Below are 57,671 nucleotides of genomic sequence, written 5' to 3'. Positions count from 1 at the left end.
CATTGTTCCCCATTTCAGTCAGTTTCGCCCCTATCATACCGATTTCCGATGCTACCGGAGGTCTCTTCGCCCAATACCGCGGGGCGTGAGCAAGCGGTCTGGCTGATCCACAAGCCGACCCGAGGACGAGTTGCTCGCCGCCCCGGGCCCGCGCCAGCTGGGCCGTCCCCTCGAGCGGGTCGTGGGTGACAGTCGGGAAGGGTCAGGCCTGGCCGGGCGTGCGAGTCAGTCGGCTTCCGTGCTGAGACGGACCTCACGCTGTGCAAGCTCTGATCTGAGCGCACGTACCTCCGCAGTCAGCGCGTCGATATCCGCGCGTGTGGTGCCCTGGCTTTCCTCCTCGACCTCACGGACCCTGTCCAAGAGCCATGAGGCGAGAGAGGCTGTGACGATGCCCAGCAGTGCGATCCCCGCGAGCATGAGCCCACCAGCGATGAACCGCCCCTCGGTCGTCACCGGGAACCGGTCGCCGTAACCGACCGTCGTGACCGTGGTCATCGACCACCACAGCGCGTCCCCGAACGTCGTGATGTTCGCGCCCTCGGCCTGCCGCTCAGCGTCGAGCACCGCAAGCGACGCCACGAACAGGATCAGAGACGTCGACCCCGCGACGTAGACCGCGACCCGGCCGCGCAGCGAACCCCCCGCGTAGCGGTTCATCACCGACAGCAACGCCACCAACCGTAGGAGCCGCAAGGGGCGCAGCAGCGGCAGGGCGACGGCACCCAGGTCCAGCACGTTGCTGCGAACGAACGCCACACGGCGGCTCGACAGCACGAAGCGGGCGACGTAGTCAACAACGAAGAGCGCCCACGTCGCCCAGGTCACCACCTGGCAGCCGGCCGCCAGCGGACCGGACAGATCCGGCTCGAGCACCGGCCAGGCATAGGCGATCAGGAACAGGACGGCCGCGAGAGTCAGGGGCCGGTTCGCCCTGGCCTCCCAACGCTGACGCCGCGACTCATCACCGGAAGGGTGCTGTCCCTGCACGTCGCTCATCCCCACGGCGGGAGCCTATGGCATCAGGTGCCTGGGTAACGCTCGGCCCGGCGCCCATGGCCCTATCCCCCGAGCGGGTCATGGGCGCCACTCCGGGTCCAGCGCTGGGCCGCATACTCGCAGCCAGACTGACGAGCGCCCCGGGCGACACACCCCCACGGTGTGCCGCGCCGGTGGCGCCCGACCCCCCTATCCCCTCGATCACGCCTACGGCTGCTCATGCCCCCCACGGGCAGATATAGCCGAATCGTCTCGAAGGTCCTAGTTATACCCATACCCTACGGTTACGAGACGAAACCCCACGCTCGACTCGCCGACGCACGACACCCCTGACCCCCTCCCGCGCAAGCAGACACAGAGCGCGCGCCGTGGGCGCCGGGGGTGTCGTTTCCGGGTGACCCCACCTCCAGTCCAGCCCTGAATGTAGGGCTGCACCCCCTGCCGGGTGAGCTTCCGGACAAGCCGCTACCCCCGACCTCGGCGCCCACGACCTCATCCCCCCAGCAGGTCGTGGGCGCCGCTACCGCACATGTACGGTCAGCGGATGGGTTGGTCGGGGGACAGGGAAGATTCGGCAGACGAGCACCGTCGCGGCATCGAACAGCTAGAACAGGCGTTCGTCCTCGTCAACCAGTGGCAGACCGCGCCCGCCTCGATGGACGTGCAGCCCCGCTCCACACTGGCGGGCGATGACACGGCTACCGCACCGTTCCAGACCTCCCACATGGCCCGGCACTCCCTTGGGGTCGCGGTAGACCACCTGCACTGCCTGCGAGCCGCGATCCTCGGTGCCGACTCGCTGCATGCATGGGCGCCGTTCACGCTGCTGAGGTCCGCTATCGAGAGCGCCGCCGTCGCCGCCTATTTGCTCGGTCCGGCGCAACGCAACGAGCGAGTCTTGCGCCGCCTCATGCTGGTCCGTGAGGATGACCTCGACCGGGAGGCCGTAGACAAGCTTCTGGGCACCCCCACCGAGCCGTGGATGCTAGCGAGGCTCGCTCGGCTGCGCGAGATCGCCGGACGCCGACCCGGGCTGGACCCGATGAGAATCGGGCCACGATCCAAGGGGTACGCAGCCAAGGTGTCCGCTGGCGGCGACGCGACGGTGTTCGGCGGCGAAGAAGCCGTGTTCATGTGGCGGATATGTAGTGGGCTCGCTCACGGGAAACAGTGGGCGACGCACTCAATGCTGGGGATGCATCGGCTAGAGCAGGTGGCCGAGGGTGTACACAACGTCAGAATCACCTCGGACGCGAGCACGGTTGCGACGATCACAGATGGCGCGCTCGCCCTCGTGCTCGAGGCTCAGCGCATCTACTCACTCCGCGCCACCTCGCCGGATACATGATGAGGCGACACACACGACAACACCCCCGCTCGCACCTCGAGCGGGGGTGTTGTTCCGTCTGCCGAACGCTCACACGGTCCCCTCGAGTACCTCCGCGGCTCGCAGCAGTCCCAGCCATCGCCCGCGCCTGCGCCGGCGTGAGGAACACGTCGCCCCCGGCGTAGACCTCAACGACGGGCCCCAGGGAGCCGTTGACCCTCAAGGGTGACCGCCGGCTAGCCGTCCCTGTTCCGCTCGCCGCTCCAGAAGGTCCGGTGACACCAGCCGAGCTCATTGAGGCCATCCCCAGGGAAGGCCGGGAGGGCGACGTGGTCGGTGCACCACGGCTCGTGCTGGACGGCCTGCGCGGTCGCGGTGTTATCGCTGCGCCTCCGGCCTGGTCGTGATCCGGACGACGTCGGTGAGGGCCTTGTCGCGCCCCATCTTGTAACCCCACTCGTAGTTGCGGAACATGGCCTCGAGGTCGGTCTGCGGGCGGACGCCGGAGACGCGCCCGCCGAGCATCCTCAGCCGCTCCGCGAGGCCGACGATGCGGTCTCCGAGGTCGGATCTCGCGAACTCGAGCCGAGTGGGTCGCTGGTCGTCGTGCAGGTTGGTCGTGCTGGACATGGCTGCTCCTCCAGAGGAGAGCGTCCCTCATCGGACACGTATCGGACACGTGGCGGTTACGACGAAGGCCCCTGCTCTGCGTTTCCGCAGGTCAGGGGCCGTTTCGTGCTGGTGGGCGATACTGGGTTTGAAACAGGTTTCAGCCCCTATCCGGAACCTGGCCGACGACCTCCTGCGCAGGCCGCTGACCTGCTGGTATAAGAACCAGTAGCCCAGGACACTAGTGGTCACACGTGGACCCGTTTACACTCTCATCCGACACGTATCCGACACGAAAACGCGGATGTGGGAAGGACGATAGTGGCGCAGAAGCGGGCCTTCGGACAGATGACCAAGCTGCCGAGCAAGCGCTACCGGGCGCGCTACACCGGACCGGACACCTCGCTTCACAACGCGCCGCACACGTTCGAGACTCGGATGGACGCCGAGGCGTGGCTGACCGACGAACGACGTCTCATCGTTGCCGGCTCATGGACTCCCCCACGTGACCGCGAAGCGCGGATCCGGGGACCGCTGACCTTCGGCGCCTACGCCAAGACCTGGCTCGCCGACCGCGACCTCAAGCCTCGTACCCGGCAGCACTACGGGTCCCTCCTGCGCTACCAACTCGCGCCCCTGGACGACACACCGCTCCGGGACATCACTCCCGCGATGGTCCGCCGCTGGCACGCCAGCCTCGACGAGACCAAACCCACCCTGCGCGCCCACTCGTACTCGCTGCTCCGGGCCATCCTGGCCACCGCAGTGCAGGACGAGGAGATGGTGGCGAACCCCTGCCACATTACCGGGGCGGGCGCCGCCAAGCGGGTCAAGACCATCAAACCAGCCACCCTCGCCGAGCTCGAAGACATCGTCCGCGAGATGCCCCCGCGCTACCGGCTCATGACGTTGCTCGCCTCCTGGTGTGCCCTGCGCTTCGGCGAACTGGTGGAGCTGAGGCGACGAGACCTCGACCTGACCTCTGGCCTCATCCACGTCCGCCGGGGGGCGGTCCGAGCCGAGGGCAAAGTCATCGTGGGAACTCCCAAGAGCGCCGCAGGGATCCGCGACGTCGCCATCCCACCTCACCTCATGCCACTCGTGCGAGAGCACCTCTCGAGCAGCACGATCGGGCGCGATGGACTGCTGTTCCCAGCGGCCGACGGGACGAGCACACTGGCCCCCTCCACGCTCTACCGCGTGTTCTACCGAGCCCGCGAAGCTGCCGGACGGCCCGACCTGCGCTGGCACGACCTCCGTCACACGGGAGCCGTGCTCGCCGCCCAGACGGGGGCAACCCTCGCCGAGCTAATGAACCGTCTCGGGCACTCCACCCCACAAGCCGCCTTGCGCTACCAGCACGCGGCCCAGGGCAGGGACGCCCAGATCGCTGCCGCCCTCTCCCGTATTGCCGAGGGCGCCAATTAGCTGAACTGCAATGAGCTGAGGCAGCCGGAGGAGACCTCTCACCTCCTGCGGCAAACAAAGTTGCGCACCCGCAAGCTCTCGCTGCGTCTAAGGTCGCTACTACTAGCCCAAGGGCGCCCCGCCCAATATTCGTCTGCCCAAGCTGAAATGGATAAGGCAAAATAATGTGGCGGTCAGCAGAAGGATATAGCCAGGGAACAGGACACTGATCCAATCCCATCGTTGGAGCGATAATATGGTAATCGAGCCGTTGATAAATCCACAGAAGTAAGCTTCTGGACTTTCTGTCTCCGGAAACCTAAACGCCTTTAAAAGAGTCGGTATACCAGCTGCGAGGTCCGCGGCGATGGCGAGGCAAACAACAACAACAGGGTCGTGCGATTGAGTCCACAAAGCAAGCGCACCGATAGCTGCAGCCCCGCACGCGAAATCAAATCGGCCAACATGCCAGTAAGCACTATCGTTTACAAGTGAGACCGTAAAGATCAACAGGGGGCCAGCTGCGACCGATAGTGTCATCACGACTGAGAAGCCGACACCGTTAGCTAGCTGCACGCCCGCGATAATGATTGGCACAAGAAACCATAGGAGCCACGTTACACGGTTAGGCTTCGTTAGTCCACGAAGTGTGCGACGCGCATATATGGAGCTCCCGAACAGACTAATCGCTGCTCCAAGAAATACAAACCGCGCATCGATCATCGTTTTGCGGAAAGTCGTTCTGCCATTAATAGCATGACTTGAACAACCGATCCGGATCGTACCGCTCAATTACTCTGTCAAGGGACGCTCGAACACCTGAAGGTATCACCCGCTCGGTCTTCGCGGCATAATTTGAGTAGGTCGCTGAAAACGCCGATTCAGCCAACTTCGAAAGAATTGCTTCTTTAGCATCATCAAGCCACTCGACTGATGCTCGATCCGCACCAGGATCGCTCCAACTAGCCGCCATTAGGATGTCGAAGTTTGCATCTCTAAGCGCAAAATCACTAGGGAAGCGCGGACCTTTTACCACTCCAGTCATACGCTCGACAAAGATCTGCAGGGTCTCAACCTTTGATTGCTCGAACACCCGCACCAACTCAGCGATCGCCTCATCCGGAAGGTTCCGAACAAACAGTGACCGCCAAGCCGACCGCTGCCCCCAGCGAGCGGGGTTGTCCAGCATTCGCTGAAGATCGCAGTAGGACCCCGTTCTGAACGATGTAGAGGATGGCGTCACAGGACACACTGACCGAATCCAGTCCCCGAACGAAATCGAACCAAACGACATACCGTCGACAGATACGAAGCTTCGATCGGAACGCCGTATCAGGGCTGGACTCCAATTGATACTGTCGGGACAAGCGCCAGACGCTGTCGACAGCGCATGCAGGACATCGTAAGCGTCCTCCTCGCGATATTCAATGGAACCAAATTCAATTCGTGTCGGAAGGGGGTGATGCACGAACTCGAACTCATGGATGGCCAGCCAGCCATGCCCAAACCCACGCGCAAGCTTCATCGCTACAGCGTCGTAGGCATCGTCGATTCGAGCGTCCTCAGCCAGGCCTGTCACTCCTTTCAGGCCTACTAAGCTGTCGCACGTAAGGCCGTAGGTGGGCAGCAACCATCCGACGCCCCCACCCAATGCCAGGCCTGCCACGCCGGTCGTTGATACGGTTCCCCCTGGAACCACCCATCCCCGAGACGCACCAAAATGGTCAAGCTCCGCCCAGGTACAGCCAGCGCCTACCTTCACCGTCTCGCCGGAATCCGTCATATTCCGAAACTTACGCATATCAATTATCAAATCCCCCGAAAGCGCCCGCCCCGCTATTCCGTGACCGCCACCACGGATGGACACGGACATCCCCGATTTCCGGGCTCTGTCAACGCAACCCTGCAACTCCTGCGGCGTCGAGGGCCACGCCGCATAGCGTCCGAGGACCTCCGACCGACCGTTGAACACACTCACCGTGGATCGGAACTCGTCAGAGTTGGCCGCGTAAAAAAGCGGTCCACCATGATCCACCGACGTCACTGAGGTACTCCAGCCACCGTCCACAAGTCGACCAGACGATCTCGTGCCGCCCGGAAGAGATCCGGCTCCCGGCACAACGCGAGTCGAATCTGCGAGGGTGCAGCTGCTTCAGACGACCAATAGAATTTCCTTGTATCTAGGGCAGCAATACCCGAGCGGTCGAGCATCGCCAAATGTTCATGCGATGTCCCCACATTAAGATCGAGCACTTCAACACCAATCGTCGATTCAGGATAAGCGACCGCCACTTGGACAACGTCCTTAAGGCACGCACGGAGAATTTGGCGATTCTCTCGAATCAGGCCACGTATAGATGCGAAATTATCTGCAATGCTATACCGCGAGTATTCGAGCACGAGCTGCAACAAGAAAGGCGATACGTTCAGAAGAACATCGTCTACTATAAGCTCAACCTCTTGAAGGAGGTCGCCGCTGCAGACCAAGAATGCCACCTTGAGATCTAGCGTGGGCCACAGCTTGCCGGTGTCCTCTATAACCACGTAGCTCACGCCAGACGAGTCTAAAAGCCCATAATGGTCAAAACAGGCCTCCTCAACCTGTCCCTTGAAGCTTTGGTCGAGGATCAAAACCTGTCCTGCGTCTGCGCACCTTCGGGCCAGTTTGGAAAGCTCAGTAGGATCCAAAAACTGGCCGGTGGGGTTGTTTGGCGTGACTTCGAATATTGCGTCCGCGTCTGAGGTGACCTCAAGTTCAGCGAGTCCAATTCGCGGTTTGACATCTAATCCCTCGCCCACTAATAAAGCATAGACATTATCAAACGTGGGGCAGGTGAGCCGAACACTCGCGCCTCGATTCCTCAACATGCGAGCCACAATCATAGAGGCGACTGAGGACGAGTACACGGCTATGCGGCGAGATTTTCCGGGGTTCTGGCCCATGGACAGTAAGAACGCTGCCGAACTCTCCTGCTCCAGCAAGGCATAGTCAGCCTGACTCGCTAGAACAAACATCTCCCCCATTCGCTCTCGGATACTACGAATCTCCGATGGGGACATTTCTTGGCGGGCATGGGCATCAGCCAAGTTCCAGCCAGCGCTTAACGCTGAACGCTCGTCCGAGGTCAGTGACAGGTCTGAATTCGCACCGTTGATCATTCGCTCATCTCCAAACGGATGACGACACGCAGGCTGAGATCGACGTATGCATTGCAGGGAGGGTCATACGACCGGAATGCAATATCACGCGTGAGCGGCTCCTTTGCCAACCACGAGGAACCACGCGTCACACGATCTAGAACATTGGTGCTCACCTCCGCGAACGGACCAACTGCATACTCTCGAGCACTTGAACTACACCACTCCCAAACATTACCCACCATGCAGTGGAGGCCGAATGGTGAACAAGACCATGGGAACGTTCCAATTGACGTCGAGCGCGTAAGCCATCCATCCGTACGTCGAACGTGAGCGCTGTCCTCTGTCCAGTCGTCGCCCCAAGGATATGAGCTCCTGCCAATACCCCGAGCGCAGTACTCCCACTCTTCCTCCGAAAGCAAAGTACACACTTCGCTTTCACTTATGACATTAGAGCCACGCAATTCCTCAGTTAGCCATGAGCAATATGCTGATGCCTCCCACCAGTTGATCCCGACGACAGGCTGGTTGGGATGGTTAAATCTCGCGTCGAGCCAGTAAAGAGGCCGGTTCCGCAGCAAAAGCGTCTGACAAAATTCGTGGACTAGATTTGTGTGGTCAAGCAGCGTCATAAAACGACCTTCAACGTCTTTCGAGTAATGCACTCCGAAGGAGGCCTCGACAATGCTTGAAAGCTCATCGATAAACGGGCCATCTTGAGTACGCCATCTGTCACCCTGTTGCGTCCAGTACCTCGTGGTCTCGTAGCCCGCCGCCACAATGAACCGGCCGAACTCGAAATTCGTCACCGGGTACTTTGACACACGAAGCGGGCCGATATTTGTCTCAAAGGCCGGCGCCCAATGAATCCTCTGATATTTGCGGTCGGTAGTCACCGGCGGTAACTGCTTGCCAATGTGAGCGCGTCCTGCCGGCACATCGACGTAGCGAGCCCTCAGCGACTCCTCCGAAAGCAACGGATCGCCGAGCTCCGCCAAGACGTCGCCGGCGCGCATTCTCAGATCCAACGCACAATTCCGTGTCTCGCGTAACGAAACCATGGCATTCAGCGCTCGTCCACTCCAACGTCGCATCCAACCCGCCCTCGTCTCCTCTGCTACCCGGCGTACGACAGCCACCAACTCTGCCGCCAGGAGATTGCTTCTCTCAGCATTCAATTCGAAGAGATCTTCCACCCAGAGGAGGACGCTGTCAATCGACTGGGTGTGTGCTTGCCCCTCCGCCCAGACCCGTAGGCATTCCGCCGGACCATCCTCACTTAGAGTAGGGACGCCGATCGTGGTCGCCGACGCTAAGTGGTGTCCAGAGAAGTACAGGCGGAAGGCATTTTGCCGAAAACCATAACCGTCCGGTACTACCTCGCCGAAAAAGTCTAAACCCTCGCGAAATAAGGTCAAGTACGAGACCACGGCAGTTGAAGACCGTAGGGTTCCGGTGCGCCCGCCCTTATCAATCACGTTCAAAATCCGGTCCCGGACTTCTGACGTAGCGAGGATGCCAAGTTGCCTATCATTGTTGTTAGCTAGCTCAGTTGTCTTCCAAGCTAGAGCTCTCAAAATTTGTTCGAGCTCTGCTCGAAAATCGCTCGGCGACAAACCGAACTGGCTACTGGACTGGGCTTCAGTAGCGTCAAGACAGCGCCTTGCGATCTCGTCGCAAAGTCCGCCCACGCCCACAGGCAATTGGCGCTTACGTTCGACGACACCTAGCACCAAACTAAGCATTAGTGGAAGCCTGCAGAGTCTGCTCAGATGTCGATCCGCAGTTATCTGAGCGATTAGCGCCGGAGGAGTCAGGACGTGGCTGCCTCTAATCTCCCACCATCGGTGAATCGCTAAAGCAATGTCTCGGGGAGTGAATAGACGCAGAAAGAAGGACTCTCCCAGATGACGTAGACCGAAATCTGGATCAAACCACACGTCTTCACGACAGGTGGCTACGATTCTGACATTAGCGTTTGACGCTTGCAACGTGCGGATTAGGCTCGTGATCGCGCGCTCCCGGGTGTGCTCGCCATCTGACTCCATCAGCACGAGATCGAGGCCATCTATGAACACAACGAGCGGATACTGAACCGACTCCAGCAGACGACTCATCACCTCCTGAGTGACGGTGACCCCCACCACGGACTCGGCGGCTGCCCGCGCAAGAACGTTTACCGCGTCACCCCCAGGTTCCGCAAGCAGTTCGCTGGCATTGACAAATATCGGAAATGCAGTACCCATCCCCCCAAACAGTTGCCGCGCTAGGACGGCACCCAGGTATTTCGTGATTGCGGTCTTGCCAGCCCCACGTTCACCGACAAGCAGCCTAATTACCCCGAGCTCACCATCGAGCAGCTCAGCTACAGGGAGGCCGACACTGTCTTGGTCGTCAATTGGCGGTGAGCCGGCTATTCGGCTGAGCGGGACCATTGAGCGATCGATCCAAAGGTCCCCAAGCGGGTCCCTAATATCGCCAAATTGTCCCGATTCCGGCGGTGTATGTGTGATGAGTTCAACGACGCTTCGAAGGTACGTCTGCTCCACTTGCGAAAGGGGCGGTCGACTCATACGCCGGCTGTCCACGTTGTCTGGCGCGTGAGGATCAATACGGCGGGGGGGTTCCACAGCAGTCAACTCCCACTTGCGGCGTCACAGGGCGTGGTGCCGTGGGCTAACACCAAAGTCTCGCTGCGGGACAACTCTCCACTTGAGTGGCGCAGCCAGATGCCTCCCTCTCGGTCCTCGAAAGCTACCTCGATCGGTTCCGCGTCCATGAAAGTTGCCCCAGGATACGCCGGAATCTCGTAACGAGTCGGCCCTGGCACGAGCGGGCCGAGCCGGCTTGAGCAGAGATGCCAGCCCGTGTGGTTGTGGGATCCCGATGGCGTTGCCAACCATCTGTAGATCGGAAACGCCGTATTGTTGAGAAGCGTAACCGTCCACCTCGGCGTGCCGTCATCCCGCCTTTCAAGGTCCATCCATGCCGCTACTGAACAGAGTTGGTCGATTCGCTGCGCACGCCGAGCAGAGGCGGACTCACGCAAAGCTACGACGACCGCAGCGACTGTGCCGACGCTTGAAACCCAGGTACCGAGGTCACCAACCTGACTCACGTCAAAATGAACCGGAAAACCATTTCCCCAGATGACGAGTCCAACTAGTAGAAGGCATAGGACCACCAGACCTGACTTGGTAAAGGAAGAGTTCCAGGCACGGCCAAACCGATTCATGCGAGATCGTACCCCTCGTTGCGCTTCACAATCTGCTTGTGACGTGCTGGGTTGCAAATATTTAGCGCACGGACTTCCCTTTCCCCCGCGTTAACCAATCCCAAAAGCACGGCCACAAGATGAGCACTAACTGGCGCGAGCGTGACTCCCAAGCCCTGATGCCCAGCGCAAACGATCAGCCGGGATCCTGAATCGACCGCTCCGATATACGGTATTCCATCAATTGACGCCGGACGGATGCCAGCCCAACGCCGCGTCTCCGGCCAACTTGTTGTAACAGGACACACCTCTGCCAGACCACGTCGGATTGACTCGATAGCCTGATCTTCCACCCGCTCTATCCCGACGTTCGGTTCATAGGTCACACCGCCTGCCACACGACCATCCGCGCGAGGCACCATGTATGCAGACCGCGTGGGACCACCGTTTGCGGAGTAAATGTGGTGACGAAACGCATAGCCGCTTAGAGCCCCTCTTAGTTCTAGCCCCTGTCCCCGCATTGGATAGATTCCACTCTTGAGCTCGGGCACAAGTGTGGGTGTTTGGAGGCCAGCCGCGACAACGACGTAGTCGAAGGATTGAACTATCTGGTCATCGAAGACAACCGATGCATGGCTCGCAGTGGATAGCAGCTTCGTAACCATACTCCCATTTGTCAGCGTCACGTTCGGCCGGGCGCTTAGCGTGATCAGGAGGGCCCGGACTATCTCCATCGGTTCCACGGCGATCTCGACCGGCAGCAAGACGGATCCGACAACGCCGGGTCCCAATAGGGGCTCAACGGCTAGGCTCTCAGCACGGTCAAGAACGTAGCTAGTAAAACCCTCGCTTGTCCAGACTGGAACAAGCTCGTTCTCAATTCGGGACATCTCCTCCTCAGACAATGCGACTTGGAGTTGCCCGGTGTCAAGAAGGTTAATCTTGGTGTCGCTGTGGCACTCAATATTAGAAATATATCCCCTGTACATTTCGGTGCTCCACGTGGCTACGTATCGGAGAGGGCCACGACAATAAGCCTCGCTTTGGGGTGTGATACCGCCGATGGCTGCTGACGTAGCGCCCAGCGAGAAACCATCGCTTCTCTCGACAACAGTTACCTCAGCTCCCCGGGCAGACAGATACTCCGCTATCGACAGACCTATAATTCCTCCGCCGACAACGCCGACACTCGGCCCCACGCTCACCTACGTGCCTTGCGCTAGATATGTTGGGTTGACGATCGCCTCGTCGGACCCCGTTTTCAGGATTTTTAGGATTGACTCAACCGCCATTGTCGACATAGCGTCCCGCGCATCGTGTGTCAAAGAGGCCACGTGTGGAGTAACGAACACCGAAGGACTGACCTCAAGGGACCGGGTCGCATCTGTAGCGTCCCGATAGTAGCCGTCAAACCATAAGGCGGAGACTGCGCCTGACTCTACAGCCTGCAAGATCGCTTGGGGTTCAATAACCTCGGCTCGCGCCGTGTTAATGACGATCATCGGATTGGAAGAACTTCTGGAGAGCAAAAGCGAGGACGTTAGCAAGTTTGTGGTGTCTGGTGTTTCAGGAACCATCAAAATGAGCGACTCTACACTTGCCGTGATGTCTTCAAGCGATGCATAGCGAATGCCAAGCGACTCCTCAAGGGCAGGCTTTCGAGTTCGACTGAAGTAGCTGACTTCGGCCCCAAATCCTTTTCGTAATATTTCAGCGATTCGACTTCCGGCCGCGCCGAGCCCAACAATGCCGACGGCATGCCCAGATAAATCCCGGGCTTTGTTTTGTGGGAACCCGGGCTCAGTTGCGAATCGGGTAATGTTGCGCCGAGCGTCGAGCAAGAGACCAACTGTGAACTCGGCAACAGAGTTGGCCAGCACCCCAGGCGTGCTAGTCACTGGAATATGCAGGTCCGTTGCCGCTTCCGTGTCCACAAACGACTCGTACCCCACCCCGAGGAAGGCGAGCACTTTCAAGCTTCGGGCCCGCTCCAGCACCTTGCGGGACGCGACCTCGTCACCCCCGAGTATGTAGCCAACGCACGGCTCAAGGACATGAGCTAGGTCATCTTCGGCAAGTATGGCCGGAGGGAAACTCTCGGCAGGGTTGATGACGATGAGGCCAGCGTCCGTCAGCCGCTGAAGATGAGCCCGGCTGACACTCTCGCCCGTAACGAGCACGGTGTTGGTCGATGCCTCCGTCATGTACTTCTTTCTTTTGGTTGGGAGTGGGAACGCTGGGTCTGGCCCAACTTCATGTGTCGGCCCGATGCGTAGCCGCTGTCATCATAGGGTTGACATCGGAGGCGACGCTATACCCGAAGCGTGTTGAATCGACCCAGGTTCTCTCCCGCTCCCATACGGGCTGCGGCTCGGGCTTGAGCGCAGCGTAGAAGGCGGTCCCACACTCGATCGGGGTGACGTAGCCGAACGAGCTGCGCGCGCGGCCTTCGTTGCACCAGGCGACTCAGCTGGCGGTGGCGTACCCGACGTCCGCGGGGGTCTTGTAGGGGCCGTCTTGGAGCACGGGTCGTACGGATGCCCTGGACAGTCATAGGGTGCCGATGTGTGTGACCAGCTCGTCGTCGTCGCGCAGGCGGCGCTGCCCGTGCGGCACGCCCATCGCGGCGAACAGGGCCCGGCCCAGCTCGACCGAAGCCTTGTCGCTAACGTCCGAGGTGTTCGGGGCGACGATCCCCCAGTCACGGGAGCCGCAGAGGTCGACGGCGAGCGCGGCGGGCATAGCACCATCCTCCCCTCCCGACATCGTGCACCTGGGCACCACGCGTCAAGGCCAGGTGACGCGCGCACGCGAGGAGCGGTACCGATAACCATGTGAGGGGCGGCGGGCGGGGCCTGAACGTCGTCCCCTCGGGCTAGTTCTACCTGAAGAGGCCCGCGTCATCGTCGGCTCCAGGTATGCCAACTAGGGTAGCGCGGTCGAGCAGCAGGTTGAATCTTTCGCAGCTGGTCTCGGGGACTAAAAGACACCCGTGGCAGGCAGCATGGTTCATACCGTCCACGCCGCTCTCGGTGGACTCGATGCAGACGGGATCCGTCGTGCACCATCGTGCACGTTCGATGCCGTTGGCGAGGGTGGCGGCGATTCGGTGGCGGTCGCTGAGTGCGGCTAGTCCCCCGAGACTGCCGGCGCCGTCGGCGGTGGCTGTGTAGATGAGGATCCCGGCCTGCTCGGGCTTGTCGTAGACCCGCTCACGCAGGGACGAGCTCGGGTACCCCGACGTCAGTGACATCTCGTCGAGCAGTACGTGGGCCAGCGAGTGCAGGACCAGCGTGCGCGGCGAGATGGTGGTCTCCCCCAGCATGCTGCTCTGCCCCTGCTTCGCACGCGCGGTCATCGAGCGGGTCAGGTCCCGGGTACGTGAGCGGGCGAAGTCGGTGGCGCACCACCGCTCAAGGAGGTCGTCGTCGAGTCGCAGGAACACGCCCTCACCGAGGACTTCCACCGCTGGCAGCCAGGACGGATCGGTCTTCTCGGTGAGCGGCGCGACGGCCACGTCCTTGTCACTCATGGGGGGTTCGATCCGAGTGAAGCCGGTGAGGGCTCGGACCTCGCGCAGCCGGCTGACGCGGGAGACCTGGACGACCAGGGGCGGTAGGCTGCTGCCGGCGAGGTCCACTTCCTGGCAGAGGAACTGGGCCTGGTCGTCGACGGGGCCGCGGCCTCTGACGAGGGCGGTGTACTCCTCCGCGCGCAGTTCGTCGTCGGTGGCGGTGGCGGGTGTCACTGCGGGGTTCCGCCATCGTTCGATGGAGTGGATCAGATCCTGCGTGGTGCAGCCGGTCGGTGGGTTGAGAGTGTCCGCGATGGCCTCGGGGGTGGCGTCCGGTTTGACGTCACGCATTCGTGGCTCGATGAAGGTGTCGGCGATCGAGGAGACGGACGGGATCGAGATCGCGGACCGGGTGACGGCGAACCAGACGTTGGCCGAGCCTCGTTGCAGCGTCCGAAGTGGTTGATCGCAGTCCGGCTCGGAGGCAGTCAGCCAGGGACGGGAGCCGGTGCACCGCTTGATCCCCTGAAGAGCTGCCTTGGCGAAGGCGCCCTCCATGGATCGCGATTCACCGCAGGAACACTCGATGACGAGGTCGCTGAGGGCTGAGGTGTGACCACGGGCCGTGAGCTTGAGGCTGTGTCCGGCGTGCGGGAGGCTCGCGTTCTTATGTACCCAGGCACTGTAGGGGAAGTCCTCGATATGACCGTTGGTGCAGCACGAGACGAACCGGGACGGTGAGAGTGGGTTGCTGCAGTGGACGCACGAGGTGGTGCCACCGTCGGAGAGGTTCCAGAAGGGGGCCAGCCGCCGACAGTGGGTGCAGAACGACCACTGGGGGAAGCGCACGGCGGGCACGTCGCCGTCGGTCTTGCGCCAGGTCGGGGGTGAACGAAACTCCCTGACCCCCAGGCTCCTGGCCAGTCGCGGTTCAGTGATGACGTCCCCGCCGTCGGGCCAGTCCTCGAGCCCGCAGATCATGACGGAGTCGTCCTGGGCGGGCAGGAGGGAGCCGACGCCGAAGGTCGAGACGAGGCTGGTGCGCCGGACGGTAGCTACGATGTCAGCCTTCACGGCGGCTCCTCCTTCCTCGGCGGATCAGGTACACGCTGGATTCGGCGTCGACGTCACGCATGCTGGTCAGGGTCGGCCACGGTGGCTGCTCGGGAGGCAGGCGCAGCGGGGCCTGTTCCTTGCCGATCGCCTTCGACGCCTCGACGAGCAGTGCGCCCTTGTGCTTGTCGAACCACCCTGCGTAGTGGGTCAGACGTTCCGGGGGGTCGGTCCAGTTGTCGATCAGGGCCTCGAGCTCGGTGCGGATCGTCTCGTCAGACTCGTCGTCCGGGCACTCCACGTCGGCTTGACGGGTGACCTGCGCGCGAGCGAGGACGACGTCGACCAGCGCTTCGAGCTCGTCCTGCCAGACCTCGACATCACCGGCTGCGCCGGGCGGCCCGGCGGCCGGGATCCGGTGTCGGGCCAAGGAGACCAGCACGGCGTGCAGTGCCCGGTCGCGGGCTCGCGGCGCGAATGGGGTGGCGCCGGTCGCCTCGACGTGGCGGTACAGGCCCCGGTGGTAGGCCGCGAAGTTCTCGTAGTGGGACAGGTCGCGGCTGCGCCGGGAGTTGTACAGGGTGATCACCAGGCCGGGCATGCTGCGTCCGACCCGCGAGGTGGCCTGGATGTACTCGGAGCTGGTCTGGGGTTGCCCCATGACGACCATGAGACCGAGGCGGTCGACATCGACTCCCACGGAGATCATGTTGGTGGCCAGGACGACGTCGGCGGCGTCGGGTTCACCCCGTCGGCGTTCGAGGATCTGCAGTTCCTGGGGGATCTCCGCGGACCGTTTGCGCGACGTCATCTCGCGGATACCCCCCGGATCGCGCACGGTCTCGTGCCGTCGGCCGGCGATGACTTTCATTTGGTCCGGGACATCGTCGAGGACCTGGATGTAGGCGCCGCCGAGGACGCGCAGGCTGTTGAAGTAGCCCAGTAACGTCCAGTACAGGTCGGCCGACGGGTCCGACGGGTCGACAACGGAGGCGGATTGGAGCAGTGAGGCGTAGACCCGGACCATGAGTGTGGTGTGGCTTGCTCCGGGGGCCATGGCGCCCACGTATTCGCGGCTGGCCTTGGTCTGGCGGGATGCCTCGACGGCGAAATAGGAGTCGGTGAGGCTGAGGCCGGGCGGGGGGAATTGGCGGGTGTCGCGGGCGAAGACGGCCCGCACCTGGTCGGAGGCACGACGGATCGTCGCGGTGGAGGCGACGATCTTCGCCGGTGCGTCGATGCTGGTGATCGCGTCGACCGCGGTCTCGTACAGACCGACCACCGTGCCCAGGGGGCCGCTGATGAGGTGCAGTTCGTCCTGGACGATGAGGTCCGGTGAGGCGTGATGGAAACCGTCGCTCGTTGCGTGGGTACCGCTGTCGACCCCGAGTAATGAGCCCACTTCCCGTTTCCAGGGCATCATGGCGAACTTGTCGACCGTGCCGATCACCAGTGACGGGCGGTTGGTGTAGACGTCCTCGTCGACGATGTGGACCGGTAGTCCGTGGCGGAAGGCACAGGTCGGTTCGCCGCAGGCGACCCGCATCCACGTCTTGTCGACGATGGCGTAGTTCCGGTAATCCAGGGCGTGCCCGCACCAGGGGCACTGTCGCAGCTGGACCGGGTCGCTGCGGTCGTCGTCGATGTCGGCGGCTCCCGGTTTCCGGGCCTTGTCCAGGGATCGGCGGGCGTCCTCGATCGTGTTGGGGGTCGAGGCTCCTCCCACCCACAACCCGATGGAGATCGGGCCCGTGTCGGGCAGGCGGTCGCTGCGGATCTTCTCCAGGGCGCAGATCAGGCCGGTGGCCCGTTGGTACTGCTGCAGGGTGAGCAACCGCAGGGTGTAACGCATGAGGACCGACACCCCGGCGGCGGCGGGGTCGCGTAACCGCCGCAGGAGGATGGCGATACCGATGATGCCGAGGTAGGCCTCGGTCTTGCCGCCGCCGGTGGGGAACCAGAGCAGGTCGGCGATGCCTCGATCGCGGTGGTGAGGATCGGCCAGTCCCCGCAGGTTGGTCAGGATGAACGCGATCTGGAAGGGGCGCCACGCCGCCGCGGAGGTCGAGGGCGGGTCCCCCTTACCTCCGGATCGGTGGTGGTGTTGACGGCTTCGTTGTTGCGCCATCGCCAGGTTCGTCAGCTGGAACGCGCGCGCGACGTCGCCGTCGGTACGCAGCAGCTCGAGGCCGGAGGCCATGCGATCGGCTGCTTCGTGGGCTTCGCGGATGTGCCGGTGGAGGGTGACGATCTCCTCGGGCGCCAGGCCTTTGGTGGACGCCTGGGGCTCCAGGCTCGTGATCCACTCCCGGTAGTCGGCGATCAGCCGGTCGAGGACGTCGAAGGAGTCGTCGTTTGCCAGCGCGTCCATCGACAGATCCAGGGTGTCTGCACCGGCGGCTTCGCTGAGGAGGAGTTCGTGGCGCGGCAGGAAGGTTGTCGTGATGCGTTCGGGGGTGTTGCCGTCCCACGCCACGGCGCACCCATGTCCGACGGCGAAGGATCGGACATCCCGGAAGAGCAGCCGCTGGGAGGCAACCTCGAGCTCGTCGATCCCTGCCCCGACCGAGGCGGGCCGCTCCCGCAGCCGGGTATTGACGGCCGTCGCGGCGAGGGTCGGGCGGAACCAGCAGGCGCCGTCCTTGTCGCCCAGCACGGCGGTGAGAGTGTTGAGCAGGGTCAGGGTGACGGCGATGATGCCATCACGGGCCGGCCGGGTGAACACCACGAGTTGAAGACCGTCCGCCACGGCGATCTTCTCCAGCCGGGGCGGGTGGATCTTCACCGTCTCGTGCCAGTCGCGCAGATCGCGCGCACGCCAATGGGTTTCGCTCCCGGGCTCGTACCGGGCGGCCGAGACGGTGATCTCCAGGGCGGCCCCGGCCTCGTCACCTGCGGCCAGGGTCATGCCCATGGATCGGGGGTAGCGGGCACGGGACATGGCCACTGCAGGGTCGACACCGGCGTCGGGGGCTGTCCCCCCGGTCTCGGCCTCGACGTCGTTCTCGACGTCCTCCTCGAGGACGAACCCCGAACTCGCTGATGCACCCGGCTCATTGGTGGTGACCTCGGGGTAGAGGATGCCCATGATGAAACGGGAGAGCGGCTTCTCGGTGAGGACGTCGTCATCCGGCCCGCCGAGCAGGTCTTCGCCGAGGCGGCTCATCACGAGTTCCCGTGTCTCGTATGCCGTGTCCGGAATGCTCATCCGGCATCCTCCCACTCGAACGACAAGGGCCCCGCCAGTCGTGCTCCGACCCACAGGCCGTGCCGGCCGGGACCGTCGTAGCCGTCGGGGGCGGTGTGCCCGGCGGGTCCGACCAGCGTCTCGAGCCCCTCGACCCGTCCACCGGTCAGCCCCGGCAGTCCGTCGCGGAAGGCCTGGCGGCGGACGAGTTCGCCGAACACCTCTCCGGTGCGGGCCACTACCCGGTCGCCGACCGTGGCGGTCCACGACGGGACCGCGAGGGCGTCGGCGGTGACGAGGTCCGCGGCACGTAACCAGGTCACCGCGGACCCCACTATCGCGGTGAGGTCTTCGGGGCACGGTCCGAGGTCGCGGGCCAGCCGTGGCTCCAGAAGCAGTCCCGTCGTTCCCCGGCCGCGAGGAGACCGCCGAAGCCAGACACCGGTGCGTGGGTCCCTCCCCCAGAACCGTGTGCAGACGCTACGGCCACGGGCCAGTCGTGCCCGCGCCCGGGACAGGGCCACGAACATCCGTCGGGCCGCCGCGATCGTCTGCGTCTCGGCGTGGGTGACGGCCACCCCGGCTACCCCCTTACGGGCAGCCTGGCCCTGTTCCTGCCAGGTCTCGGGGTCGACCATGATCACATTGTCGAATTCCAGACCCTTGGCCCGGTGCACGGTGGACGCGGTCACCATGGACCCCGGTTTGCGGCGCAGCGGCAGAGGTGAACCGCCTTGGCGCAGGCGGGCGGCAAGATCGACCAGGTCCAAGCCCCGGGTTGAGCGTGACACCCGCATCAGGGTCCGCCACCGGTCCGTGACCGTCGGGCCGCCTCGCGGGTCAAGCCCGGGCTCGGGGTCGTCGTCGCGGTCAGGGTGGTCGGGCCAGCCGGGGTGGGACCGGGATCGACCGACCAGGTCGGCGAATTCGTCGATGCCGATGGTGCGTGCGTGGTGATCGGCAAGGAGGAGACCGATCCAGGGTGCAAGGGACGGGTCGCTCGTGGCGGCTGCGGTCTCCACCGGCAGCCCAAGTTCGGACAGTGCGGCGGCCACGAGACCGGCGCGGACGTTGGTGTCGCACAACAGGGCTGTGGTGCCGGTCCAGGCGCGAATGGCGTCTGCGGCCTCGTGGTCGAGGTCGCCGAGGGTGGGCAGGTCTGCGCACAGGCCCGTCAGGCGCAGGAGCTGGTCCGAGGGCGTCAGTGCGGCCAGTGCGGTGCGGGCCGTGGCCGTGGCCGCGGCCTGCGGGGTTCGGGAACGGTACTCACCCTGCAGGATGATGGTCTCCGGCCGGTAGCGGTCCGTCACCGTGTCCAACAGGGCTTGCGAGGTGAGCCCGTCCGGCCCGTCGAGCTGGAAGTCGTAGAGGCCTTGCAGGGGGTCGCCGAGGAGGGTGAAGCCTGCATCGTCGAGGGCGTGCTCGAGCAGGGCCAGGAGGAACGCGGCGCGTATCCCGACGACGTCCTGGACCTCGTCGACGATCAGGTGACGCACGTCCGCGAGGACGTGATTCTCGGCTCGCTCGGGTGTGCGGGAGCTCTCGAGCAGGAGGGTGGCCCGCCGAATGGAGTCGTCGTACCCGGTGAAGTCCGAGATGTCGTCGTCGAGTTCGGCGCGGACCCGGGTGGCGAGTGAATCGAGTGTGGTGCAGTCGACACCACGGCCCTCGTCGACCACTTCCTTGGTCCGGTTCCGCACCACCTCCACGGCGGCATGCGAGAACGAGACGACGAGGATTTCCTCGGGGTACACCCCCTGCTCGAGCAGGTAACGGCACCGGCTGCCCACGACCTCCGACTTCCCCGCTCCCGGACCCGCGATGACAATCCGGCGGGCGTCGGCATCGGCCACGGCGGCCAGTTCCTGGGCGGGATCGAGGGTGTAGTGCCCACGCCCCGATTCAGGCTCGGAGGCAAAGTCGGAGGCGAGGGCGGTCATGTTCGTGTCCCTCGGGACCACAGGTGGTCGAAGTGGCGGAAAGCCAGTTCCTGGCCAAAGTTCGTGAGGTTGTCGGCCACGTTGACGATCAGGACCTCCTCCGTGCCACCGTGGCGTGGGCCACGCAGCCCACGGCCGATCATCTGCTGATAGACGTTGGGGCTGAAGGTGGGTCGGGTGATGAACACGGCGTCGACCCGAGGGACGTCGAAGCCCTCGGTGAAGACGTTGTAGTTGGTCAGGACCCTGACCTGTCCGGACTTGAAGTCCTCGACGTAGCGGCGTCGAAGGTTGGCGTCGGTACTACCGGCTACCGCCCGGGACTCGACCCCGTGGTAGGTCAGCAAGGCGGCCAACACTTTCGCGTTCTCGACGGACGTGGCGAACAGCAGCACGGTCTTGTCCTCGCCCAGCTCCAGCAAAGCGCGCACGATCTCGGTGTTGCGTTCCTCGTCTCGGCCCAGTCGCTTCTCGACGGAGTCGGGCATCCGCATCTTCGCCTGCTCGATCTCGGCCTCGGTCAGCACGACATCCGCTCCGCGCAGTTCCCGTTGCTGGACGCGAGCAAGGATCCCCTGGCCCTGCAGGTAGCCGTAGACGTCGTCGTCGGGGAAGACGCCCATGTCGAGGCGGTTGTTGTGGTATCTGCTGATCAACTGTTGGGTGCGCCGTTCGTCGAAACCCACGAACGGTGTCGCGGTCAGTCCCACGATCGGTGTGGTCATGTCCGCTACCCGACTCGCCCCACCGACGGCGCTCAGGGTGCGGGTGTACTGATCCCCGCTCGATCGGTGGGCCTCGTCGACCACGATGATCTGGGGGTTAACGAGCCAGCCGTAGTCCTGCTGCCAGCCCTCCCGTTTGATAACCGAGTCGAGCTTGTCGAGCGTGGCGACGACCACCTGATGGCCGCCGCGTTCTGTGGGCCACCTTGTGGCCCATAGTCGACTGAGGGTTAGGGGCGTCCCAGCTTTCCCCTGGGCCCGCCAGACCTGGGACCAGGTCTGCAACGCCTGCTCGCACAGCTCGTCCGTCTCGGCCAGCCAGATGACCAGGACGTCCGACTGGGCCTGTGCCATGTGCTCCACCAGTGCTTGGACCGCCACCCGCGTCTTACCAGCGCCGGTGGGAAGCCACAACAGGCCCCGGCGCATCTCGGCATCGGGGTCGAGCAGAGCCCGGACCCTGTCAGCAAGGTCCCGCTGGTAGGGGTTGAGGTCGCCCAAGATCAACGGTCCTTCCACCTCGACCTCCGCGTCACGCGAGGTGCCGCGGAACCCCGCGAACTCGACCGGGAAGCCGAGCCCCCGCACCCAGTCACGGGCCTCGCGGCATCCGGCCCAGGACGACGGGGGGTTGAGCCCTTGGGTCTTCAGCGCGGCTACCCGACAGTGCAGGATGGCGTAGCCCTCGACGGCGAGGGCGAGGGCAGCGATGTCCCGGTCCCCCACCACCCGAGCTGTGTCATGCCTAAGGGCATCGATCGCTGCCGCGGGGACGGCCGCGGTCAGGTCGTCGACCCCGACAGCGAGGACCAGCTTGTCCAGCAGGTCCGCCGTCTCGGCGATCTCCTGTCGCAACTTGCTGCGCTGCTGTTCCTCCATCAGCTGGAGCACCCTGTCGGGTCGGAACGTCGCGTCCAGTGCCCGACAGATCTGGGTGAGGACCTCTCGAGGGTTCTCCGCCGTAATGTAGATGGTGTGGGCGTCGCGGTGTTGCGCCAGCGGACGTGATTGCTGCCCTACCGGGGTCGACGTGAGCAGTTCCAGGCGCTGACAGGGCTGGGCGAGCAGGTCGTGGTCCGTCACGGGGAGGTAGTTGCGCAATGGAGGGAACCGGTCGGTCAGCGTGAACGCCTCACCTGCCAGCTCGTAGTCGACGGTCTCGGTGAGCATCGTGTCCCCGTCGGCCATCCCCCAGTTGCCCCGCAGCGCCTCGAAGTCGGTGCTCGAGGTCGCCAGCAGTGCCGGCACACCTGCGGTGACCAGCGAGGTGAACACCTCGAACCGGCACGTGACGGCCACCTCGACGGCCGGCACCTCGGCGAAACCGGGGCCACGTCTCACCCGGATCCGCATCGGTGAGGGTTGCTTGAGGAAGGCAGCCCATGCGTACACGAGGAACCGGCGATCGTCCTCCCAGGCCTTGGCCTGATCGAGGATCGCCGCCCAGTCCTGCGGGCGGAGCTCACCGGGGTCGTCCTTCAGCGCCAGGGCGTTCGCCTGGTGGTTCGTGACGGATGACTCGACGTAGGGCAGCGGTTGCGGCACTCCGTCGATCACGACCCCGTCCTCGTCCCGGCGCAGGCAACGCGACACGGGGTGTGTCCCGATGGCGGTGCGGAGACGCCCGTGGTCCCGCAGGTAGAGCCACGTCGGGTTGTCCACGTCCTTGGGTCTGCCTGCGCCGCTGCTGCGGGAGACCCTCCAGCGTTCGTCACCGCTCAGCTGCCGCATGACGGCCGCAGTCAAGGCGGCCCGTCCCTCCTCCGACAGACGCGACAACGTCTCCAGCGGCCACGGCACCCGGCCCTCGTCGACGTCGATACCCGTGTCGGGAAGACGCTGCTGATCGGTGTCCCTGCGGTAGTCATCACGCACGGACGCCAACTTGGCCGTGCGCCACAGCTCCGGAGGCGCCGAGAGCAGCTTGTGAGGCGCCGAGACCAGACCGAGCCGCTGCAGCAGCACCTCGTCCTGCTGATGGAAACGAGGATCGACCAGGAAGTCACCGTCGCGGGAACCGTCCCTCGGGATGACCTCCCCGGCGAGGAAGACCTCCCCCGGATGCTTCCATTTACCCGAGTAGGTACGGACCTGCAGCCTCTCCAACAGTCGATCCCCCAAGACATCCCGGAAGATCTCCTCGGACTGCTCGGCGGAGTTCTTCCGGGTCGAGGCCCACACGCGATGCCAGTCGACGTGCATTGCGGTCAGCTCACTGCGTAGCTCGCCCGCACTGTCGAAGACCTCGATCCCCAGGGAGCCGAGGGCCGACACCACGCCGGCGTCAGCGGCGAGGACCGGGTTGATGATCTGTCGATCGGGTTGAGGGGTCGGGCCCGGTAGGAAGACCTGGCCGCGGCGGCAGGCGTCGACCGACCCATCCTCGAGAAGCAGGACACGGGCCTTCTTCAGCTCGTCGACCCTGTCCGGCTCGGACAGCCGGCCGATCAATGAGGCGACCAGACGCACCGCGACGGCCGATCCCTCGACCGTGGGTGTCGGCGTCGCCTTGACCAGGTGCTGCACCCAATCGCGCAGGGAGATCGCGTCCCGCCCGTGATGCCCGAGCAGTCGGGTGACCTTGGACCGGTGCTCGGTGCTGGTGATCGCGTGACTGGCCCACCCTTCCGGGTCAGGGCACACCGAGGCCCACAGTCGTAGCTCCTCGGGCTCCAGTCCTTCGGGATGCAGCTTGACGCGGGTGGGATGGCGCAGTCCACCCGCGAGGGTCGGGATGCACGGGCGGGCGCTGACGGCCCGCATCACGGGTTCGTTAAGGATGTCGTCGGCGTGGTTGCGCCACTCTCTCCCGCGGGCGGGGAGGACATCCAGCACGGCGGTCGGTTTGCTGTCGCGGTGGATGGTGGCGAGGGCGTCCCCGACGAGGGTGGGCAACGCCTCGGTGAGGAGCTCGTCGTTGAACCGCCCGGTGAGCAGCGACTCACGATCGTCGGCCAGCTTCCAGGGCGCGTTGACGATCCCGGACAGCGTGGTCCCGGACGTGGTCGGGAAGTACGCCCAGAACGTCCCCACCCCCTTGGGTGTCCCTTCCAACGGCGCGGCCCAGGCGATCTCCACGCTCTCCCGGGCGGCGGCGTACCCCCCATCCTCCAGCGCCGCCTTGCTCGGTCGGGTGACCTGTCGTCGCACGACCCACACGGAACGCCGGTTGGCGTCGTTGAGGACCACCGTTCCTGCTGCGTCGGATGCCAGGGTGATGGCACGGGCTGAACCGGAGACGCGGTCCTCGAGCCCGAGCTGTTCGACGTGGGGCGAGAACAGGAGAAATTCGGCCGGGAACCGCCGAAGATCCGCGGCGAGGTCGTCACGAACCCGCTGCGGTCTGAGCAGGGGTGCCACCACGACCGTCGTGGCCCACTTCATCAGCCCGGTGAGGATCGGGTCGTCACGGCTGGCCTGGGCCGGGTCGATCGCCTCGGCCCAACGCAGCACCGGGTAGTGAGGATGTCCGGGGACCACCTCCTGGATGACCTGCTTGGCCTTGACGCGATCAAAGGCGAAGGAGCCCGACCGGCTGAACACCCGGGGGCCGTCGGTGACGGCGAGCAGGGACTTGAACCCGAGACCGAAGCGGCCAATCTTGTCGTCGCGTTTGACCGAGTCATGGGTTCCCATCAAGGCGATCACGCCTTCGACGGTGACAGGCTCGCCCGAGTTCGCCACGTACAGGGTGTCGGGCCCGAGGATGACCTCGCATCGGCCGGACGAGGTGCCCCGGATCGCGTCGGAGGCGTTTTGCAGGAGTTCGAACAGCTGACGCTTCGCGTAGGCGCCCTCAGCGCTCCCGCGTTCGACGTTCGCGTCCTGCACGACTCGCCGATTGTCGTTCCGGTACGTGCCCAGGACGGTGACGGCCTGCGCTTGGACCGCCTGTGCCACCACCCCGTCGAGCCCCTGCCACGCTCCTGCCACCCTCGCCTACCCTCCTCAGTACGGCTCCGGCACCCCCGTTGGTGTCGACCGCCGTCCTCGCGGCCACCACCTATGCTCCGGCGGCAGTGCATCCTGTTCCTATCACGGGCCGCAGACACCCCTGGGCAAACGACGACAATTCGAGTTCGGGGAGACAGACCATGGCCTACACCGCCTACACGCGCGACAGGACCTACTGGACCTTGCGCACCAAGGGCAGCTGGTACCTCGTGCTGCGCCTGCGCTCCGGCAGCTTCGAGGAGGTCGAACGGTACGGCTGGTACCGCAAGGCCGGAGCTGCTGCGACCGCCGTCGGGGCGTTGACCTACGCCGTCGCCCTCAACGAGGCCACCGAGTTGATCCGTGAGGGACTGCAACAACGCCTGGACGAAATGGGGCTCGGGGCGATCCCCAAGCCTGACCGGCCCGCGGGCAACCCACCGAACGACACAGAGGTCGGCTCATCAGCCGCCGATGACGGGGATGTCTGATCAACATCGTTGGGCCCGAGGACCGAGTCATGGTCGCCACCTGCGGACACCTGGTGGATCAGTCCCTCCGGGCGAGACGCCGACTGGGGGTCGAACTCGTCGGGTCGTTCGACGCTCCCTGCTAACCCTCTCGACGACCCCACCACCCGAGGCGCCGAGTCCCTTGCGGATCCGCAGGGGGACCTCGGACAGGTTCGAGACCCGGGGAGGCAGGCGGAAGCGGGGAGTGCGAGCGTCGGCGCGGTGACGACCCGGTCAGACCGAGAGGTCCAGAGGCAGGTCGGAGATGTCCTTCAGCCTGCCACCGTCGACCATGACGGCCAACATGTCCTGCGCGTCGGGAAGGTTGAGCGACGCCACCGTGTCCTGGAGCTCGTAGAGCGCGAAGTGGTAGACGCAGTCGACGTCGCCGGTGCCCAGGGCGATCGACGCGAGCCGGCTCGGCAGCGGCTCTGCGGTGATCACCGCGATGTGCGGTAGGCGGCCTTTGCGGTTGCGGATGAGGTTGAGCGCCTCGGAGCGGGCGTTCTGCGCGCGGTCCGAGCGCAGGGTCCACTTGCAGGACAGGCTGGCGTGAAGGATGGGTCGTTGGTTGACGCTGAGGCGGAGCGGGGACCTGGTGGCCACGGACGCGTCGACCAGGGGCTGCACGGCGTTGATGGTGCTATCCGGTTCCGGTGAACGCCACACCACGACGTCCGGCTTGATCGTGTAGTCGCTGCCCAAGGCGGCGGCCAGCTCGGGGTTGTCCCGGGCTGCCTTGTCCAACGCCTCAAGGTGGGCGTACTGCTCGTACATGGCCAACCCGGCGCGACGCTGTCCGTGGTACTGCTCCACCGTCCACATCCCGGGGCGCAGGTGTGCCAGCTGAAGGAAGGTGTTCCGCACGAAGCTCGCACACAGGGCCTCGAAGTCGTTCCCCGCGGTCTGCCCGGCGCCGCGCTGCGCGGTCACGGTGTACTTCAGCCGTTGCGCCAGTCCGAGCGCGATCGCCCTGCTGGCCGCGCTTCCTCGGTCTGCATTACTGGCAACGTTGTTCGTGTCCACCGTCAGGGTGGACTTCATCAGCCCCGCATACAGGGCTGCCCGCTCGATCGCGAACTGCACTTGTTGAGCTGGCTGAGCTGGCTGAGCTGGCTCAGCAATGGATGCACCGGTGGTCGAGTCAGGCACCGCAGACGGATCAGCGTCCCCGGAGCTGCTCGTGCCCGGAGATGGGGGTGGCTGGTCCGTAATGGAGGAGTCGCGATAAGGGTACCCGCCGAAGAGGTCGTCGGGGTCGTTGTCGGCGGTAGTCTCAGTCACTGCGATCGGGTCGCGGGGGCGGCTGGAGTCGGGGAGAAAGCGACACGGTGCACGTGTCGGGCTATGGCCTCGGCAAGGGCGGCAGGGACGGCGTTGCCGATCTGGCGGGCGATCTCGGTCTTGTTGCCCTCGAACATGAAGGAGTCCGGGAAGTTCTGCAGCCGGGCGGCTTCACGGTGGGTCAGGGGACGGTCCGCGGTCGGGTGCAGGTAGCGGCCCTTCTCGGGCTTGAAGAACTCGGTGCGGATGGTGACGCTGGGGCGTTCCCACCACAGTCGGCCCATGACATCGGTGGTGCCGGTCGGCTTCTCGGCCCAGCACCGGGGCAAGAGATCGGGTCTGTTGCGTGCCAGGTCGAACCGGTTGCCGCCCTCGGGGACGGCCCGGTAACGCTCCACTGACTCGGGCCGGGGTCGACGCCCAAAGTGGAGCAGCTGCTGGCCGTCGCTGTTGAAGGACACGTCGAAGCCTGTCGTCGCCGCGGGGAGATCCCCGATGGCCTGACGCACCGTCGCGTAAGGCAGCAGCCCCTCCCCCACGCCGTGGGTGGGCGGTGGGGGCCATGGCACCTGATCAACGTCTCGGACGGCGAGCAGGATCCCCCGCCGCCGGTGCTGGGGAGCGCCGTAGTCAGAGGCCCGCAGCACCCCGTAGTCGTATCCGTAGCAGGCCAGCTCGGGGTCGTCCTCCATCAACTGCAGAAGCCGGCCGAACTGGGCCGAGCGTTGGAACTCCGGCACGTTCTCGATGACGAACGCGAGAGGCTTCACCTGACGCACGGCCCGCAGGAAGTGCTGCCACAGCTCGTTGAGCTGGGCGCGACTGACGTCGTCTCGGTTGCGTCCAAGTGGGCTGAAGCCCTGACAGGGGGGTCCGCCGACGATGACGTCTGCAATCGGAAAGGTGCTGATGTCTTCGATGGATCCGTCGTAGACCTCGCAGCCGAAGTGAGCCTTGAACGTACGCGCCGCGGCCGGATCCATCTCCACCGCGAACGTCGGCTCGAAGCCCAGACCGGCCTGTTCGAAGCCCAAGGATAGGCCCCCGGCCCCGGCGAACAGGTCGAGCGTCGAGATGGTCTTGGGAGTTGCGAGCACGCCAAGATCCTGCCAGGCAACAGCTGCTGGACCCCGTAGGCGTGCCGTGTCGTTCGGCACGAATCGAAAATGTACCTGTCGTCACGTCCCCGCCCTTGGACCGTTTACATGGCTCCAAATGTCCCCTGCCCCCATCGTCCCCGACTCCCCCGCCGCTTGCTCTCTCAACACCCCGGCCCGAACGAACTATCGGCACACTGCGGGGGACCGGGCCAGGACCGGGCCGGGGCCGGCAACCACGAACGGACAAGTCCCGATTTAAGACACGAAGCCAGTCAGGTTGATGGTCACGTCCGTGGCCCCGTTACCAGCATCCGTGATCTCCGGGAGCAGCTCACACCCTCTTGACATGCGACGTCGGTGTCGATCGCTGCCCGCCGGTCGCTGAGGACAGCGATGCCTGGCCCTCAGCGACCGGGATCAATTTGGCGGCGGTTACAGCTTGCGAACGTAGCCTGCGAGCACCGCTCGGGCGAGTGGTACCAACGCCGCCGGTGACCCGTCGTCGGTGCTGTCAAACGCCAAGCACTGCCCGTCGTTGTTCGCACGGTCCGGCGGGTACAGCCCCACCCCCCAACCCTCGTGCTCCTTGCGGTTCCACGCCAAGGAGTCCTCGGCGTCGGTGACCAAGAGGGTGCTCCCACCCTCGAGCATGACCTCGAGCGCCGCGTTCATCCCCCCGGTCTGGATGAAGGTCGCGTCGAGTCCCGCCTCGCGCAGCACCTGCAAGACATCCTGGTAGGGGCTGGCGCCGACCGTCAGTGTCGCGTCGTAGCTCAGCACAGCTGCTCACCGCCCGCCACGCGGGCGGATGCTCTGCAGCAGCTGGTTGCTGCCGTCGTCCAGGAGCCAGAACGACCACCCGTTGCGGTGCGGGCTGACACCGGGCTTGTAGTGCCCCACGACCGCCCGCGCGGCGCCGGTCGGGCTCTTGAAGCTCTGACCGTCCAGTGGGCCACCCGTGATGTCGATGCGACTGGTGGCCGGGTCGAACCACCCTGTGGTCCGAAAGCCCTCGTAGTCGGCCCGAACAGCGATGAGGCCGTCCCGCCCTCTACTCGACGCAGAGGGTGTCAGGGCCGGGGCCGGTGCCGTCAGGCTGGCCTGATCCACCAACCGCGCCACCAGCTGAGCCGGTGTCACCTGCGCCATCCGTGCCGCGAACTCCAGCACCCGTCCGGTCTGGTCATCGATCTCCAGCTGAACCATCAGGCCCTTCCCTTCGTCTGGGCGACCCCGACGGCCGCCTCCAACTACGACGATAGGGGAGACGGAGGAGCTACGCAAGAGGAAGGGACAATTCTAAGGCAATGGAGACGCGCTCGAGGTTCTGACCGCAGCCCGGACCTGCTCCGCCGCCGTGAGAGGGTCCTGATGCTCCCAGACCCGGATGACTGTCCAACCCGCCTCTCGCAGTAGCCGATTGGTTTCGGTGTCGCGTGCGATGTTGCGTTCGATCTTGGTCTGCCAGAAGTCGGCGTTCGTCTTGGGGCGGGTGCCGTGCTCTGGGCAGGCGTGCCAAAAGCAGGAGTCGAGGAAAACCGCGACCCGCGCGCGGGTGAAGACGAGGTCCCCCCGGCGGCGGACCCCGGGCAGGGGTAGGGAGTGGTCGACCCGGTACCGCAGGCCGAGGGCGTGCACCGCGCGCCGCAGGGCGAGCTCGGGCTTGGTGTCGCGGCCCTTGTTGGCCTGCATGCTGCGACGGACCCCCGGCGACGACGCCCACGACCCGGTCGCCTGTCCGGGGCCGGGTCGTGGCCGCGCAGGGTCGGTGGGGGTCATGGGGTCATGGGGTGCCGATGTAGGTGACCAGCTCGTCGTAGTAGCGCAGGCGGCGTTGGTCGACCAGGCGGCGCAACTGTTCCGGGGTCTTCTTGCGGCGGGGGTTGCCTGCGGTGACGGTCTCGATCGCGGTGGTGAGGCTGGGCAGGTCGAGGTGGTAGACGCAGTCCACCTCACCGGAGCCGCCGCCGAGCAGGCGCAGCATGTAGGGCCGCGGTTCCATCGTCACTGCGGCGAAGTGCGGCGTCATCCCCCGTCGTAGGGAGGCCATCTTGCCGCCTTGGGAGCGGCAGTCCCGGGCGCGGTCGGTCCGCAGTGACCACTTCAAAGACAGACCGGCCTCGAGGTGGCGCTTACCTCCCGGGTGCGCGCGAGAGGCGGTGACGTCTAGGTTGAGGAGGGACTCCTCCCCTAGGTCGTCGATGACCTGCCGTCGCAGGACCGTTTCGGCTGTCATCGCGGTGTCAAGTGCCTCGAGGAGTTCGTCGCGGCGGGTGACGTCCCGTGGTGGTGTCGTGATGCGGCGGGTGACGAAGGTCCGAAGCTTCGTCAGGGCGGTAGTGACCTCGCGGGTGGGCTCGGCCCGGAACCCCTTGATCGCCGAGACGTGCCGGTACTGGGTGAAGGCGTCGAGGGCCTGCTCGGCCTGGACCTCGAGGTCGGTGGCACCGATCTGGCGGCCCAGGTCGTCGGCTAGACGGCGGGACATCTGCTTGTCGACCCCGTTCGGAGCCGGTTGACCGGGCGGCACGCCCATCGCGGCAAAGAGGGCCCGCCCCAGCTCGACCAAGAGCTTCTCGCTGACGTCCGAGGTGTTCGGGGCGCCGGTCCCACCGTCCCGGAAACCGCAGAGGTCGACGGCGAAGGCGGCGGGCATGGCACCATCCTCCCCTCCCCGACGTCGCGGACCTGGGCCACCACACCTCAAGGCCAGGCTCGCGCGAGGAGCAGCACCTGTGACCCTGCGAGGGCAGCAGGGGGCTTGGATGTCGTGGCCCTCGACGTGTCGACCCTTGGTGTCGGTGCGGGATCGTACGATCGTCGTCATGACCAACCCCACCGTGATCGACCTGTTCGCCGGGTGTGGGGGGATGACGGTCGGGTTCCGTGACGAGCACTTCGACCCCATCCTCGCGGTGGAGTGGGACCGCTACGCGGCCGCGACCTACGCCGCGAACTTCGGTGAGGACCACACCGTCGCCGGGGACATCGCCGCGATCAAGGACAAGGACATCCCCCGAGCGGATCTCGTGATCGGCGGCCCGCCCTGTCAGGGGTTCTCCAACCTGGGGCTCAAGCGCCTCGACGACCCCCGCAACCAGCTGTGGCGAGAGTACATCCGGTTCGTCAAGAAGGCCCGCCCGAAAGTCTTCGTCGTCGAGAACGTGGACCGCTTCCACGCCTCGCCGGAGTTCGCGATGCTCCAGGCCGAGGCCGACGGAGGGAACCTCAAGGGCTACACGCTGCGCTCCGCGGTCCTGAACGCCGCGGACTACGGGGTCGCGCAACGCCGCAAGCGCACAATCATCATCGGCTCGCGGGTCGGCCCCATCGAGCTGCCACCCCCCACCCACGCCAAGACCCCCCCGGCAGGCTCGGGCCTCCTGCCGTGGCTGGGGCTGCGCGACGTGATCGCGGACCTGCCGCGCCGGCCCGACGGGACGGAGCTGCCGCAGAGCATCACCGAGTTCTTCGGCGATCCCATGCCCGGGGTCTTCAAGGGCCTCGACATCCACTTCCGGCGTCAGCCCAACGACCTGTCGCTGCAGCGGTACTCCTACGTGCCACCGGGGGGTGGACGCTTCGACGTGCCGCCGGAGCTGCTGCCACGGTGCTGGCGGGAGAAGGCCACCGGCACCACCGACGTCATGGGCAGGATGCGGTGGGACGCACCGTCGCTGACGATCCGGACCGAGTTCTTCAAGCCCGAGAAGGGCTCCTACCTGCACCCCGAGTGGTCCCCCGGCCGACAACGGCGCGGGGACGACCCGCGGTACATCAAAGGCGACCCGAAACTGTCCGTGGACCGGGTCATCACCCACTACGAGGCCAGCCTCATCCAGGACTTCCCCGCCGACTACCAATGGGTCGGGACCAAGACCGCGATCGCCCGCCAGATCGGCAACGCCGTCCCCAGCGGCCTGGCCCGCGCCATCGCCCGCCACATCCACCCCCACCTGTCCTGACGCCCCTCGTCGCCCGCGACGGTCAGGCGGGCGGGGATGGTGGGTGCCGCGACCACTCAGCTCAGGGGCGCAACGCGACCCATGCTTCGCCATCGAGGTCGAACCCTCGTGCAGCGGCCTCGGCCCGCTCCTCCGGCCACGTACCGCAAAGGAAGCGTAAACCGTGCTCCTGCAGCACGCGCGCCTTGATCTCGCGGATCCGCCGCATAGGGTCGGCCCTGTTGGCGCAGACGGTCGGGAGACTAGACCGGGGGAACACCACCTCGGGAAGGAAGCCGAACAGCGCGGTCACCCGCTGGGCCTGCCCGTCTCGGGGGTGGAAGACGACCTCCCTCTGGGCGGCGGTAAGCAGCTTCAACGGGTTGACCGGCAACGGCGTCCAATCGAGCAGCGGCAGCGAGTACGCGGTCAGGGCGCCTGCCTGGATCCCGCATTTGGAGTCCTGGTTACCGCTGCCGCCGTGGAGCCACAACCGGTGGGTGCGCATGAGGAAGGAGCGATGACGGTCGTTGGTGGTGTCGACCTGGATCAGCATGCAGATCTCGCATTGACCCTCCCTGGGGATCATCCAGGTGGTCCCGATAGTGCCCTTCAGCTCGACGGCAACCCCGAGGATCTTGGTGTCGAGCGGCTTCTCCTTCTTTAGCTTCAGCGAAGCTAGCACCCGGTACTGCAGCTTCGTGCCTACCGTGCGCCGCTCGTCAGAGTCGACGTCCGGGGAGTCCAGGTCGAAGCGCCAAGTACGGGTCCCATCGAGGACGTACTCCACGGCATCGAAGACGGCACCGGTGAGTAGCGGCTCCAGCGGCCGCATCATCAGCCACTCGTACACCAGCTGAAGGTCTACGTCATCGTGCGGTCCCTCAATGAGGTGAGGCACTTGACGCAGATCGCTGGCACAGTTGGCCCCAGGACCAGGAAGCGGCGGTCTGTTCTTCGGCGGCACGGGCCACAACCTACGTGTCGAGTGCGTCCACTCTGAGGAGAAACGCGGTGTGATCGGCGCTGTGCGCCGCGCGGCTTGATAGTCCCCCGCGCCTCGGCCCGGCGCACCTCACAGTCCATGACGCGCGAGGGCCGCATAAGCAACGCCTCCGTGCCGAGTAGCCGGAGAGGCACCCCTCGGGTGCCCTCGAGACACGCCTGGCGACACTGCCTGACGCATGGCGCCTGACAACGGTGGATGCGGTTCTCGGCTACGAGGCCCTGGGCCGAGGACCTAGCTACGACGTTCATCGCCATCCGCGCCCTGACCCCGCTGCGGACCTGAAGCCTCGACCTCACCCGCCGACCCACGAGCCGGCCACCGGAGACGCGCCCCGCAGCGCCATGCTGTACCTGACCATACCCACGACGCACGGTCCTGCCGACCGGTCACCCGACGCCGACTCAGCCCACCTCATGAAAACCGGGGTTCGGGGACGGTCACTGAGCCTGTGCCCGCCCTGCCCCACCAACGGCCTTCCGTCGAGCTCGGCTATCACCGCCGCGAGTTCGATCTATCGTGCAGGGGTGCGCGATGAGCTAGAGGAGGTCCTCCTACTGCAGACCGAGTGGCAGGCTCGAAACACCCCGGAGATGGAGAGGCGAGGCCGCCTCATCCGTAGGGTGATCCCCGCCTGGCTGCGTGGCCATCTACCGAGTGCTGTGGCTCGTCTACCTCCTGGCCTACAGGACTTAGAGGTAGAAGGTCGCGACGGAACCGGCTTGAAGACCGAGATCCCCTGGGTTCGAGTCCACTCTGCTAGTCGGTCACCATCTGCCACCGAGGGCTGGTACGTCGTCTACCTCTTCAGCGCCCGTGGTGATCACGTCTACCTGTGCCTCATGCAAGCCACTACTCGATGGGACGAGGGCGAGTTCAAGCCTCGCCCCGTTTCCGAGCTCGAAGCCCGCGTCGCCTGGGCACGACAGCGGCTCGCTCCCGACCTGGTTCGGTGGCCCGGCATTGAGGACGATATCGACCTCCAGGCACGCACCTCGCTGGGCAGGGGCTATGGGCCTGGCGTGGCTCTTTCGATCTCCTACGCCCTCGACGCCATCCCGGATGAACTGACTCTGATCGCTGATCTCCACTACATGGTCGACCTGCTCGCGGATCTGTACGAGCTCGCCGATGGTCAGGAAACCATCCCCGGCGACCTCGCACCTGAAGTCATCGATGCGCTCCGGATGGCAGAACATGCCGCAGGTCGGCGAACCAGCGGCCAGGGGTTTCGTTTGACTCAGGCAGAGAAACAGGTCGTGGAGCGTCGGGCGGTAGCGGTAGCGAGCGAGTACCTGAAGGTCGACGGTTGGTCCGTAAAGGATGTCGGAGCTACCGAGTCTTTCGATATCGACGCGAGGAGGCCAGGTGCCCGTCTGTATGTAGAGGTTAAGGGGACAACCTCGCTGGGCCAGGAGGTTGTTTTGACCGCCAAAGAGGTTGCTCTGCACACCCGGCAGTATCCGGACACCATGCTGGCCATCGTGTATGGCATCGACCTAGACAGATCCGGCCCTACCGCCTCAGGCGGAGCTCTCCAGATTCTGCATCCGTGGATGCCTGACCCCAAGCATCTGAGGCCGATCTCCTTCCGCTACTCCGTCCCCGTAGGCGGGGACGCCCCAGAGTGAGTCCCTTGCCAGACCCTCGGTCAAGGGCATTCGATGGCCGCATCGCTATCCACCAGGTAGAGGCATACCTGTAAGCAAGGTTCTCAACCTTGAAACCGGATGGTGGAACGCTTAGCACCTAGATGGCCGTATCGGCTACTGCCCCCGGTCGACACGACACCACCATCCACACCACGGGTGAGGGTCCACCGGACGCTGGCGTCAACTTGGTCGGCCTAGAACGCGCCGTTGGTCCTGGCTTGCCCCCGTGGCCGTCCAGGCAAGCCGTGCCACCAGCACCCGTCATCGAGAGAGGCGACCTTAGCGCGCGGGAAGACAACGTCGGCCTCCCGCGCAGCCCAAGTAGGGGCCCGCGGTGCATGAAGTGCCGCGGGCTCCTGCCGTGAAACTCCAGTCGAAGCGCGAGCTGGGGCCGTTGCGGACTTCCTGCTTGCGCATCCTCACGCCGGCCGCGCCCGGGGAGGCCCAGGCCTGCGGGGCGGGCTCAGGCGACGAACTTGCCACGGATCGGGGCCTCGTCGAACAGCGTCTTGAGCAGCGTCGTCATCGCCTCGACGGCGGTGGCTGGGGCCTCCCCGTCGTCCGGGCCCTCGGGCATCGCATCGAGCCAGGCGCGGGGGTCGTGGTCGCCGGCGACGCTCTCCCACTGCTGCCGGGCAGTCGTGTCGAGCGGCTCGTCCGGGCCGATGGCGTCGAGCAGCAGCGTCGACGCGGCGGCGTTGGTCGCCTTGGCTAGGGCGTTGGCCTCGCGCCCACCCAGCAGCCCCGAGCTGCCGTCGGCTGGCTTGAGGACTGCCAGTACTGCCAGCGCGGTCGGGCGGTGGTTCGCGATGGTCATGCGAAACAGGTTGTTCACGATGTCCTGGTTGGTCAGGGCGAGCGCGGCGGTGCTGTAGTCCTTGCCGTCGCGGAACACCTCGGCCATCCACCATAGCCGGGCCAGGGCCTGCTTGCTGTCCGGGCCGATGAAGCGCTCGGCCTTGGCGGCGCGGTCCGGGTCGTCCTCGCCTTCCGGCGGGCCGAACCGCCACCGCACGTAGTCCGCAGCCCACAGGCCAAGGAACCGCCACAGGTCGCGGTTGCCAGCCTCGCGACGGGACAGCCGCAGCGCCGCGTGGAGCCGCGGCCCGAGCCAGGAGTCCGACGACGCAGCCTCGGGCTGGCCGTAGCGCTCCATCGCCTCGTCGAGCACCACCCTGACCGGGTCAAGTTTGTGCGACCTGATGCCGGGCAGCGGCACGAGGTGGCCCAAGACGTCCACGTCGGCGACGCCGAGCCGGAACGCCGGGGTCAGGCGGACGACGGCGCCGACACCTCCGACGGTCGTGCGGTCGTTCAGCGGTAGCGCGGTTCCGGTCACTGGCCCGCTCCCTTCATCTCGGCGCTCTTTTCGAGCAGGGCGATGCCGCGGCGCAGCAGCCCGGACGTGCCGACCTGCCGCGCGGCGGCAGGCAGGAGTCTCTCCAGCAGCTCTCCGGACCCCTCGCCGGTGCGGCGGGCGGCGGTGGCCTCGATGAGCGCGTCCTCAGGCCCCAGGTCGGGGTAGATCCGCGGGAACAGCGTCTTGAGGACGACAACGCGCCACTCTTCGGCCGGCCACTCCGGCATACCGTCGTCGTTGGTCTCGACGGCATCCAGGGCGGTGACGAACATCGCCGTCCAGGCGTCGCCCGCGATGTTGACACGGGTGCTGTCGTGCATGGCGAGCTCGGCAGGCTCGCGGCGCCGCCGGTCCCCGAGCAGCGGCTCCAGTCCCTCGAACCCGCTGTTGAGGTAAAGCGCGGGGGCATCGGGATCGAGCCGGAGGTGGTGCGGGTCCTCCTTGTAGTCGGCAAGGCCGAGGCTCTCGTCCGTGGCGAAGTCGACCCATTGGACGGCGATGCTGCCGTGAACAGGCGACGGGGGGAGGTCGTCAAAGGACAGTGCCCACGACTCGCTCCCGCCGATCACGCGGTGCGGAACGCCGTCGACAGTGGCTGGCACGATGGCCCGCAGGGTCGCCCGTCCATAGCAGGCGTCGCGGTCGAGCTTTACCGTCCCGGTCCACCGGGCGGGAGTGCCGGGGTCGACTTTGAGCGGGACTGCCAGCCTTGTGTTGCTGTAGTGGCACAAGACCTGAACCAGGGCCTGCGGCTCCTCCCAGGCGGTGCTGGCGGCGATCTCGCCGGCGGGGGCAGTGACGACGACTTCGATCGTGGCCTCCTTCCACCCGTCGGTGTCAAGGTCGCGGAACGCGATCTCGGGCACGTCGGGGTTGATGTAGGCGGTCGGCAGTCCCTTGCCATCGATGGCGACCTTCGACACGGTCAGTCGGACGTCACCGATAAGGCTGTCGTACGGGTAGATGGTGATCACGCCACGCTCCCCTTGTAGATGCGGACGTCGACAAGCGCGGTGGCCCGTGACGCGCCGACAGGGTGGGTGTCGGACTTGGTGGTGCCGGTGAAGCGGACGGTGCGGGCACCGGCGTCACCCGTGATGACGTCGTCGTCGACAGTGCACCGGTCGACCGGGACGAGTTCCTCCCAGACGACCGGGATGGCCGCGCCGGACTCGGTGCCGAACCGCAGGACGGGGCTGAACCGCCACGGCTTCTCACGGGCGGGCAGGCTGACGGAGACGTCGACGCACCAGCGGCCCTCGGCGTCAGGACGGCCGTTGGCGGACTTCACCTTCGGGCGCTTGGTGGTGTCGAAGGCGGGCGGGCTAATCCGGAGCAGCTCCTTGAGGGCGTCGGGGCCGTCGGAGAGATCCCGCACGGGCCGGCCGACGATCTCCTTGATTGCCTTGCGGACCTCCGCATTGAACGCGGTAAGGGCCGCTCTGGAGCCGCGGGCGTAGGACCGGGAGAGGTCGGGGGTGACGGTCCACCGGTCATGCTCGGGCGGCTCGGCGGCGCGTAGGAACCGGTCGGCGGCACGGTCGGCCGGGTCGTCGCCGGCGGCGAGGCCAGCCAAGACGACGGCGTGGAACGATCGGCTGCCCATTGGCAGGCCGACCACGGGCTCGTCCTTGACTATCATGTGGCTGCCGCGCATCCAGCCAACACGGTTCACGTCGTGGCTGGCCTTTTCGATGCCGTCCTCGTCCTCGGCGGCCTCGGTCACGAGCAAGATGGCCTCGTGCTGCTGAGCGGTGTGGGGGCCGTCGCCGACCCGGCGCGGGACGTTCAGGACGACTCGCCGGCGTACGACGTCGCCGGGCTGATCGAGTGTGTCCACGGTGACGTCGTTCAAGTGCGCTTGCATCAGGCGGGCCTTGTCCGGTGCGCGGGAGGCCGGGTCGACGAGGTCCTGCTTGACGGTCGCGCCGTTGCGCTCGGACCGGACCAGCGCGGTCATCAGTCCGGGGTCCCCGTCAGCCCGCTCGACCAGGGCTGGCCAGAAGCTCCGGTTGAGCGACACGACGAGCTGGTCGTGCATGTCCTCGATCGTCCCCGGCTCATCGGAGGAGGGGTCGTACGCCCCGACAATGAGGAAGGATGTTCCCGAGTCCTCACCGTCACGCCGCAGGTGCGTGTCCTCCGCGAGCGCGTCGTTGCCCCAGTACGAGCGTGCAACCGGCTTGAGGGCGGGGTCCTCCCCGCCGAACCACGCCGGGCCAGCGAAGGCGCTAGAGCCGTCACCGCTCTCGGCGGGGAGGCGGTGCCAGGGCAGGTCGAGCCGGCCGACGTACCGGCCCTCACGCAATCCGTCCTGCGCTACCGAGAGGTTGCTGTTGATCATGACGAGCCCGAACTGCGAGCACGCCCACATCACGGACTTCCCGAGGCCGTACGAACCGCCGGCATTCTCGCCCTTGAACGAGTCGAGGATGTTGCGCACGACGGCCATGTAGTTGCCGTCCTCGTACTCCGGCCCTACGAGGCCCTTCGCGCCGTAGTCCTCGACGCGGAGCAGGACGAGCCGGCGGTCGGCGTCGAGGACCTCCAGGCCTTTGGCGATAACCGTCGCGACCTTCTGCATGCTCTGCGACGCGGCGTCCAAGTGCGGGCGCAGGTCGCCGAACCGGATTGCATCGAGGAAAGACGCTAGGCGGGCGCCGGAGAGCTCGACGAGGGTATACCGCGCCTCGACGGTCGACTGTCCGGGCTTGGCCTCGTCCATGATGTTCTGACCAGTTTCCCGGGCCAGGGTCGCTAGGCCCCCCGTGAATGCGAAGCCAGCGGCGTTCCCGAGCTCTCGGCCCGCATCCTTCGGCGCAGGCCGGTGGTACCAGCGGCAGTCAGCCTGATAGGCGTCGCGCTGCTTTTGGTCGACTAGGGGGCCAGCCGCCGCCAACTCGCCGTACTGCAGCCACGCCGGGCTAACGCCCAAGAACGTGGCGATCTTTCCAAGGTTGGTGGTGCTTGGGGTCTTCGCCCCGGACCGCCATTGCGACACGGTGGCGGAGGACACGCCCACCGCTGCAGCCAGAGCTGCCTGCGTCTTGCCCTGGCTGTTCAGCTCGGCATCGAGCCGGTTGTGGACCTTCATCTCACTCCTAGGCTTACTGCAGGCTAGGCTTCTCCCGCGATCTGGCCCCACCAAACACCACTGTTAGCCTCAGGCTAGTCGCAGCTCGGTCTTCACCGCGGCGGTAGACATGGGTTCACCCCACACCCAGACTGCCGACCCTATTCAGAGCTCGCTCTCGAGGGGGGACGGTCGGACAGGGCGCCCGCCTCGCGGGCGGCGCCGAACCCCGCGACGGTTTGGTGCGGGACCTCGGACAGCTCTCGCCAGCCCCGCCACCACACTGTCAGTCACCCCATGACGTGACGAGTTTCAGGCAGCACCGGATGCAGTTGCCGTGGCACTAGTGCAGGACCCGACCCGCCGATCGGCGAGCTGGCGTCCCCCTGCTTGGCGGCCGCGCCCGCCGCGCTCGAGGGGTTGGACTACCTCGAGGAGAAGTGGGGCAAGCCGTACCCGGCTATCCCGAAGCTGTGGCTGGCCGCGTGGGAGAAGTTCACCCCTTCCTCGACTACGACGTCGAGATCCGCACGGTGCTGTGCTCGACGAACGCGATCAAGTCGCTCAACGCCCGCTACGCGGGGCCGTGACGACCAAGGGACACTTCCCGACCGAGCAGGCGGCGCTGAAGACGCTGTACCTGGTCACCCGCTCCCTCGACCCCAAGGGCACCGGGCAGGCACGATGGGGCATGCGGTGGAACCCGGCCCTGAACGCCTTCGCCGTCACCTTCGCCGACCGCATGCCCGCGGCCGAGAGCCTCTAACCATGACCGCCAGTTACACCGTCAATCGGACAGACCCAACGATGCTGCACGAGGGAGATTACGCGACTTCGAGACGTGGGCTCTACCTCTCGCGCCCAGACAGGGTCCGGGAAGAGGATGGGCCGGGCGGGACGCGGTCCGGGAGAACTGTGCCCCTGCGCTGCGGAGGCCGCTCGACCAGCCTTGTCGTCTGGTCGCCGGTAGGTGCGCCGGCGCTGTTGAGATGGGCGAGGGATCCGTCCAGGGCCGTGCGACTGCTGCGGGTCACGTCGGCGGCGGCCACGACCACGATTTTCCACACAGGGTCGGGTAGGGCGACGTTGCGGTTGGTCACCAGGTCGCGGGGAGTGACCCAGGCGCTCTCGGGGCTGGGCTTCAAGGTCCGTGGCGATCTGGCGTCCCGGTCTGGGGCTGTCGATGACTCCCCGACCTTCCACGACTCGCTGAGTGGGCTGCAGACGGCGAGGGCGTGGACTCCGCGGGCGGCGCCGACCAGGTCGGCTCTCGACGCGACATCGGCGACGACGTGGGCGAGGTCGAGGCCGGCGGACAGCACTTGGTGGCTCAGCGGTCCGACTCGGCTGAGGTCGGTCCGTGTGACGATCAGCTCGGGGGTGGCAACGGCGGCGCCGTCGCGCAGGATGTCGTGGATCGCCGCGCGGCATTCCTGAGAGGCGCGGGCAAGGTCGAGCTGGGGTTGGAAGGCGCTGACGGCCGTCAGGTCCCGCCACAGGCTCGTCATGGTCATCCAGTCGGCCTGGCTGGTGGCGAGGGCCGCCAGCAGCCGAGGGGGTGGGTCGCCAGGCGTCGGCTGGAGCACAGGGTCCTGGAGCGGGGTCTGGCGGTGGGCTGTTTCGGGAGTTGTCGGGGGCAGTCCGGCGAGGTGCCCGGTGGCTGCGGCGGCTCGAAGCATGGTCGTGGTGGCCGCGAGGATGAGGGCTTGGGTGTGGCCGACGAGCATCAGGTCCGCGGTGTTGGTGCGGGCGCTCAGGGTGCGGTGGGCGTGGATGTCGAAGCCGGCGAGGGCTGCAGCCAGCCGGTTCGGCGCCGGTGTGGGGTGATGTTCCCCAGTCAGGTCGTGGGGGTGGGTGGCGGAGACGACGGTGCCGGCATGGTGCTCGATCGCGCTGAGCCGTGCACGGGCGGCTCGGGTGCGGGTGAGGGACTCTCCCGGGGGGAGCTTGACTCGGCTGGCGATGATCCGTTCCAGCACTGTTTGGTGGTGCCCCAGTGCGACGCCGACGGCGTGGGAGCCGAGGTAGAGGGTGTGCATGATGTGGGCTTGGGTGGCCCGGACGTCGCGTCGCTCGCGGTCCGTCAGGGGTGGTTGCGGGGTGCGGCCGACGGCGAGCAGGTCAGTCGCCCGGGTGAAGCTGTGCGCGACCTGGACCAGACGGGGATCGCTCGGGCCGACTCCGGGCCACCCCATCTCAGTGTGGCCTCGGTGGCCGGCCCCGTCCGGCGCGGACCCCGTGGAGCGAGCCTTCCTACCACCCGCAGCCAGGTCGTCTGGGCTTTCCCTGCTGGGCGACGTGCCGCACACGGTGTGGCTGATGGCGTGCAGGCGGGCCATGGTCAGGTCGGCGGTGCTGGGGACGGTGTCGCCGGTGACGGTGGAGGGTCCGGTGGTGGGCGGGAGGGCCTGCCAGAGGTGGGTGGCCGCGGACACGACGGAGTTCCAGCTGCGCAGCAGGGCAGCCGCGTCGTCCTCTTTGACGTCGATGAGGAGGTCCCGGACGGTGTGGTCCGCCTCGACGAGCAGTTCGCCGACACTTCGATGATCCGCCAGTGCAGGCTCGCGTCGTGGGTCCCTGTCGGGTGTTCCGTGATCGGCAGCGCTACCGCCATGGCTATGCGAAGTTGCGCGCTGAGCCGAGGAGGCGAGCCGGCCCATTATGCGTTCCCCGCGCGGTGGTCAGACGGGACGTGAGAGCCAGCCTGGCGTGGGTCGATGTCTCCAGCATCGCCCGGGCCGTCCAGACCAGCCGTCGGAGGCCTCGCGGTGGCCGCCGCAGGAGCGCCACCCGCACTGGTCACCCGAGCCTGACCGGATGACCACTCCCCCGCCGCCTGCACACCCTGGTTGGGGCGCGTAGCGACGCCTTTCGGCAGGGCGGCATAGTCGCGGAGTAGCTCGTACACCGCCATGAGCAGGGGCGACATCCCGATCGGCAGGTCGCCGCGTGGAGCCTGTCGCATGAGCTGCTCGCAGCTGCGCACGAGCTCGACGGGGACGCCACGCTCGGCGCTGTCACGGGGGTTCGCGTCATCTGATGAGAAGGTGGCGCGTCCGTCGATCGCTGCAGCCGGGCGCCGCTCACCTCGCACCTCGAGACGTGGTGCGCGCAGCGGGTCCGCAGCCGCCGTCTCGACGCCCCGTGGACTGAGCGGGATCGCGTCGAGCGTGTCGAGGTCGCCCGGGGGGACCAGGCTGATGGCCTGGGCGGCCGCCAGCTGGAGGGCTAGCGCGCGGTCCAGCGCCACCAGTCCCCCTGTCATCCCTTCGGCGTCGCGGCCTCCCCCTGTTCCCGGGCCCCGGCGGGCGGTGGTCACGCAGGGGGACGCCGCGTGGGTCCACGCCTCGTCCGCGGCCTCGGCGAGGTCCCGAGCGACCTGCAGCAACGCCGCGCCTAGGGGTCTGGGCGTCGTTGGGGGACTCTGCGCGAGGTGGCGGGCCATGCGCGCCGTCGGGTGGTCGTGGTTCGACGAGTTGGTGCTGGTCATGTCGCCTCTCCTATGGGTGTCGGGCCGTTTGTGGTGACGCGTTCCATCGAGCAGGAACGCGTCGTCCGCCGACAGCCCCGCAGTGGGCGGCTGGGGACAATGCCAACCCGGCGCACCGGGTGGGGACGGGCCTGATCCATCTCTCGTTGCGGCCTCGTCGGACTGCGACGGCTACTTCCCGACGGGTGGGCACCTTCGGCTGCGGCGCCACGGTCGCCCGCCTCAGGCTGCGATGCTGGGGTGGTCTCCAGTACCTGCCTGGGGTGGTGCTGGTGACGGAGCGCCTCCTCGGACACGTCATCGGACACGTCCGGGGGCGGCCGTTGCTCGAGCGTCGAGGGCGACGGCCGCTCGTGCCAGGCGCATCGACCTGTGCAGTCGATCCGACCCGCGGGGGTTGGCCCCGACGCCAGGGGCGTCGCCACCCGGGGCGATGCGTGACACCGTCGCCTCGAGACTCGCCGACTCCCTGATGAGGTCACGGGGATCTGACCGGCGGACGCCTGCGGGGTGCGCGGTGGGAATCCCGTGCTGTTGACGCATCCGCAGCACGGTGCGCGTCGACACCCCCAGGGCGGTCGCGACCTCTCGGTCCGACTCACCCCGCCCCGTCAGCGTCCAGGTCACGGCCAGGACCTCGTCTGGAGTTAGTCGGATCCGGGTATCGCAGCCGGCGGATGTCACTGCCGAGGCCCCCGCGGTCACGACCCGGTCGACAGCGACCTGGTCCACGTCCCCGGGGTCGCACGGTTGCGTGGTGTGGTCACCGCGGTCGGGCCGGGCCTGCGGGTCGTCGATGGTGTCGTCGTCCCAGGCCAGGGGTGGGGCGTACCCGCGGGCGGCCGCGCGGGCCCGGGCGGTCGGTGAGGGGCCGGGGGTCATGCTGAGCCGGTCGTAGACCACCCGGACCCGCCGCCACGCGCTCGCGCTGATCCGGTGCCGTGGGCGGGTCACCAGCTGCGCCGGTGGGACTCCCTCGGCCAAGAGGTCGCACTTGCGCCAGCCCAGGGCCATCAGGGCTTCGACCCGGCGGACCGCGCCCACGGTGGGGACGTGGCCGGCAGCTTGGTCATAGACCTGCGTGAGCGTCACCGCGGCCACGCGCTCCGCGGTGCGGTGCTGGACCTGCCGGTGCCGGCCGTCGAGGATGTGGGCGACGGCCGTGTCGCTGAGGCCCGTCGCCGCCGCGACCGCTGCCCGGGGGACACCGGCCTGCGTGAGATCGCGCAACCTGGTCCGCGTCTCGTCGGCGGGCACGTACCGTCGGCGACCTCGGGCCCGGTCTCGCACGTACCCGACCTCCCACGCCTTGCGATTCGACACCCTGACCTCCTCACCGGTTTGCGCTTCCTGCCGTCACCGACGAATGCCGCGCGTTGCGGCCCCGGTGGACAATCCGCGGCCCCCTTCTTGTCCACCCACGGCCGGGCGGAGTCATTCGTCGGTGAACGATCCGACACGAGAACGCCGTCCGGATGTATGCCGCTATACACATCGCCTTCGACGTACTGTATAGTGATATACATTCGGACGGGTGGAGACGAGGGATGATGGAAACACCAACGACGTGTGAGGCAGCCGGTGGTCGAGGGGTGGCCGCGTTGGAGCATCAGCGGGTCGCGCTGCTCGCCTCCGCTCGGGTCCTGCGCCGCACTCACCACTGCCGCGCCGCCGTGCAACTGGAGGACGCTGCGGTGGCCGTAGCGGACGAGATCCTGCGGGTGCGGGCCGGTGGCCGGGCTCGCTGGCGGACGTGTCGGCTGTGCGGATGCACGCAGGACCGGGCCTGCCCGGGGGGGTGTGTGTGGGTCAGCGCCCCGACGGGGGTCGACCTGTGCAACCGCTGCGCCGAGGTCGTGGATCTCGACCTCATGACGGCGGCCGCAGACGACCTGCGGGCCGTGCTGGATCCGGAGGGTCTGAGCCGATGAGCCCACAGGAGAGGCAACTTCCCGAGACGGCCCTCCACTCACACCCACGAGACGGGCAGCCCTTCGTCGAACCGCCCTCTGCCCCCGCCGCCCACCGCACGTGGGATGAGCTCTTGGCGGCGACCATCTCGGCGCTGACCGAGGCGGCACGGCTTCAGCTGCCCGCCCCAGACCCGGACGGTCGCGAGCAGTCCAGGCCGGACGAGGTCAGCACCGAGCCGATCGACTGGGCGGAGTTCGTGACGCTCGCCCTGACCGGCGCGGTGGCCAACCTCGGCGGGGTGTCACGGGCCCTGCGGGGCCGGCCCGGGTCCTGGGAGGCGGAGAGCCTGCGCGGGCTGCTGCAGGGCGCGGTCGGGGACGACCCGGTCACGCTGCTGCGTCACCGGACGGAGCCTCTCCTGGTCGTGCTGCGCCCGGCCGAGATCCTCGCCGACCTCGGCTACGACGCCGTGTACGACGAGTCGCAGCGGCTGCTGCGCGAGCAACAGCATCAGCAGGTCTGGCGCTACCAGCTGTAGGACGACCGGCACTAGCGACCGCTGGACGTGGACGCCCCACCGTACGAGGAGCCGGCCTCCGAGTACGCGCGCCCCGGCGACGTCATGGTCGTCCCCCGCTCTCCTCGGCACGAGCGGGAGTACGACCGGCTCCTGGACCTGGAGGCACGAACCGACGACCTGCGCTACGACATCGACCCGGCGACTACGGGCGGGCCCTGCAGGCGACCCTGCTGGCCACCGCAGCCGAGCTCTTCCCCGGCGTCCCGGCCGAGATCCGTGTCGACCTCCACGAGACCGACCTGAGCGTAGACGAGCTCGACGACACCGTCGGACCCGCGGAGATCCTGATCGACGCCGCCAGGGCCACGACCAGGTTGCCCTGGAGCGGCCTACGGCCGGCCGACCTACCCCCTGGGGAGGATCGTCGACCTCGAGCGCGCCGCCGGGCGGCTCCCCCACCAGCGCCTGACCTGACGCCACCCACCTACGTGGTCGGCGGGACAGGCTCCAGGAGGTGCCGACCCACCCAGCAGACCCACTCAGACGACCCACTCGTCCCCCCTCGGTCCCGGGCCCCAGGTGCCACCCCCCCGCCCCTCTGTACAGTCATAGACACCACGACTGTCAGGAGTCTCGAGTGCGCGACGCCCCGGCGGCCCAGCTGACCGCGTTGGCGAAGGCACGCCGGGCCAGCGAACGCGCGGACGCCACCCGTGACCGCGCCCGTCAGCAGCTGCGTCAGGCCGTCGTCGACGCCGTCACCGCGGGCGTCCCCGAGGCAGAAGTGGCCCGCCTCGCGGGAGTCACCCGCATGACCGTCCGTGCGTGGATCGGCAAGTGAGAGAACCGGGTCGCTGCTCGCGTAACGTACTCAGCCGCGCGTTCGACCTCCCTCGACACCCGGGTCGGGGCGCAGCGGGCCACGTGAGCCTGCCACCGTTGCCGTCGCGCCAGGCGGACGTCGATCGTCGTTGAAAGGCGCGAGCTGCCCTGCACTGAAGCCGGCCTGGGGTGGTGGTGCGTCCCCGATATTGCGGACCTCGCGGGCCCAGGCGCGGGCCCACGTCGGGCCGAGGTAGGACACGGCGGTGACCCCGGCGAGGACGCCCGCCACGATCCATTGGGCTGACGCGGCCGCTTGGACCGCGGCGATTGTCGCGACGACGGCACGACCCGCCCAGATCGTCCTCACCAGCGGCATCCGCGCGACGACTCTGCCGATCCCGGTGCCCGCCCCGCAGATGAGCTGAGCCGGCAAGGTCCAGAGGGCAATCGCCGGGTCGCTGCGCACCGCGCCACTGAGGACGACCCGTGCACCCCGCCCGAGCAGGGCGACCCCGTCATCACGGCGAAGTCGTCGTTCCCGCAGGGCCGCTGGTAGCCCCGCGGACACCACCAGCGTTCCTCGACCCACCCCGTGGACCGCCGGTGTACCTCCGGCGCTGACGAGTAGGCGCCACGGTCCGGCACGACCACCCCGCCCAGGCAGCATCGCCAGTGCCGGCGCGAGCGTCGCCAGCTCCACCGCGGTGGGAGTCCTGGCCCGCCAGAGCAGACGGACCGCGATGGACTCCCCACCGCCCGCCAGCAGCACTGCCGCCACGCCCAAGCCACCGACCAGGACCCCACCTGCCAGGGCTGCGGGCAGCACCCCACCGAACACGAGCACGAGCATGGTGCTGCCCACGACGGCTGGGCCGTACGCGGCCGTCTTCCTCACCACTGTCGTCATCCTGCTCACCGTCGCCATCTCTGCCTCCCTCACCACGGGTACCTGCGGAACCGGCACAGTCGACTGGGCTTCGACTGCTTCGACTGCTTCGACTGCTTCGATGGCACCGCCATCGCCGATGGCCACCAGTGTCAACCCCACCGACGACACCGACCCGATCCTCGACGGCCCGACATTCGCCTTGGAGTCCCCGGGGGCCACCTGCTCGCGGGGACCCGGCCGAGTCCACCGACAGGGACCCGGCAGCCACGATCGCGTCGCGCTGCCGTCCCCTGCTCAGTCGGGACTTCCGGTGTCGACCGAAGGCGACCGGGCCTCACGTGCCGCGGCGGCCCCGCTTGCGGTGTCCGTGTGGGCGGCCCGCAGCCGGCTCGCGTCCCGCCGGGTGAGGCCCTCGCCGCACCACAGGATGGCTTGCGCGAGCTCGAGACCCTCGTCGTCGGTCATGGCCCGTAAGGCGGCGCCGGCCCTGCGCTCACACCGGGCGACGGCCGCGTCTCGCTCACCCAACGCGACGGCCACCTCGATCCCCCACGCGCTCAACCGTTTGTCCCGCTCGAGGCGGCGCTTCTTCACCTTGTCCTGCGCGTCCAGCGCCACCCGACGCGCCGACTGCCGGACGCCCTGCGTATCCGCCGGCTTGTCTCCCGAACCCGCCTGCAGCTCACCCATCGACGTCACCGCTCCTGTCGCTGTTCGTCACTCGTCGGATCCCTCACACCCACAGATGCCACCAGCACCCGCCCCAGTGGACACCTTGACCCTGCCCAGCCACCGCCCCCTGAGCTCGACGCCGACCCCTACCCCGACGCCGACGCCCGTCCGATCGCGTCGTACCCCCCTGAAATGCCGAAACCCATGGCCCACACACCTCATGCACTCCCGGTGAGACCGCCGCCAATCGCTGCCGAACCCGTGTCCTCCCGACGGCAGGTCGGAGGCATTTGGGGGTGTGACGATGTCCATGCACAAGCTGACCGCGGGGAGCGGGTACGACTACCTGACCCGGCAGGTCGCGGCCCAGGACGCGACCGACAAGGGCCACACCGGCCTGGCCAGCTACTACACCGCCACGGGCGAGACCCCCGGGCAGTGGGTCGGCTCCGGCATGACCGGCATCGACGGTCTGAGCGCCGGGGACCCGGTCACCGCCGATCAGATGCAGGCCCTATTCGGCTCCGGTCACCACCCCCTCGCGACCCAGCGCCGGGACCTGCTGCAGGGGCCCGACCTGAGCGACCACAACTACCAGGCAGTGACCCGGCTCGGGCTACCGTTCAAGGTCTACTCCCCCGACGTCACCACGTTCCGACTCGAGGTCGCCCAACGCATCGCCACCCTCACCACCCAAGGCGGTGAGGGGAATCCGGTTGACCAGGGGTCGGTTCCGGCCGAGGTCCGGGCCCGGATCCGGACCCAGGTCGCGGTCGAGTTCTTCCGCGCCGAGCACGGCCGCGACCCCGAGGATGCCCGCGAGATCGCCGCGACGATCGCGAAGCACTCCCGTCCGCGGACCACGGCGGTGGCCGGGTACGACCTGACCTTCTCCCCCGTCAAGTCCGTCAGCACCTTGTGGGCGGTCGCGGACCCGGCCACCGCCGCCCGGATCGAACGCGCCCACCAGGCCGCCGTCCGTGACGCGCTGACCTTCCTCGAGCAGCACGCCCTGTTCACCCGGACCGGCACCCACGGGGTGCGGCAGGTGAACGTCCACGGGCTCGTCGCGACCGCGTTCACCCACCGCGACTCCCGCGCCGGCGACCCCGACCTGCACACCCACGTCGCCGTCGCCAACAAGGTCCAAACCCTCGACGGGAAGTGGTTGAGCATCGACGGCCGGGTCCTGTTCAAGGCCAACGTCGCCGCGTCCGAGACCTACAACACCGCCCTCGAACGGCACCTCACCGCCGACCTCGGGCTGCGTTTCGAGGAGCGAGTATCGGGACCGGGATCGGCCCCCGTCACCGCTGGCACAGCCGGTGACTCGTTGACGGGGAAGCGTGCTGTCCGGGAGATCGTCGGGGTTGACCCGCGCCTGAACGAGCGCTGGTCGCAACGCCGGGCGAGTATCGAGACCCGCCGCAGCCAGCTGACCAAGGCGTTCCAGGCGACCCACGGTCGGCCCCCCACACCGGTCGAGTCGATCCAGCTGGCCCAGCAAGCAACCCTCGAGACCCGCGACGCCAAGAAGGCCCCCCGAACCCTGGCCGAGCAACGCCACGCCTGGCGCACCCAAGCCGCCGACGTCCTCGGCGCAGACCACGCCGTCACCGCCATGGTCCGCACCGCCCTCCACACAATGGTCACGAATAGCGCCGCACAGGGGCAAGGCCCTGGGTCACTGGTCACCAGTACGCACGCCACCTGGATGCAGGAGACGGCCGCGACGATCCTGGCCACGCTCGAGGCACGACGCAGCACCTGGCAGGTCTGGCACGTCCGCGCCGAAGCCCTCCGGCAGCTCCGATCACACCCACAGACGCACCTGCCGACCCCGACAGCGGGCGGTCCCGGGGCCCCTGAACACGTCGTCGACCAGCTCGTCGCTGAGGTCCTCGAGCACCGGTCCGTACGGCTGTCTCCGGACGGTGACGGCATCACCGAACCCCCACTGCTGCGCCGCCAGGACGGGTCCAGCGTCTACACCGTCCACGGCGCCGACCTCTACACCTCCGCGCGGGTGCTGGCCGCGGAACAGCGGATCGTCGCCGCCGGTACCCGCCTCGACGGGCACGCCGTCCCGGACGAGGCGGTCGACCTCGCCCTGCTGGAGATGACCGCGAACGGGGTCCCCCTCAACGCCGGACAGGCCGCTCTGGTCCGGTCCATGGCGACCTCCGGACACCGGCTCCAGCTCGCGATCGCGCCCGCCGGAACGGGCAAGACCACCGCCATGCGCGCCCTCGCCTCCGCCTGGGAGAACGGCGGCGGCACCCTCGTCGGCCTCGCCCCCTCGGCCGCCGCCGCAGCCGCCCTCCGCGAGCAAATCCACCCCACCGACCACGACCACGACTACGACTACGACCACAGTCACGACCACCTTGGCTCAGCGGGCTCGGCGGGCTCGTCGCTACGCACGGACACCCTCGCCAAGCTCACGTGGACCATCGAGCACCCCCACCTGGGCGACCTCCCCCCCTGGGCCCACGACATCGGACCCCACACCCTCGTCGTGATCGACGAGGCCGGGATGGCCGACACAATCTCCCTGGACACCGCCATCGAGTTCGCCCTCGCGCGTGGGGCCAGCGTCCGGCTCATCGGTGATGACCAGCAGCTCGCCGCGATCGGCGCCGGCGGGGTCCTGCGCGACCTCGACACCACGTACGGGGCGCTGCGCCTGAGTGAGCTTCTGCGGTTCGCCGACCCCGCCGAAGGCGCCGCGACCCTGGCTCTGCGCGACGGGCTGCCGGAGGCGCTCGGGTTCTACCTCGACCACGGCCGGGTCCACGTCGGCGACCTCGCCACCCTCACCCACGACGTGTTCACCGCCTGGCAGACCGACCGCGACCAGGCCCTCGACGCGATCATGCTGGCCCCCACCCGCGACCTCGTCGCCCAGCTCAACCACCGCGCCCGCACCCACCGCCTACAGACCGAACACCCCCCAGGACCCCAGGAACCCAATCACCAAGAAGCACCAGCACCTTTCGCAGCATGCGGGCGGAGTGTGCTCCTCGCCGACGGGAATCACGCCTCAGCGGGTGACCTGATCATCACCCGCACCAACGACCGACGACTGCGGGTCAGCGGCTCCGACTGGGTCAAGAACGGCGACCGGTGGACCGTCCTCGAGATCCATGAGGGCGCGCAAGACGCCGACCATGACCCCGGACGAGGCGACAGCGACCCAGGCACGGACTCGCATGCCAGAGGGGTCGGCCTATTGGTGCAGCACGCCCGACACGGCCGCATCATCCACCTGCCGGCCGAGTACGTCCTCGCCTTTGTCGAGCTCGGGTACGCGACCACGGTCCATGGCGCGCAGGGGGTCTCGGTCGACACCGTCCACGGCCTCGCGACCGGGACCGAGTCACGCCAGCAGCTGTACACGATGCTCACCCGCGGCCGCTTGACGAATCACGTCTACCTGCAGGTCGTCGGCGACGGCGACCCCCACACGGCGATCCACCCCGACACCCTGTCCCCCGCGACCGCCACCGACCTGCTGCACCGCATCCTCGCCCGCGATGACTCCCCCCAGTCCGCCACCACCACCGCACGGCACCTGGCCGACGCCGCCACCGCGCTCGGGCACGCCACCGCCCGCTACACCGACGCCCTGCATGTCGCCGCCGAACAACTCCTTGGTCCCGCCGCCGACACCCACCTCACCCGCACCGCCGACACCCTGTTGCCCGGGCTGACCGACGAACCCGCCTGGCCCACCCTGCACGCCCACCTCGTCCTGATCGCCGCCCATGGAGCCGACCCCAGCACCGTCCTGGCCACCGCCGTGCACGGGCGCGAGCTCGACACGGCCGAGGACCGCGCAGCTGTCCTCGACTGGCGCCTCGACGACGACGCGATGCGGAACGCCGGGACCGGACCCCTGCCCTGGCTTCCTGCTATCCCCGCAGCCCTGGCCGACCATCCCGTCTGGGGCGACTACCTGCAGGGCAGGCACGCCCGGGTCGCGGACCTGGCCACCCAGGTCCGCTCGGCCGCCACCGAGCAACCACCCTCCACGGGAGGAACAGCGTTGAGTGCGACGTCAGTCGCCCTTCCTGTCTGGGCTCGGCAGGGATCTAGCCGGCCCGCGCCCGCGGTCCTTGGCGATGTCGCTGTCTGGCGGGCCGCGATGCAGGTGGACCCGGAGGACGGGCGACCCACCGGGCCGCCGCAGCTGCAGAAGACTGCCGTCCGGTGGCAGCATCACCTCGACCGGGCCGTCACCGGCGACCGCGCCCCGGCCCTGCAGGAATGGGGTGAGCTCCTTGGCCACGTCCTCGCCCCGACCGCAGCGGCCACCCCCGGTGGGGGTCGGGACCACCACGCCGCGGATGCCTTCGTCCCCCTCCTCGCTGAACGCCTGGCTGCGGTCTCCCGCGCGGGACTGCCCGCCCACCGCCTCCTGACCACCGCCCTCGCCGAGGGTCCCCTCCCGGACGACCACGCCGCCGCCGCCTTGTGGTGGCGCCTCAGCCGCCACCTCACCCCCGCCGTCGCCACCGACGTCCGACACCACCTCACCCACCCCCAGACCCTGCGCCCCGACACCCCCCACGGGGCACAGTGGCTCACTGCCCTGATCGACCGCGTCGGGTCGGAGCGCGCGGACCTCATCCAGGCCAGCAGCTGGTGGCCCGCCCTGATCACCGCGACCGACCACGCCCTCCAACGCGGCTGGACGCTGCCAGAGGTCCTGGCCACAGCCCCCAAGGTAGACGCCGCGCTGGGCGAGGTCGCCGTCCTGGTCGAGGAGGACGTCGACCCGTGCCAAGCCATGGTGTGGCGCCTGTCGACGATGACCACCCCTCCCCCATCTGCCGAGGACCTCGACGAGGAACGACCACCGGATCCGCGCAACGAACCCGGCTCACTGGATTACTCAGGCACTTGGAAATCCACTGCCCCGGTTTCGGCCCAGCGGCGCGGCGCGGGTTCACCAGATGCGGTCCCTCCCACCCCGGACGACCCCGAGCTGCGCCTGCAGCTCGCCGCCCTCACCCGCGCCACGATGGGACCCCTCCAGCCCAGCGACACGCTCATCGAGCGGCAGGTCACCCACGCCGCGGACCTCGACTTCGCCCCCGTGCCCGCGGAACGGATGCTCGAGATCAACCGGCTCACCCACGCCTTCTTCCAGCAGCAATACCCCGGCAGCTGGGCCCAGCGGTACCTCACCGCCCGCCTGGGCCAAGACCCCGCCCAGCACCCCCATCTCCACCACTACCTGCAGCCCGGCTACGCCCCACCCGGTTGGACCACCCTGGTCACCCACCTACGGCGCCTCGGCGTCAGCGACCTCGAGATGACCGAGACCGGCGTCGCCACCCTCGCTCGCACCGGCCGCCTCATCGACCGCTTCCGCGACCGCGTCACCATGCCCATCACCCACCCCCACAACCCCACCCACATCCTCGGCTTCGTCGCCCGACGCCACCCCGACCTCACCGAAGACACCCCCACCACCACCACCAACACCGACAGCACCGGTGACGCCCACAGCCAGCACGCGGGCGGTCACCGGGCCGGACCGAAATACCTCAACACCGCCGACACCGCCCTGTTCCACAAGGGCGCCCAGCTCTTCGGACTCCACCCCGACCTCCTCAACCCGCCCCCTTCGAGTCAGCAGCCGGGACAGCAGGGGCAGCAGGGGCACCCGGGGAACGGCGCTACCCCCGTGCTTGTCGAAGGACCGCTCGACGCCTGGGCCGTCACCCTCGCCAGCACCGGTACCGCCCACCCCTACCTCGGACTCGCCCCCTTGGGCACCGCACTGACCGAAGAACAAGCCCAGCAGCTCGCCCACCTCGGCCACACCCTCGGACGCGCCCCGATCGTGGCCACCGACGCCGACCACGCTGGCCACCTCGCCGCCGAACGCGACTTCTGGCTCCTGACCCCCCACGGCCTCGACCCCCTCACCCCCACCCTCCCCGACGGCACCGACCCAGCCGACCTCCTGGCCCGCCACGGACCCGACGCACTCATCCAGGCCCTGGCCACCGCGCAACCCCTGGGCGAGCGGCTCCTCCAGGAACGACTCGACCACCTCACCGGCCATGACGCCCTCACCCACGCAACACAGGTCGCCGCAGCCAGACCAGCAGCCACCTGGCGCAGCGCAGCGGCCACCATCGCCAGCCGGTACCAGATCCCCCCCGACCAGGCCACCCGGCAGCTCGCGACAGCCGTCGACGCCTGGAACAGCGACCCGCGGTCCGCAGCTAACGCGCAGCTCGCCGCGACGCCACACATCCGCGACCGGATGGCCACCCACACCGCGGCAACCCACCCCAACCCGACCACCCGATGGGCCGGACTCGCCCACCACCTCGACCCCCGGCTGCCATCCCAAAGCGACTGGCCCGCACTGGCCGCCATCATGACCCTCGCCGACCGCGACGGGTACGACGTCACCGTCATCTGCCACCGACTCGTGGCCGCCAGCCCGCTAGGACACCTTCCCGCCCAGGACCTGCGCTACCGCCTGATCGCCGAGCTCCCCCTCGACCTCGGACCACCCACCTCCCCCACAGCTTCCGCTTCCCCTCGACCACGCCCGACATCCAAGAGCTCCGTCGCAGAACGGGAAAGACGAGCTGACCCACGGCTGGCAAACGTCCGCGTCGGACCAGAGCGTTGATCATGTTCCCCACTGCCGTCAGCGCCAGGTGGTCCCTGATACCGCTCTACACGGCGACCGACGCGTCACCCGACCGGCATCCCGCAGGTTTTCAGTTCCGACTGCGAGGGTCCTCAAGGGTTCTGGTGATTGGGGATCTCCTCAACCAGTGGAGCGCCCCTGCGCCGAAGCGCCACCCCTCGCTCTCGTAGAGCACGACGAATGGCGGTCTGGCTGCGATCAGTCTGAGCCGCCAGAAACCGAAGCGACCTACCCTCGAGGTAGCCCCGCTCGACGAACGTCAGCAGCGACTCGCGCTGCTGCCGTGTCTGCTTCACGGTGGCAGTCCCCACGAACTGCGGTAGCGGGTCTGGCACCGGCTGACCGGGGTATGGCACCACTGGATCCTGCCAGACGAACCATCAAGATCGCGAGGGTCCAACTGCTTTGCCCGCTCGAGGGTCCCGGCCCTCCGGGACGCGAGACCTACAGCCGCCCAAGGTGACCGGACAGGCCAGCCCAGTTGCCACGAGATGCTGCACACCGCCCAGATAGACATACCTCCAGAGTGCCGGTCTGTGTCGATCTCCACGAGCCCGACAAGCCTGGATGTACGACACATCCCTGGTCCGTAGTTCTAGCTCTGGTGCCACATGTCGCCGGCAGGTCATTGCCGTTTCAAGACTCCCTGACATGGGCCAGGACCGGGAAGCACGTCTTCGTGTATTACGTGCACTACAACAACATCGAAGTCAGAACCCCGCTATGGTCGCTCGCGTCCAGCTAGCCGAAAATGAGGCCCGAACGAGCCCGCTTAGGCGTACGGGAAAGTGACTTTCGACTTCTAGATGGGTAAGCTGACAGGGATCGCCCTCTGTCTCACCGCGGGGTGGGGTGGTTGATCGGCAACTGCGGCACAGACCCCGAGAAGCTAGAACGAGGTTCAGCCGTGGAGAGCAAGGCCCCTTCTACCTCCCCCTGTTAAGGAGTTTGCCATCAAATCAAAAGATATCGCCAAGAATTACGGCATTGAGAGCTCTGCCTTCGAGAGTTGGCTAAAGCGCTCCGCCTATTCATATAAGTTGAGCCTCATGGGAGGGATGGACGTAGATGATAGCCAAGACATCAATGAGATCGTCAATTCCTTCCAGCGCCACGAAGCGCAGGAGCATGAACGAAAAGCTCACGAGGACGCCGTCCGCAAGTTTGCTGATCAGAACAAACAGAGAGCGTTGGCGGAAATGTTGGTTACTTCCGGCTTTGACTTTCAGGGTTACCTCATTACGCAATACCTGGGATACATCTCTGGTGACGACGCCGTGCAGGTCGATCGGGGAACTTCGGGAATATTTGCGCGCGCAACCGACACAGGAGCCAGCCTCATGTCGTCTCTTGGAGTTATCAGGAAAGGGGCATTGGCCGAGCTGAAAGAAGCTGCTTACGAACTTGGATGTAATGCTGTGATCGGCGTCGACTTTGACTACCTAACCCTTGATCCAATGACCGCTACATCCGGCGGTGGCACCATGTACCTACCTTACGTTTTTGGTGTTACTGCGAACGGAACGGCCGTCATCGTCGAGAAGCGCGACCTCGCAGTTTAGTCATGGCTCTTGAGTCAGCACCCGTGCGACGACATCTAGCGGTTCTAGCTGAGCCCGGTCCAGGACGCAGATTGGCTTCGGCAAAAACGGGGGTCGCCCTTCCCAGTCCCTTTTCCGCGGCACAACAGCGGCGGCTGCCACCCACCTCTGGAGCCGACGACTATCCTGGGACGCGACGCCCCGCGACGCGAGCACCGAACCTATGCATGTCGTCCTCCCTAACGCCGTGTCTTGATGCTCACCGTCGAGCCGACCTCCCGCACGTGCACCGCTGGTCATAAAAGGGGCGCGGTCCCCCAGCGGGCGAGCACGGCTTGGGTTGATGTGAGCGGGATCCGGTGCATTGACGAGCCGTCGGCGTTCATCAGGTAGAGGTCGGCGCAGCACCTGTCTGGGTATCGACGGTCGGAGGAGAACACCAGCTTGGTACTGTCGGGGGCATACGAGGCATGCCAGTCCTCCAGCGGCCAGGGTGGGGAGGTGAGCCGTTGAAGGCCGGTGCCGTCAGGTCGCACGGTGAAGATGGCCCCGTTGGGGCGGTCTTGGTAGGTGTGACTGGAGAAGACGATCTGTCGCCCGTTGGGTGCCCAGTCCGGTGCCCACGCTCCTATCCAGGCGGGAGTAATCGGCCGTTCGAAACCGCCGCCGACAGGCATCACGAATATTCGCATCTTCACGCCAGCGACGTGCCAGCGCATGAAGGCGAGCCGTCGTCCGTCGGGAGACGGCATGGGCCAGTTGTAAGATTCGCCACTGTTTGGAGTTATGGCAGGCAGCTGGGTGCCGTCTGTTCGCACGGCGGAGATGCCGCCGTCACAGCCGTCGCCGAGACAGTCTTGATAAACGATGGTGCGCCCGTCGGGAGTGAACTGTGGGTGGCGCTTGTCGTTCGGGTTGGTGTCCGGGGTGAGCTGGCGTGCGGATGACCCATCGGCGGCGGCGATCCAGATCTGGACGATGCCGCTCCTGTCGCTCGCATAGGTGATGCGGCGCCCGTCGGGCGACCAGTCCGGGGTGGTGTTGAAGCCCACGTGGGTGACCTGGCGAAGTTGCGAACCGTCAGGGTTAACCGTGAAGAGCTGCCCGCTGGCACGGTCCTGAAAGATGATCCGGCCGTTGCGGCCTGGAGTGGTCGCCGCTGCAGTCAAGGGCGCGACGGGGCCGATGGTGGCGGCCACGAGCAGCAGTGTGGTGAGCACGCCAAATGCGGCAAGCCGAAGACGGGACATGCGATACCTCCGGAAGGTCGGTGGGCGGGTCATCGGGCTACGGCCCAGTCGGACCGGGCCACACCGGGCGGGGTCACGATCGTGCTCTGCGCTCGGGCGTCGGCGGTGGCCACGACGAGTGTTGCCGCGCCGGTGCGGAAGCTGATCAGCACCATCCGTCTAAAGTCCGGTGACCAGGTGCCGAAGATAGTTGCCCCGGACGTCAGGGCCCGTTGCCCGGTACCGTCGCGGTGGATCGAGAACAGCTGGCCGTTGACCGGGTCACCGGTGAACGTGATCTGGGTGCTGTCCGGTGACCAAGCCGGCCGGTCGGGGACCAGACGAGCGGGGGCGATCGTGTGCGGGGCATCGCCGTCCGCGCGGGCGACCCACAACCGGGAGTCGAAGCCCCCCTTGTCGCTGGTGTAGGCGAGCCACCGCCCGTCGGGCGACCACACCGGCTGCCCGAAGTTCCAGTTGCCACCGACCAGGACACGCAGGCCGGCACCGTCGCTGCGGACCACGGCGAGGGCGCACGTTCGCAGGAACTGTGAGCAGCGTGAGAACACCAGGCGCTGACCGTCGGGCGACCAGGACGGCGAGAAATGGTCGTACCCCGGGTCTGACACCAGCTGGTGGTTCCCCGTGCCGTCCGCACGCATAACCCATACGGCGGGCCCGCCGGCGATGTCACTGACGTAGGCGACCCAATGACCGTCCGGAGACCAGTGCGGGTCGAAGGCATTGTGGCCGGCCCCGAGGTGCGTCAACTGCCGGAGGTTGGAGCCGTCGGGTTTCACCGTGTAGATCTGGGAGCTACCGCCGTCGATACCCGGCCGGTCTTGGGTGTCGAACACGATCAGGCCGTTGCGACCCGGGAAGGTGGCACTCGCCGGCGGCGCCGACACCATGAGACACCCCAGGGCAACCAC

39 protein-coding genes and 1 pseudogene (1 of these 40 cut by a window edge) are annotated in these 57,671 nt (G+C 66.9%); 11 read left to right on the top strand and 29 right to left on the bottom strand.

Going from position 1 to position 57,671, the window contains the following annotated elements:
* Window positions 1-225: 225 nt before the first annotated feature.
* Window positions 226-999, bottom strand: a complete 774-nt coding sequence (locus V3N99_21795) for an ion channel (GenBank protein ID MEO3939353.1) — start codon at window positions 997-999, stop codon at window positions 226-228.
* 544 nt (window positions 1,000-1,543) lie between these two features.
* Here V3N99_21795 and V3N99_21790 point away from each other — a divergent pair.
* Complete coding sequence (locus tag V3N99_21790; GenBank protein ID MEO3939352.1) at window positions 1,544-2,347, top strand: hypothetical protein; 804 nt, start codon at window positions 1,544-1,546, stop codon at window positions 2,345-2,347.
* A gap of 357 nt (window positions 2,348-2,704) precedes the next feature.
* Here V3N99_21790 and V3N99_21785 read toward each other — a convergent pair whose 3' ends face one another.
* The gene (locus V3N99_21785) at window positions 2,705-2,956 is read right to left on the bottom strand and encodes a hypothetical protein (GenBank protein ID MEO3939351.1); all 252 of its coding nucleotides are present in this window, start codon (window positions 2,954-2,956) and stop codon (window positions 2,705-2,707) included.
* Window positions 2,957-3,256: 300 nt separating this feature from the next.
* Here V3N99_21785 and V3N99_21780 point away from each other — a divergent pair, with 300 nt between their 5' ends.
* Complete coding sequence (locus V3N99_21780) at window positions 3,257-4,363, top strand: tyrosine-type recombinase/integrase (protein MEO3939350.1); 1,107 nt, start codon at window positions 3,257-3,259, stop codon at window positions 4,361-4,363.
* A 727-nt stretch (window positions 4,364-5,090) separates the two neighbouring features.
* Here the strand turns inward: V3N99_21780 and V3N99_21775 are convergent.
* The 10 genes from V3N99_21775 to V3N99_21730 all read right to left on the bottom strand — a co-directional run bounded on the left by V3N99_21775 (window position 5,091) and on the right by V3N99_21730 (window position 24,944).
* Entirely contained in the window at window positions 5,091-6,314 is a 1,224-nt protein-coding gene (locus tag V3N99_21775) for an FAD-binding protein (GenBank protein MEO3939349.1), read from the bottom strand.
* Between the two features lie 68 nt (window positions 6,315-6,382).
* The gene (locus tag V3N99_21770) at window positions 6,383-7,501 is read right to left on the bottom strand and encodes an aminotransferase class I/II-fold pyridoxal phosphate-dependent enzyme (GenBank protein ID MEO3939348.1); all 1,119 of its coding nucleotides are present in this window, start codon (window positions 7,499-7,501) and stop codon (window positions 6,383-6,385) included.
* Entirely contained in the window at window positions 7,498-9,915 is a 2,418-nt protein-coding gene (locus V3N99_21765; protein ID MEO3939347.1) for an SUMF1/EgtB/PvdO family nonheme iron enzyme, read from the bottom strand. Before V3N99_21765 ends, V3N99_21770 begins: the two co-directional genes overlap by 4 nt.
* A 796-nt stretch (window positions 9,916-10,711) precedes the next feature.
* Window positions 10,712-11,899, bottom strand: a complete 1,188-nt coding sequence (locus tag V3N99_21760; GenBank protein ID MEO3939346.1) for an FAD-dependent oxidoreductase — start codon at window positions 11,897-11,899, stop codon at window positions 10,712-10,714.
* Window positions 11,900-12,898, bottom strand: coding sequence for an NAD(P)-dependent oxidoreductase (locus V3N99_21755; GenBank protein ID MEO3939345.1), 999 nt, complete (start codon window positions 12,896-12,898; stop codon window positions 11,900-11,902).
* A 346-nt stretch (window positions 12,899-13,244) separates the two neighbouring features.
* Window positions 13,245-13,436 (bottom strand): hypothetical protein, encoded by a 192-nt coding sequence (locus tag V3N99_21750; GenBank protein MEO3939344.1) that lies wholly within the window; start codon window positions 13,434-13,436, stop codon window positions 13,245-13,247.
* A 139-nt stretch (window positions 13,437-13,575) separates the two neighbouring features.
* A complete protein-coding gene (locus tag V3N99_21745; GenBank protein ID MEO3939343.1) occupies window positions 13,576-15,282 on the bottom strand; it encodes a DUF1998 domain-containing protein in 1,707 nt (568 codons plus the stop codon).
* Window positions 15,272-18,469 carry a helicase-related protein gene (locus V3N99_21740; protein ID MEO3939342.1) on the bottom strand — a complete coding sequence of 1,066 codons (3,198 nt, stop codon included), beginning with the start codon at window positions 18,467-18,469 and terminating at the stop codon, window positions 15,272-15,274. Before V3N99_21740 ends, V3N99_21745 begins: the two co-directional genes overlap by 11 nt.
* Entirely contained in the window at window positions 18,466-20,388 is a 1,923-nt protein-coding gene (locus tag V3N99_21735) for a UvrD-helicase domain-containing protein (GenBank protein MEO3939341.1), read from the bottom strand. The genes V3N99_21740 and V3N99_21735 overlap by 4 nt, the downstream gene beginning before the upstream one ends.
* On the bottom strand, window positions 20,385-24,944 hold the full coding sequence (locus V3N99_21730; protein ID MEO3939340.1) for a DEAD/DEAH box helicase family protein: 4,560 nt from the start codon (window positions 24,942-24,944) through the stop codon (window positions 20,385-20,387). Before V3N99_21730 ends, V3N99_21735 begins: the two co-directional genes overlap by 4 nt.
* Window positions 24,945-25,207: 263 nt before the next feature.
* On the opposite strand from V3N99_21730, the gene V3N99_21725 reads away from it, so the two are divergent.
* Entirely contained in the window at window positions 25,208-25,537 is a 330-nt protein-coding gene (locus V3N99_21725; protein MEO3939339.1) for a hypothetical protein, read from the top strand.
* A gap of 255 nt (window positions 25,538-25,792) precedes the next feature.
* On the opposite strand, the gene V3N99_21720 is transcribed toward V3N99_21725, so the two are convergent.
* The 6 genes from V3N99_21720 to V3N99_21695 form a co-directional block, all read right to left on the bottom strand.
* Window positions 25,793-26,644, bottom strand: a complete 852-nt coding sequence (locus V3N99_21720) for an NgoMIV family type II restriction endonuclease (GenBank protein ID MEO3939338.1) — start codon at window positions 26,642-26,644, stop codon at window positions 25,793-25,795.
* A 194-nt stretch (window positions 26,645-26,838) separates the two neighbouring features.
* A complete protein-coding gene (locus tag V3N99_21715) occupies window positions 26,839-27,999 on the bottom strand; it encodes a DNA cytosine methyltransferase (protein MEO3939337.1) in 1,161 nt (386 codons plus the stop codon).
* A gap of 375 nt (window positions 28,000-28,374) precedes the next feature.
* A complete protein-coding gene (locus V3N99_21710) occupies window positions 28,375-28,722 on the bottom strand; it encodes a hypothetical protein (protein ID MEO3939336.1) in 348 nt (115 codons plus the stop codon).
* Between the two features lie 6 nt (window positions 28,723-28,728).
* On the bottom strand, window positions 28,729-29,148 hold the full coding sequence (locus V3N99_21705; GenBank protein MEO3939335.1) for a hypothetical protein: 420 nt from the start codon (window positions 29,146-29,148) through the stop codon (window positions 28,729-28,731).
* A gap of 93 nt (window positions 29,149-29,241) precedes the next feature.
* Window positions 29,242-29,634, bottom strand: a complete 393-nt coding sequence (locus V3N99_21700) for a very short patch repair endonuclease (GenBank protein ID MEO3939334.1) — start codon at window positions 29,632-29,634, stop codon at window positions 29,242-29,244.
* Between the two features lie 91 nt (window positions 29,635-29,725).
* Window positions 29,726-30,598, bottom strand: coding sequence for an NgoMIV family type II restriction endonuclease (locus V3N99_21695; GenBank protein ID MEO3939333.1), 873 nt, complete (start codon window positions 30,596-30,598; stop codon window positions 29,726-29,728).
* Window positions 30,599-30,767: 169 nt separating this feature from the next.
* On the opposite strand from V3N99_21695, the gene V3N99_21690 reads away from it, so the two are divergent.
* The gene (locus V3N99_21690) at window positions 30,768-31,907 is read left to right on the top strand and encodes a DNA cytosine methyltransferase (GenBank protein ID MEO3939332.1); all 1,140 of its coding nucleotides are present in this window, start codon (window positions 30,768-30,770) and stop codon (window positions 31,905-31,907) included.
* Window positions 31,908-31,968: 61 nt separating this feature from the next.
* Here the strand turns inward: V3N99_21690 and V3N99_21685 are convergent, their stop codons facing one another.
* Complete coding sequence (locus V3N99_21685) at window positions 31,969-32,739, bottom strand: NaeI family type II restriction endonuclease (GenBank protein MEO3939331.1); 771 nt, start codon at window positions 32,737-32,739, stop codon at window positions 31,969-31,971.
* A gap of 497 nt (window positions 32,740-33,236) precedes the next feature.
* Here V3N99_21685 and V3N99_21680 point away from each other — a divergent pair, with 497 nt between their 5' ends.
* The gene (locus V3N99_21680) at window positions 33,237-34,523 is read left to right on the top strand and encodes a DUF3578 domain-containing protein (GenBank protein ID MEO3939330.1); all 1,287 of its coding nucleotides are present in this window, start codon (window positions 33,237-33,239) and stop codon (window positions 34,521-34,523) included.
* Between the two features lie 484 nt (window positions 34,524-35,007).
* Here V3N99_21680 and V3N99_21675 read toward each other — a convergent pair whose 3' ends face one another.
* The 3 genes from V3N99_21675 to V3N99_21665 are packed head-to-tail and all read right to left on the bottom strand — an operon-like array spanning window position 35,008 to window position 39,049.
* Entirely contained in the window at window positions 35,008-35,883 is an 876-nt protein-coding gene (locus tag V3N99_21675) for a DUF6339 family protein (GenBank protein ID MEO3939329.1), read from the bottom strand.
* Entirely contained in the window at window positions 35,880-36,878 is a 999-nt protein-coding gene (locus V3N99_21670; GenBank protein MEO3939328.1) for a hypothetical protein, read from the bottom strand. The genes V3N99_21675 and V3N99_21670 overlap by 4 nt, the downstream gene beginning before the upstream one ends.
* Entirely contained in the window at window positions 36,875-39,049 is a 2,175-nt protein-coding gene (locus tag V3N99_21665; protein ID MEO3939327.1) for a helix-turn-helix transcriptional regulator, read from the bottom strand. Before V3N99_21665 ends, V3N99_21670 begins: the two co-directional genes overlap by 4 nt.
* Window positions 39,050-39,406: 357 nt before the next feature.
* Between V3N99_21665 and V3N99_21660 the strand changes: the two are divergent.
* Window positions 39,407-39,743, top strand: a pseudogene (locus V3N99_21660) (transposase).
* An 82-nt stretch (window positions 39,744-39,825) separates the two neighbouring features.
* On the opposite strand, the gene V3N99_21655 reads toward V3N99_21660, so the two are convergent.
* The 3 genes from V3N99_21655 to V3N99_21645 form a co-directional block, all read right to left on the bottom strand.
* Complete coding sequence (locus tag V3N99_21655) at window positions 39,826-41,172, bottom strand: hypothetical protein (GenBank protein ID MEO3939326.1); 1,347 nt, start codon at window positions 41,170-41,172, stop codon at window positions 39,826-39,828.
* Between the two features lie 464 nt (window positions 41,173-41,636).
* Entirely contained in the window at window positions 41,637-42,467 is an 831-nt protein-coding gene (locus tag V3N99_21650) for a hypothetical protein (protein ID MEO3939325.1), read from the bottom strand.
* Between the two features lie 297 nt (window positions 42,468-42,764).
* A complete protein-coding gene (locus tag V3N99_21645; protein MEO3939324.1) occupies window positions 42,765-43,790 on the bottom strand; it encodes a helix-turn-helix domain-containing protein in 1,026 nt (341 codons plus the stop codon).
* A gap of 278 nt (window positions 43,791-44,068) precedes the next feature.
* Here V3N99_21645 and V3N99_21640 point away from each other — a divergent pair, with 278 nt between their 5' ends.
* The 3 genes from V3N99_21640 (at window position 44,069) to V3N99_21630 (ending at window position 45,742) form a co-directional block, all read left to right on the top strand.
* Window positions 44,069-44,398, top strand: a complete 330-nt coding sequence (locus tag V3N99_21640) for a hypothetical protein (GenBank protein ID MEO3939323.1) — start codon at window positions 44,069-44,071, stop codon at window positions 44,396-44,398.
* Between the two features lie 113 nt (window positions 44,399-44,511).
* A complete protein-coding gene (locus tag V3N99_21635; GenBank protein ID MEO3939322.1) occupies window positions 44,512-44,919 on the top strand; it encodes a hypothetical protein in 408 nt (135 codons plus the stop codon).
* A gap of 619 nt (window positions 44,920-45,538) precedes the next feature.
* The gene (locus tag V3N99_21630) at window positions 45,539-45,742 is read left to right on the top strand and encodes a helix-turn-helix domain-containing protein (protein ID MEO3939321.1); all 204 of its coding nucleotides are present in this window, start codon (window positions 45,539-45,541) and stop codon (window positions 45,740-45,742) included.
* A 30-nt stretch (window positions 45,743-45,772) separates the two neighbouring features.
* Here V3N99_21630 and V3N99_21625 read toward each other — a convergent pair whose 3' ends face one another.
* Together V3N99_21625 and V3N99_21620 are read right to left on the bottom strand one after the other, a co-directional pair.
* Window positions 45,773-46,633, bottom strand: coding sequence for a hypothetical protein (locus tag V3N99_21625; protein MEO3939320.1), 861 nt, complete (start codon window positions 46,631-46,633; stop codon window positions 45,773-45,775).
* A 276-nt stretch (window positions 46,634-46,909) separates the two neighbouring features.
* Window positions 46,910-47,305 carry a hypothetical protein gene (locus V3N99_21620; GenBank protein ID MEO3939319.1) on the bottom strand — a complete coding sequence of 132 codons (396 nt, stop codon included), beginning with the start codon at window positions 47,303-47,305 and terminating at the stop codon, window positions 46,910-46,912.
* Window positions 47,306-47,591: 286 nt separating this feature from the next.
* Between V3N99_21620 and mobF the strand changes: the two genes are divergently transcribed.
* Together mobF and V3N99_21610 are read left to right on the top strand one after the other, a co-directional pair.
* Window positions 47,592-53,948: a MobF family relaxase gene (gene mobF, locus V3N99_21615; protein ID MEO3939318.1), complete on the top strand. Its 6,357-nt coding sequence runs from the start codon at window positions 47,592-47,594 to the stop codon at window positions 53,946-53,948.
* Between the two features lie 1,070 nt (window positions 53,949-55,018).
* Entirely contained in the window at window positions 55,019-55,531 is a 513-nt protein-coding gene (locus V3N99_21610) for a heavy metal-binding domain-containing protein (protein MEO3939317.1), read from the top strand.
* 275 nt (window positions 55,532-55,806) lie between these two features.
* Here V3N99_21610 and V3N99_21605 read toward each other — a convergent pair whose 3' ends face one another.
* Both V3N99_21605 and V3N99_21600 read right to left on the bottom strand, forming a co-directional pair.
* The gene (locus V3N99_21605; GenBank protein MEO3939316.1) at window positions 55,807-56,709 is read right to left on the bottom strand and encodes a hypothetical protein; all 903 of its coding nucleotides are present in this window, start codon (window positions 56,707-56,709) and stop codon (window positions 55,807-55,809) included.
* A gap of 80 nt (window positions 56,710-56,789) precedes the next feature.
* A protein-coding gene (locus tag V3N99_21600) for a hypothetical protein (GenBank protein MEO3939315.1) crosses the window boundary here: on the bottom strand, window positions 56,790-57,671 show its 3' portion. 9 nt of this gene lie beyond the right edge of the window; 882 of the gene's 891 nt are visible here — the last part of the coding sequence; its start codon lies beyond the right edge, outside the window; the stop codon is at window positions 56,790-56,792.

This window comes from Dermatophilaceae bacterium Soc4.6 (assembly GCA_039889245.1).
Lineage (GTDB): Bacteria > Actinomycetota > Actinomycetes > Actinomycetales > Dermatophilaceae > Lapillicoccus.
The sequence above is the reverse complement of the archived record's forward strand: the minus strand, read 5'-3'. Positions and strand labels throughout refer to the sequence as shown.

Excerpts from the sequence above, each read along its gene's own strand:
- V3N99_21795 (MEO3939353.1), bottom strand. The coding sequence starts at position 999 with ATGAGCGACGTGCAGGGACAGCACCCTTCCGGTGATGAGTCGCGGCGT.
- V3N99_21790 (MEO3939352.1), top strand. The coding sequence starts at position 1,544 with ATGGGTTGGTCGGGGGACAGGGAAGATTCGGCAGACGAGCACCGTCGC.
- V3N99_21785 (MEO3939351.1), bottom strand. The coding sequence starts at position 2,956 with ATGTCCAGCACGACCAACCTGCACGACGACCAGCGACCCACTCGGCTC.
- V3N99_21770 (MEO3939348.1), bottom strand. The coding sequence starts at position 7,501 with ATGATCAACGGTGCGAATTCAGACCTGTCACTGACCTCGGACGAGCGT.
- V3N99_21765 (MEO3939347.1), bottom strand. The coding sequence starts at position 9,915 with ATGGTCCCGCTCAGCCGAATAGCCGGCTCACCGCCAATTGACGACCAA.
- V3N99_21755 (MEO3939345.1), bottom strand. The coding sequence starts at position 12,898 with ATGACGGAGGCATCGACCAACACCGTGCTCGTTACGGGCGAGAGTGTC.
- V3N99_21750 (MEO3939344.1), bottom strand. The coding sequence starts at position 13,436 with ATGCCCGCCGCGCTCGCCGTCGACCTCTGCGGCTCCCGTGACTGGGGG.
- V3N99_21740 (MEO3939342.1), bottom strand. The coding sequence starts at position 18,469 with ATGAGCATTCCGGACACGGCATACGAGACACGGGAACTCGTGATGAGC.
- V3N99_21735 (MEO3939341.1), bottom strand. The coding sequence starts at position 20,388 with ATGACCGCCCTCGCCTCCGACTTTGCCTCCGAGCCTGAATCGGGGCGT.
- V3N99_21725 (MEO3939339.1), top strand. The coding sequence starts at position 25,208 with ATGGCCTACACCGCCTACACGCGCGACAGGACCTACTGGACCTTGCGC.
- V3N99_21705 (MEO3939335.1), bottom strand. The coding sequence starts at position 29,148 with ATGGTTCAGCTGGAGATCGATGACCAGACCGGACGGGTGCTGGAGTTC.
- V3N99_21700 (MEO3939334.1), bottom strand. The coding sequence starts at position 29,634 with ATGCAGGCCAACAAGGGCCGCGACACCAAGCCCGAGCTCGCCCTGCGG.
- V3N99_21695 (MEO3939333.1), bottom strand. The coding sequence starts at position 30,598 with ATGCCCGCCGCCTTCGCCGTCGACCTCTGCGGTTTCCGGGACGGTGGG.
- V3N99_21690 (MEO3939332.1), top strand. The coding sequence starts at position 30,768 with ATGACCAACCCCACCGTGATCGACCTGTTCGCCGGGTGTGGGGGGATG.
- V3N99_21680 (MEO3939330.1), top strand. The coding sequence starts at position 33,237 with ATGCTGTACCTGACCATACCCACGACGCACGGTCCTGCCGACCGGTCA.
- V3N99_21655 (MEO3939326.1), bottom strand. The coding sequence starts at position 41,172 with ATGGGGTGGCCCGGAGTCGGCCCGAGCGATCCCCGTCTGGTCCAGGTC.
- V3N99_21650 (MEO3939325.1), bottom strand. The coding sequence starts at position 42,467 with ATGACCAGCACCAACTCGTCGAACCACGACCACCCGACGGCGCGCATG.
- V3N99_21625 (MEO3939320.1), bottom strand. The coding sequence starts at position 46,633 with ATGACGACAGTGGTGAGGAAGACGGCCGCGTACGGCCCAGCCGTCGTG.
- V3N99_21620 (MEO3939319.1), bottom strand. The coding sequence starts at position 47,305 with ATGGGTGAGCTGCAGGCGGGTTCGGGAGACAAGCCGGCGGATACGCAG.
- mobF (MEO3939318.1), top strand. The coding sequence starts at position 47,592 with ATGTCCATGCACAAGCTGACCGCGGGGAGCGGGTACGACTACCTGACC.
- V3N99_21610 (MEO3939317.1), top strand. The coding sequence starts at position 55,019 with ATGGGAGGGATGGACGTAGATGATAGCCAAGACATCAATGAGATCGTC.